Origin of the sequence: Rhizobium sp. PRIMUS64 (assembly GCF_023006465.1) — a bacterium.
In the GTDB taxonomy this organism is placed as follows: domain Bacteria; phylum Pseudomonadota; class Alphaproteobacteria; order Rhizobiales; family Rhizobiaceae; genus Rhizobium; species Rhizobium leguminosarum.
The window spans coordinates 1-57,671 of record NZ_JALBGX010000005.1; the positions used below are offsets into that span (position 1 = coordinate 1).

The 57,671-nt window shown below is 61.3% G+C and carries 48 protein-coding genes and 3 pseudogenes (1 of these 51 running past the window's edge); 32 read left to right on the plus strand and 19 right to left on the minus strand.

Going from position 1 to position 57,671, the window contains the following annotated elements:
* The 6 genes from MOV76_RS03605 to MOV76_RS03630 all read left to right on the plus strand — a co-directional run.
* Nucleotides 1-631, plus strand: a 631-nt coding sequence (locus MOV76_RS03605; protein ID WP_247263845.1) for a M20/M25/M40 family metallo-hydrolase, incomplete at its 5' end; no start/stop codon positions are given.
* A gap of 26 nt (nucleotides 632-657) precedes the next feature.
* Nucleotides 658-1,581: a glyoxylate/hydroxypyruvate reductase A gene (locus MOV76_RS03610; protein WP_247263846.1), complete on the plus strand. Its 924-nt coding sequence runs from the start codon at nucleotides 658-660 to the stop codon at nucleotides 1,579-1,581.
* 25 nt (nucleotides 1,582-1,606) lie between these two features.
* Nucleotides 1,607-1,960: a cupin domain-containing protein gene (locus MOV76_RS03615; RefSeq protein WP_018245974.1), complete on the plus strand. Its 354-nt coding sequence runs from the start codon at nucleotides 1,607-1,609 to the stop codon at nucleotides 1,958-1,960.
* Between the two features lie 129 nt (nucleotides 1,961-2,089).
* Nucleotides 2,090-3,553 carry an aldehyde dehydrogenase gene (locus tag MOV76_RS03620; protein ID WP_018245975.1) on the plus strand — a complete coding sequence of 488 codons (1,464 nt, stop codon included), beginning with the start codon at nucleotides 2,090-2,092 and terminating at the stop codon, nucleotides 3,551-3,553.
* 9 nt (nucleotides 3,554-3,562) lie between these two features.
* Nucleotides 3,563-4,606 carry a tartrate dehydrogenase gene (locus MOV76_RS03625; protein ID WP_247263847.1) on the plus strand — a complete coding sequence of 348 codons (1,044 nt, stop codon included), beginning with the start codon at nucleotides 3,563-3,565 and terminating at the stop codon, nucleotides 4,604-4,606.
* 28 nt (nucleotides 4,607-4,634) lie between these two features.
* Complete coding sequence (locus MOV76_RS03630) at nucleotides 4,635-6,092, plus strand: NAD-dependent succinate-semialdehyde dehydrogenase (RefSeq protein WP_247263848.1); 1,458 nt, start codon at nucleotides 4,635-4,637, stop codon at nucleotides 6,090-6,092.
* A gap of 72 nt (nucleotides 6,093-6,164) precedes the next feature.
* Here MOV76_RS03630 and MOV76_RS03635 read toward each other — a convergent pair whose 3' ends face one another.
* The 4 genes from MOV76_RS03635 to MOV76_RS03650 all read right to left on the minus strand — a co-directional run bounded on the left by MOV76_RS03635 (nucleotide 6,165) and on the right by MOV76_RS03650 (nucleotide 9,984).
* Entirely contained in the window at nucleotides 6,165-7,439 is a 1,275-nt protein-coding gene (locus MOV76_RS03635) for an FAD-binding oxidoreductase (protein ID WP_247263849.1), read from the minus strand.
* Between the two features lie 13 nt (nucleotides 7,440-7,452).
* Nucleotides 7,453-8,121, minus strand: a complete 669-nt coding sequence (locus MOV76_RS03640) for a haloacid dehalogenase type II (RefSeq protein WP_026188726.1) — start codon at nucleotides 8,119-8,121, stop codon at nucleotides 7,453-7,455.
* Nucleotides 8,122-8,294: 173 nt separating this feature from the next.
* A complete protein-coding gene (locus MOV76_RS03645) occupies nucleotides 8,295-8,969 on the minus strand; it encodes an aldolase (protein ID WP_018445079.1) in 675 nt (224 codons plus the stop codon).
* Between the two features lie 16 nt (nucleotides 8,970-8,985).
* A complete protein-coding gene (locus MOV76_RS03650) occupies nucleotides 8,986-9,984 on the minus strand; it encodes a LacI family DNA-binding transcriptional regulator (RefSeq protein WP_247263850.1) in 999 nt (332 codons plus the stop codon).
* Between the two features lie 239 nt (nucleotides 9,985-10,223).
* On the opposite strand from MOV76_RS03650, the gene MOV76_RS03655 reads away from it, so the two are divergent.
* The 11 genes from MOV76_RS03655 (at nucleotide 10,224) to MOV76_RS03705 (ending at nucleotide 23,225) form a co-directional block, all read left to right on the plus strand.
* Entirely contained in the window at nucleotides 10,224-11,540 is a 1,317-nt protein-coding gene (locus tag MOV76_RS03655; RefSeq protein ID WP_247263851.1) for an MFS transporter, read from the plus strand.
* Between the two features lie 69 nt (nucleotides 11,541-11,609).
* Nucleotides 11,610-12,554, plus strand: a complete 945-nt coding sequence (gene ltnD / locus MOV76_RS03660; protein ID WP_247263852.1) for an L-threonate dehydrogenase — start codon at nucleotides 11,610-11,612, stop codon at nucleotides 12,552-12,554.
* 14 nt (nucleotides 12,555-12,568) lie between these two features.
* Nucleotides 12,569-13,345, plus strand: coding sequence for a 2-oxo-tetronate isomerase (gene otnI / locus MOV76_RS03665; RefSeq protein WP_247263853.1), 777 nt, complete (start codon nucleotides 12,569-12,571; stop codon nucleotides 13,343-13,345).
* A gap of 3 nt (nucleotides 13,346-13,348) precedes the next feature.
* Nucleotides 13,349-14,629 (plus strand): 3-oxo-tetronate kinase, encoded by a 1,281-nt coding sequence (gene otnK / locus MOV76_RS03670; RefSeq protein WP_247263854.1) that lies wholly within the window; start codon nucleotides 13,349-13,351, stop codon nucleotides 14,627-14,629.
* Between the two features lie 203 nt (nucleotides 14,630-14,832).
* The gene (locus MOV76_RS03675) at nucleotides 14,833-15,669 is read left to right on the plus strand and encodes a GNAT family N-acetyltransferase (protein ID WP_247263855.1); all 837 of its coding nucleotides are present in this window, start codon (nucleotides 14,833-14,835) and stop codon (nucleotides 15,667-15,669) included.
* Nucleotides 15,670-15,682: 13 nt separating this feature from the next.
* Nucleotides 15,683-17,059 carry an aspartate aminotransferase family protein gene (locus tag MOV76_RS03680; protein ID WP_210069500.1) on the plus strand — a complete coding sequence of 459 codons (1,377 nt, stop codon included), beginning with the start codon at nucleotides 15,683-15,685 and terminating at the stop codon, nucleotides 17,057-17,059.
* Between the two features lie 221 nt (nucleotides 17,060-17,280).
* Nucleotides 17,281-17,994 (plus strand): HAD-IA family hydrolase, encoded by a 714-nt coding sequence (locus MOV76_RS03685; RefSeq protein WP_247263856.1) that lies wholly within the window; start codon nucleotides 17,281-17,283, stop codon nucleotides 17,992-17,994.
* 63 nt (nucleotides 17,995-18,057) lie between these two features.
* Complete coding sequence (locus tag MOV76_RS03690) at nucleotides 18,058-19,668, plus strand: ABC transporter substrate-binding protein (RefSeq protein ID WP_130729537.1); 1,611 nt, start codon at nucleotides 18,058-18,060, stop codon at nucleotides 19,666-19,668.
* Nucleotides 19,669-19,759: 91 nt separating this feature from the next.
* A complete protein-coding gene (locus MOV76_RS03695; protein WP_047620811.1) occupies nucleotides 19,760-20,710 on the plus strand; it encodes an ABC transporter permease in 951 nt (316 codons plus the stop codon).
* On the plus strand, nucleotides 20,707-21,573 hold the full coding sequence (locus MOV76_RS03700; protein WP_018245990.1) for an ABC transporter permease: 867 nt from the start codon (nucleotides 20,707-20,709) through the stop codon (nucleotides 21,571-21,573). The genes MOV76_RS03695 and MOV76_RS03700 overlap by 4 nt, the downstream gene beginning before the upstream one ends.
* Nucleotides 21,570-23,225, plus strand: a complete 1,656-nt coding sequence (locus MOV76_RS03705; protein ID WP_018245991.1) for an ABC transporter ATP-binding protein — start codon at nucleotides 21,570-21,572, stop codon at nucleotides 23,223-23,225. The genes MOV76_RS03700 and MOV76_RS03705 overlap by 4 nt, the downstream gene beginning before the upstream one ends.
* A gap of 373 nt (nucleotides 23,226-23,598) precedes the next feature.
* Here the strand turns inward: MOV76_RS03705 and MOV76_RS03710 are convergent, their stop codons facing one another.
* Nucleotides 23,599-24,075 carry an Lrp/AsnC family transcriptional regulator gene (locus tag MOV76_RS03710; protein ID WP_018445089.1) on the minus strand — a complete coding sequence of 159 codons (477 nt, stop codon included), beginning with the start codon at nucleotides 24,073-24,075 and terminating at the stop codon, nucleotides 23,599-23,601.
* Between the two features lie 235 nt (nucleotides 24,076-24,310).
* On the opposite strand from MOV76_RS03710, the gene MOV76_RS03715 reads away from it, so the two are divergent.
* A complete protein-coding gene (locus tag MOV76_RS03715; RefSeq protein ID WP_018445090.1) occupies nucleotides 24,311-25,636 on the plus strand; it encodes an FAD-binding oxidoreductase in 1,326 nt (441 codons plus the stop codon).
* A gap of 368 nt (nucleotides 25,637-26,004) precedes the next feature.
* Nucleotides 26,005-27,186: an aminotransferase class V-fold PLP-dependent enzyme gene (locus tag MOV76_RS03720; protein WP_047620814.1), complete on the plus strand. Its 1,182-nt coding sequence runs from the start codon at nucleotides 26,005-26,007 to the stop codon at nucleotides 27,184-27,186.
* A 168-nt stretch (nucleotides 27,187-27,354) separates the two neighbouring features.
* Here MOV76_RS03720 and MOV76_RS03725 read toward each other — a convergent pair whose 3' ends face one another.
* On the minus strand, nucleotides 27,355-28,893 hold the full coding sequence (locus tag MOV76_RS03725) for an FAD-dependent monooxygenase (protein WP_247263857.1): 1,539 nt from the start codon (nucleotides 28,891-28,893) through the stop codon (nucleotides 27,355-27,357).
* Nucleotides 28,894-28,960: 67 nt separating this feature from the next.
* On the opposite strand from MOV76_RS03725, the gene MOV76_RS03730 reads away from it, so the two are divergent.
* Complete coding sequence (locus tag MOV76_RS03730) at nucleotides 28,961-29,614, plus strand: TetR/AcrR family transcriptional regulator (RefSeq protein WP_247263858.1); 654 nt, start codon at nucleotides 28,961-28,963, stop codon at nucleotides 29,612-29,614.
* 18 nt (nucleotides 29,615-29,632) lie between these two features.
* Here MOV76_RS03730 and MOV76_RS03735 read toward each other — a convergent pair.
* The 7 genes and pseudogenes from MOV76_RS03735 to MOV76_RS03765 form a co-directional block, all read right to left on the minus strand.
* Nucleotides 29,633-29,782: pseudogene (locus MOV76_RS03735) on the minus strand (sugar ABC transporter ATP-binding protein); the annotation flags it as partial.
* Between the two features lie 9 nt (nucleotides 29,783-29,791).
* Nucleotides 29,792-30,535, minus strand: a complete 744-nt coding sequence (locus MOV76_RS03740; protein ID WP_247263859.1) for a ribonuclease activity regulator RraA — start codon at nucleotides 30,533-30,535, stop codon at nucleotides 29,792-29,794.
* A 21-nt stretch (nucleotides 30,536-30,556) separates the two neighbouring features.
* Nucleotides 30,557-31,720 (minus strand): mandelate racemase/muconate lactonizing enzyme family protein, encoded by a 1,164-nt coding sequence (locus tag MOV76_RS03745; RefSeq protein ID WP_047620819.1) that lies wholly within the window; start codon nucleotides 31,718-31,720, stop codon nucleotides 30,557-30,559.
* Nucleotides 31,721-31,753: 33 nt separating this feature from the next.
* On the minus strand, nucleotides 31,754-32,851 hold the full coding sequence (locus tag MOV76_RS03750) for an ABC transporter ATP-binding protein (protein WP_047620820.1): 1,098 nt from the start codon (nucleotides 32,849-32,851) through the stop codon (nucleotides 31,754-31,756).
* A 10-nt stretch (nucleotides 32,852-32,861) separates the two neighbouring features.
* Nucleotides 32,862-33,752 carry a carbohydrate ABC transporter permease gene (locus tag MOV76_RS03755; protein WP_047620821.1) on the minus strand — a complete coding sequence of 297 codons (891 nt, stop codon included), beginning with the start codon at nucleotides 33,750-33,752 and terminating at the stop codon, nucleotides 32,862-32,864.
* Nucleotides 33,749-34,708 (minus strand): carbohydrate ABC transporter permease, encoded by a 960-nt coding sequence (locus tag MOV76_RS03760; protein ID WP_247263860.1) that lies wholly within the window; start codon nucleotides 34,706-34,708, stop codon nucleotides 33,749-33,751. Before MOV76_RS03760 ends, MOV76_RS03755 begins: the two co-directional genes overlap by 4 nt.
* 75 nt (nucleotides 34,709-34,783) lie before the next feature.
* Nucleotides 34,784-36,262 (minus strand): sugar ABC transporter substrate-binding protein, encoded by a 1,479-nt coding sequence (locus MOV76_RS03765; RefSeq protein ID WP_247263861.1) that lies wholly within the window; start codon nucleotides 36,260-36,262, stop codon nucleotides 34,784-34,786.
* A 209-nt stretch (nucleotides 36,263-36,471) separates the two neighbouring features.
* On the opposite strand from MOV76_RS03765, the gene MOV76_RS03770 reads away from it, so the two are divergent.
* The 4 genes from MOV76_RS03770 to MOV76_RS03785 all read left to right on the plus strand — a co-directional run bounded on the left by MOV76_RS03770 (nucleotide 36,472) and on the right by MOV76_RS03785 (nucleotide 41,046).
* Nucleotides 36,472-37,182 (plus strand): GntR family transcriptional regulator, encoded by a 711-nt coding sequence (locus MOV76_RS03770; protein ID WP_018246003.1) that lies wholly within the window; start codon nucleotides 36,472-36,474, stop codon nucleotides 37,180-37,182.
* A 53-nt stretch (nucleotides 37,183-37,235) separates the two neighbouring features.
* Nucleotides 37,236-38,402 (plus strand): mandelate racemase/muconate lactonizing enzyme family protein, encoded by a 1,167-nt coding sequence (locus MOV76_RS03775; RefSeq protein WP_247263862.1) that lies wholly within the window; start codon nucleotides 37,236-37,238, stop codon nucleotides 38,400-38,402.
* 68 nt (nucleotides 38,403-38,470) lie between these two features.
* Complete coding sequence (locus MOV76_RS03780; protein ID WP_247263863.1) at nucleotides 38,471-39,832, plus strand: mandelate racemase/muconate lactonizing enzyme family protein; 1,362 nt, start codon at nucleotides 38,471-38,473, stop codon at nucleotides 39,830-39,832.
* Between the two features lie 17 nt (nucleotides 39,833-39,849).
* Nucleotides 39,850-41,046 (plus strand): mandelate racemase/muconate lactonizing enzyme family protein, encoded by a 1,197-nt coding sequence (locus MOV76_RS03785; protein WP_247263864.1) that lies wholly within the window; start codon nucleotides 39,850-39,852, stop codon nucleotides 41,044-41,046.
* A gap of 143 nt (nucleotides 41,047-41,189) precedes the next feature.
* Here MOV76_RS03785 and putA read toward each other — a convergent pair whose 3' ends face one another.
* Together putA and MOV76_RS03795 are read right to left on the minus strand one after the other, a co-directional pair.
* Nucleotides 41,190-44,897: a trifunctional transcriptional regulator/proline dehydrogenase/L-glutamate gamma-semialdehyde dehydrogenase gene (putA, locus tag MOV76_RS03790; protein ID WP_247263865.1), complete on the minus strand. Its 3,708-nt coding sequence runs from the start codon at nucleotides 44,895-44,897 to the stop codon at nucleotides 41,190-41,192.
* A 28-nt stretch (nucleotides 44,898-44,925) separates the two neighbouring features.
* Nucleotides 44,926-45,132, minus strand: a complete 207-nt coding sequence (locus MOV76_RS03795; RefSeq protein ID WP_018246008.1) for a hypothetical protein — start codon at nucleotides 45,130-45,132, stop codon at nucleotides 44,926-44,928.
* A gap of 151 nt (nucleotides 45,133-45,283) precedes the next feature.
* Between MOV76_RS03795 and MOV76_RS03800 the strand changes: the two genes are divergently transcribed.
* The gene (locus MOV76_RS03800) at nucleotides 45,284-45,778 is read left to right on the plus strand and encodes an Lrp/AsnC family transcriptional regulator (RefSeq protein ID WP_018445105.1); all 495 of its coding nucleotides are present in this window, start codon (nucleotides 45,284-45,286) and stop codon (nucleotides 45,776-45,778) included.
* A gap of 217 nt (nucleotides 45,779-45,995) precedes the next feature.
* Here the strand turns inward: MOV76_RS03800 and MOV76_RS03805 are convergent.
* Nucleotides 45,996-46,177, minus strand: a pseudogene (locus MOV76_RS03805) (winged helix-turn-helix transcriptional regulator); the annotation flags it as partial.
* Between MOV76_RS03805 and MOV76_RS03810 the strand changes: the two are divergent.
* Nucleotides 46,165-46,419, plus strand: a pseudogene (locus MOV76_RS03810) (SDR family oxidoreductase); the annotation flags it as partial. The pseudogenes MOV76_RS03805 and MOV76_RS03810 sit on opposite strands and share 13 nt — an antisense overlap.
* Before the next feature lie 83 nt (nucleotides 46,420-46,502).
* On the opposite strand, the gene MOV76_RS03815 reads toward MOV76_RS03810, so the two are convergent.
* Nucleotides 46,503-47,399 (minus strand): LysR family transcriptional regulator, encoded by an 897-nt coding sequence (locus MOV76_RS03815; RefSeq protein WP_247263866.1) that lies wholly within the window; start codon nucleotides 47,397-47,399, stop codon nucleotides 46,503-46,505.
* Between the two features lie 94 nt (nucleotides 47,400-47,493).
* Between MOV76_RS03815 and MOV76_RS03820 the strand changes: the two genes are divergently transcribed.
* Genes MOV76_RS03820 through MOV76_RS03830 form a run of 3 tightly spaced genes read left to right on the plus strand, consistent with a single transcriptional unit; the run spans nucleotide 47,494 to nucleotide 49,940 of the window.
* Entirely contained in the window at nucleotides 47,494-48,681 is a 1,188-nt protein-coding gene (locus MOV76_RS03820; RefSeq protein WP_018445107.1) for an MFS transporter, read from the plus strand.
* Nucleotides 48,682-48,709: 28 nt separating this feature from the next.
* On the plus strand, nucleotides 48,710-49,456 hold the full coding sequence (locus MOV76_RS03825; RefSeq protein ID WP_247263867.1) for an SDR family oxidoreductase: 747 nt from the start codon (nucleotides 48,710-48,712) through the stop codon (nucleotides 49,454-49,456).
* Between the two features lie 13 nt (nucleotides 49,457-49,469).
* Nucleotides 49,470-49,940, plus strand: coding sequence for a cyclophilin-like fold protein (locus tag MOV76_RS03830; protein ID WP_018246013.1), 471 nt, complete (start codon nucleotides 49,470-49,472; stop codon nucleotides 49,938-49,940).
* A gap of 282 nt (nucleotides 49,941-50,222) precedes the next feature.
* On the opposite strand, the gene MOV76_RS03835 is transcribed toward MOV76_RS03830, so the two are convergent.
* Nucleotides 50,223-51,260, minus strand: a complete 1,038-nt coding sequence (locus tag MOV76_RS03835) for a class I SAM-dependent methyltransferase (protein WP_247263868.1) — start codon at nucleotides 51,258-51,260, stop codon at nucleotides 50,223-50,225.
* 180 nt (nucleotides 51,261-51,440) lie between these two features.
* Between MOV76_RS03835 and MOV76_RS03840 the strand changes: the two genes are divergently transcribed.
* Complete coding sequence (locus MOV76_RS03840) at nucleotides 51,441-53,438, plus strand: bifunctional diguanylate cyclase/phosphodiesterase (RefSeq protein WP_247263869.1); 1,998 nt, start codon at nucleotides 51,441-51,443, stop codon at nucleotides 53,436-53,438.
* Nucleotides 53,439-53,774: 336 nt separating this feature from the next.
* The gene (locus MOV76_RS03845; RefSeq protein ID WP_247263870.1) at nucleotides 53,775-55,427 is read left to right on the plus strand and encodes a DapH/DapD/GlmU-related protein; all 1,653 of its coding nucleotides are present in this window, start codon (nucleotides 53,775-53,777) and stop codon (nucleotides 55,425-55,427) included.
* 15 nt (nucleotides 55,428-55,442) lie between these two features.
* On the opposite strand, the gene MOV76_RS03850 is transcribed toward MOV76_RS03845, so the two are convergent.
* Nucleotides 55,443-56,330, minus strand: a complete 888-nt coding sequence (locus MOV76_RS03850) for a LysR substrate-binding domain-containing protein (RefSeq protein WP_130729519.1) — start codon at nucleotides 56,328-56,330, stop codon at nucleotides 55,443-55,445.
* 111 nt (nucleotides 56,331-56,441) lie between these two features.
* Here MOV76_RS03850 and MOV76_RS03855 point away from each other — a divergent pair, with 111 nt between their 5' ends.
* Nucleotides 56,442-57,671, plus strand: partial view of an SRPBCC family protein gene (locus MOV76_RS03855; protein ID WP_112907364.1) — the 5' portion only. 24 nt of this gene lie beyond the right edge of the window; 1,230 of the gene's 1,254 nt are visible here — the first part of the coding sequence; it begins with the start codon at nucleotides 56,442-56,444; its stop codon lies off the right edge, out of view.

Genomic DNA, 57,671 nt, shown 5'->3' on the forward strand with positions numbered 1-57,671 from the left:
CATGCGGGCGATCCGCGCCCACAAGGGCAAAGCCGCCGCCCGGCTGACGGTCAGGGGCCGGTCCGGCCATTCCTCGCGCCCGGACCAGGGACTGAACGCGATCCATGCCATCACGGATGTTCTGGCCTGCGCTCGCGCCGAGGCCGAACAGCTTGCCTCCGGCCCGTTCGAGCATGTCTTCGAACCGCCCTACTCCTCCCTTCAGGTCGGCACGCTGAAGGGCGGCCAGGCAGTCAACATCATTCCCGACAGTTGCGAGGCCGAGTTCGAAGCGCGGGCTATTTCCGGCGTCGATCCAGTCACGCTGCTGGCGCCGCTCCGAGTGGCGGCCGAGGCGCTGTCGCAGTTCGGCTTTCAGGTGGAATGGCGCGAACTCAGCGCCTATCCGGCACTTTCGCTTGCCGCCGATGCGCCGCTTGCGACACTGCTTGGCGAGCTGACCGGCATCGAGCCGCTCGCCGCCGTCAGCTACGGCACGGAGGCCGGCCTTTTCCAGCGCGCCGGCATCGACGCGATCATCTGCGGCCCTGGCGACATCGGCCGCGCCCACAAGCCGGACGAATTCATCCTCACCGGCGAACTGCTCGCCTGCCAGGCGATGGTCGAGGCGCTTGGCCGCGGCTGTGCCTGATGACATCCGATCAAGGAGCCGACGCAATGACCTTTCTCTTCAATTCCGACGCGAAGCGCGGCGCCATCTTCGCCGAAGCCTTCGCGCGCGAATTGCCCGACATTGCCTTCTCCATGGATCCCAAGTCGGTCGAAGCGGACGCCGTGCGCTACCTGATCACCTGGACGGTGCCGGATGATCTCGCGCGCTATCGCAATCTCGAAATCCTCTTTTCGATCGGCGCCGGCATCGACCAGTTCCGCATCGATGCCGTGCCAGCATCGGTCAAGGTCGTGCGCATGGTCGAGGACGGCATCATCAGAATGATGCAGGAATATGTGACGCTGGCCGTGCTTGCGCTCCATCGCGACCTGCCGACCTATCTCGACCAGCAGCGGCGCCGGACCTGGCAGACGATCGCGCCGGTGCAAGCCTCTGAACGCCGCATCGGCGTGCTCGGCCTCGGCATGCTTGGAAGCGCGGTGCTCGAGCGTCTGCAGCCCTTCGGTTTTCCGCTTTGCGGCTGGAGCCGCAGCCCGCGCGAGATCGACGGCATCCGATGCCTCAGCCGCCGCGACGGCCTCGATACCCTGCTTGCAACCACCGACATTCTCATCTGCCTGCTGCCGCTGACGGATGAGACGCGCGGCTTCCTGAATGCCGAGCTCTTCGCCAGATTGCCGGCCGGCGCTGCGCTCGTCCATGTCGGTCGCGGCGCTCAGCTCGATCATCAGGCGCTCGTCGACGCGCTCGACACCGGACATCTCTCCGGCGCCGTCGTCGACGTCACCGAGCCGGAACCGCTGCCTGAGGACCACGCCTTCTGGAACCATCCGAAGATCCTGCTGACGCCGCACATTGCAAGCGTCACCCAAGCTGAAACCGCCGCGGCGGCCGTGATCGGCAACATCAAGCGGCACCAGGCAGGCCTCGATCCGATCGGACTGATCGATCGCAGCCGCGGCTACTGAGCTCTCAACCTAGGAAAGCAAAATCATGTCCCTCCTCAAGACGATCGACACCAATCCATCCTTCGCGCCGCGCGAGTCCGGCCCACTTCCAGAACGGCTGATCTCGGGCAATCCGGCCTTCAAGACCTGGGCGCAGGACGTCGCCCGCGGCGAGACGGTTCATAGCGGCGTGTGGGAGGCGACACCCGGCGAGACGCGCTCGATCAAGGGTGAGACGTTCGAGTTCTGCCACATCCTTTCCGGTCTGATCGAACTCACGCCGGAAGGCGGCGAACCGGTGGTCTACAAGGCCGGCGACAGCTTCGTCATGAAGCCGGGCTTCGTTGGCGTCTGGAAGACGATCGAGACGGTGCGCAAGATCTACGTCACCGTGTCGTGATGCCGACGCCGTAGATTTGACTGCCGCAGCGGCGAAAACGCAATTTTTCGCCGCTGCGGCATCACCGGTCGATGCATGCTGCTCGCATTCCCCAGTTAGGCTTGCCTCAGCCCATCCCGAGGACATGCGATGACACTCAGCTTCGATCCGAACACGATATCCTTGCCCGTCGGACATTTCATTGGCGGGCGGCTGGTTCCGGCCGAGGCGGTCATCGACATGCATCGCCCATCCGACGGCAAGGCTTATGCCGGCTGTCCGCTGGCCGACGAAGCCCTTGTCGATCACGCCGTCGAAACCGCCAGGACCGCATTGAAGACGAGCAATTGGGGCGGCATGCGGCCGCGCGAGCGCACCGTGGCGCTGCAGCGCTGGGCGGACCTGATCGAAGCCGAGGCGGAGACCCTCGCCAGGCTCGAGGCGCTCTCCTCGACGCGGCCCATCGGTCATCTCGTCGCCGGCGACATCGCCGTCACCGCCGAACAGATCCGCTTCTTTGCCGAGTTCGCCGACAAGGAAGGCGGCGACCTCGTCCCGACCGACGATGCGAACTTCGGCATGATCATGACGGAACCCTATGGCGTCGTCGGCGCCATCACACCCTGGAATTTTCCCTTGTCCATGGCCGGCTGGAAGCTCGGTCCGGCGCTGGCGGCAGGCAATGCGGTGGTGTTGAAGCCGTCGGAAATGACGCCGTTTTCGACGCTCTATCTCGCCGAACTTTCGGTGCGAGCCGGCCTGCCGGCCGGTCTCGTCAACATCGTGCTCGGCGACGGCCCGACCACCGGAAATGCCATCACCGGACATCCGGGCATCTCCAAAGTCAGCTTCACCGGCTCGACGGCGGCCGGCTCGGCGATCATGACCAATATCGCCCGCACCGGCGTCAAGCCGATGACGCTGGAACTCGGCGGCAAAAGCCCGCAACTGGTCTTCGCCGATGCCGATCTCCAGCTTGCAGCCGGCGCAATCGCCGGCAGCATTCTCTCCAACGCCGGTCAGGCCTGCGTATGTGGATCCCGCCTCATCGTCGAGGCGACGGTGGCGGACGAACTCGCGGCAGCGCTCGTGGCCAGGCTGGCGGCCATCCGCCCCGGCCCCACCTGGGACGAGGCGACCGATTATTCGCCCGTCATCTCCGAACGCCAGATCGCCCGCATGGACGGCATCATCCGCGCCGCTATCGACGACGGCGCCGAATGCCTCACCGGTGGCCGCCGCCTCGACCGCGAGGGCTATTTCTACGCACCGACCCTGATTTCCGGCGTGACGGCAACATCGCCGGCGGTTCTCGAGGAAATCTTCGGACCGGTGCTGACCATTCAGACCTTCGATGACGAGGAGGAAGCGCTGAGGCTCGCCGACCATCCGGCCTATGGGCTCGCCGCCGGCCTCTTCACCCGCGACCTCTCGCGTGCCATCCGCGTGACCCGCCGCCTTCAGGCCGGCACCGTCTGGGTCAACCGCTACGGCCGCTCGCGCGACCATATCCTGCCGACCGGCGGCTATAAGCAGTCGGGCATCGGCAAGGATCTCGGCCGCGATGCCTATCTCGCCAACCGCAAGAGCAAGAGTGTGCTCATCAGCCTGTGAGGACCTGCGATGAAGACCTACAAGATCGCCCTTCTGCCCGGAGACGGCATCGGCCGCGACGTGACGGCAGCAGCCTGGGCCGTGCTCGTAAAGGCGGCTCAATCGAACGGATTTTCTCTTGATGCAACCAGCTATCCCTGGTCCTGCGACTACTATCTGGAGAACGGCAGCATGATGCCCGCCGATGGCATCGAAACGCTCAGGTCCTTCGATGCCATCCTGCTCGGTGCCGTCGGCTGGCCTCGCAAGGTACCGGATTCCGTGTCGCTGCACGGACTTCTGCTGCCGATCCGCAAGGCTTTCGTGCAATATGCCAATATCCGCCCGCACCGGCTGCTGCCGGGTGTGCAGGGGCCGTTGCGGTCTGACGGCTTCGACATCCTCTGCATTCGTGAAAATACCGAGGGCGAATATTCCGGCGCCGGTGGCCGCGTCCACCAGGGCGCCGATAATGAGGTAGCGGTCGAGACTTCGATTTTCACCCGCAAGGGGGTTGAGCGCATCCTGCGTTTCGGCTTTGAGCAGGCGCGTGCGCGCAGCGGCAAGCTTGCCTCGGTGACGAAGTCCAACGCCCAGAAATATTCGATGGTCTTCTGGGACGAGATCACCCAGAAGCTTTCTGCCGAATATCCCGATGTCGAGGTGACCAGCTACCATATCGACGCTATGGCCGCCCGCATGGTCATGGCGCCTGATAGTCTCGACGTCGTGGTCGCCTCCAACCTGTTCGGCGATATCCTGACCGACCTCGGCGCTGCCATCCAGGGCGGGCTCGGCTTTGCAGCCTCCGCCAATATCAATCCCGATCGTTCGGCGCCATCGATGTTCGAACCGGTCCACGGCTCCGCGCCCGATATCGCTCATCTCGGCATCGCCAATCCGATCGCCACCATCTGGTCGGGCGCGATGATGCTGGAGCATTTGGGAGAAGCGGCTGCCGCCGCAAGGGTGATGGCCGCAATCGCGGCGACGACGGCACGCGGCATCGGCGCAATTCCCGGCAAGGACAAGACCGACGCGATCACGGCATCGGTGCTTTCGGCACTTGGCTGATCAATGGGGCTGATCAATGGAGAACAGAATGAACAGATTAAGGGATAGCGGCCTGTTTCGTGAGCAAGGGCTGATCGACGGAGAATGGCGCGGGGCCGCAGCCGGACGCACGATCGAGGTGATCGACCCGGCGACGCAGCATGTGCTGGGCACGGTGCCCGACATGGACGGAGCCGATACGAGGGCGGCAATCGCCGCAGCGGAAAAGGCCTTTGGTCCATGGCGCGCAAAGACCAATGCCGAGCGCGGCGCATTGCTGGAAGCCTGGCATGATCTGATGCTCGACAATATCGAGGATCTGGCGCTGATCCTCACCCGCGAGCAGGGCAAGCCACTAACGGAAGCGCGCGGCGAAATCCGCTATGGCGCCTCGTTCATCAAATGGTTTTCCGAGGAGGCGCGCCGCATCGGTGGAACGACCATTCCCTCGCCGACGACGGACCGGCGGATCGTCGTTCTGAAGGAGCCTGTCGGCGTGTCGGCGATCATCACGCCGTGGAATTTTCCGAATGCGATGATTACCCGCAAGGTCGGGCCGGCACTCGCCGCAGGCTGCACGGTCGTCATCAAGCCATCGGACCTGACTCCCTATTCGGCGCTGGCACTTGGCGTGCTGGCGGAACGCGCCGGCATCCCCAAGGGCGTCATCAATATCGTCACCGGCATGCCGGCCGGCATCGGCGACGAGCTGATGGCCAACCAAACCGTCCGCAAGATCTCTTTCACCGGCTCGACCCGCGTCGGCTCGCTGCTGATGCGCGGCGCGGCCGACGGCGTCAAGCGGCTCAGCCTCGAACTCGGCGGCAACGCGCCGTTCATCGTCTTCGACGACGCCGATCTCGATCTTGCCGTGGAAGGCGCAATCGCATCGAAATTCCGCAATGGCGGGCAGACCTGCGTTTGCGCTAACCGCCTTCTCGTCCAGTCCGGTGTCTATGAGGCCTTTGCCGCCAAACTTTCCGCACGCGTATCGGCCATGAAGGTCGGGGCCGGCACGGATGCCGGTACGGATATCGGGCCGATGATCAACAAGGCGGCGATCGAGAAGATCAAGCGTCATGTCGACGATGCGGTGGAAAAGGGAGCGAGGATCCTCGCCACCGCGGGTTCCGTGCCTGAAGGCGATCAATATGCGGTGCCGATGGTGCTCGGCGGTGCGACGACCGAGATGCAGCTTGCCAGCGAAGAGACCTTCGGCCCCGTTGCCCCGCTTTTCCGTTTCGACAACGAGGAAGAGGCGATCCGCATCGCCAACGCCACGCCCTTCGGCCTTGCGGCCTATTTCTACACCGAAAGCCTGAAACGCTCCTGGCGTGTCGCTGAAGCGCTCGAATTCGGCATGGTCGGCCTGAACACAGGGGCCATTTCGACCGAGGTCGCTCCCTTCGGCGGCGTCAAGCAATCCGGCCTCGGCCGTGAAGGCGCGCAATGCGGCATCGACGAATATCTGGAAATGAAGAGCTTCCACATCGGTGGGCTCAACTGACCAGCGGCAAGAGTAAAAGAAATGGGCGCCGTGGACTCATCCTCGGCGCCCTTTTTCGTACTCGCTGATGCTTTACTGAAACCGGTCGAGTGTCTTGTAGTACAAGCCCACCAGCGGCAGGAACCACGGCTTTCCGAAATGGCCGGGGACGGCGGGCCAGTCGAGCCCCTTGATCGGGTTACGGTCGGCCTTGCCAAGGATGGCGTCGGCGATGATCATGCCGAGATGGGTGGAGAGTTGGGCGCCGTGGCCGGAATAGCCCATGGCATACCAGACACCATCGACATAGCCGGCGCGCGGATAGCGGTCCTTGGTCATGTCGACGAGCCCGCCCCAGCAATAGTCGATTTCGACGCCGGCAAGCTGCGGGAAGATTTCAGCCAGGCTGGCGCGCAGAATATCGCCGCTCCTTGCGTCGGATCGTTGATCCGACGTCGCGGAAAACCGGGCGCGACCGCCGAAGATCAGCCGCTTGTCGGGCGACAGCCGGAAATAGTTGCCGATGTTCATCGACGTGACACAGGTGCGGTTGCCGGGCATCGTAGCGGCGATTTCGGCGTCGGTCAGCGGACGGGTGGCGATGAGGAAGCTGCCGACGGAAACGATCCGGCGGCGGAAATAGTTAAAGAGCGACGGCGTATAGGCGCCTGTCGCGACCAGCACGTGGTCTGCGGTGACGCTGCCTCGTGCGGTCGTCAAGCTGTGGCGGCCGATGCCCTGCTTGTGCGCGGTCACCGCCGCCTCTTCGAAGATGGTGGCGCCGTGGCGGGCGGCTGCGGTGGCGAGCCCGGCGACATAGCGACCCATATGCATCATCGCGCTCTTCTTCGACAGCATGGCGCCATGGAAGGTCGAGCAGACCTCGCTTTTCAGGTCACTCGCCGTCAGAAGTGCGGTGTCCGGATCGACCTCTCTATGAACAGCCTCGAAATTGCGGGCAATGGCATCGAAATGCTGCGGCTTGGAAGCGAGCTTCAGCTTGCCGGCGCGGCGGAAATTGCAGTCGATCCCCTCCTCGGCAATGATCGCCTCGATCGTGTCGATGGAAGCGTCGAACGCCTTGTAGAGGGCGACGGCCCGCTCCACGCCGAGTGCGGACTTGGCGGACAGGAAACTGTGGGCGAGCCCGTTGTTGAGGTGGCCGCCATTGCGCCCCGACGCTCCCCACCCGACCCGTTCGGCTTCCAGCACCACGACCTTGACGCCGGCCTTTGCAAGCTGGCGCGCCGCGGCAAGCCCGGTAAAGCCGGCGCCGATGATGGCGACGTCGTAATGTCCTTCGACGGGGCCTTGTGCGCCGCCGGCAAAGGCTGGAGCCGTGTCGTGCCAGTAGGATTCGAACTGCATCCGCGTATCTCCGTCAGAGCCCGACGACGCCAGGCAGGCCGGAGATGTCAGGAATTTCGACATAACCGTAATAGGGGTTGGCAGGCTCATGGCCGCGATTGACCCAAACCTTGTTCTTGATGCCGAGATCGTGGGCCGACATCAGGTCGTAGCGGAAGGAGGACGAGCAATGCAGCACGTCTTCCGGCCCGCAGCCCAGCATATCGAGCATATATTCAAAGCCCTTGAAGCGTGGCTTATAGGACTGCGCCTGCTCGGCGGTATAGACCGCATGGAAGGGCGCGCCCAGTTTTTCGACGTTCGACATGATCTGCGAATTCATGGCGTTGGAGAGGATGACCAAAGGGATTTCCTTGGCGACCTTGGCGAGACCGGCCGGAACATCCGAATGCGGCCCCCAGGTTGGGACCCGCTCATAGATCATCCGGGCGGCTTCATCGCGAAATGTCACGCCGTTGCGCTTGCATGTCCGCTCGAGCGAATTGTGCACCACCTCGGCATAGGGTTTCCAGTCGCCGAGGATCTCGTCGAGCCGATAGGCGGCGAAATTCTTGATGAACTCCGCCATGCGCCGCTCGTCGAGCTCTTCGCCGTAGAGGTCGCGCGCCGCTTCCGCCATCTGAAAGTTGGTCAGCGTGCCGTAGCAGTCGAAGGTGATGTATTTCGGACGGAACGTCGTCATCTGCGTATCCTTGAGCGATCGGAACTGGGGACGTGTCACAATCATAGGCACCGCTTCACCCACAGCTCGCCTGAATTGGCGGCATCGGAAGCAGAATCTATCGTATCGAAAGCAGGGTTTGGCAGAAGGTTGCGCGCTTTCACCCGCGATCAACGGCCGGCGGAGTGACGCCTTCAATCGCCGTCGTGATCGTGATCGTGATGCGACGGAAGGTCGAGGCCGAAGGTGTTGACGAGATCGGCCACCTGCGCCGGACTGAGAAAACGGGGATTGAGGTTGCGCAACAGCAGATAGAGCTTCGCCGTTTCCTCCAGTTCCTCGGTCGCAAAGACCGCCGCCTCCAGGCTGTCACCGGCGACCACAGGTCCGTGATTGGCCAGAAGCACTGATGAATACTTGCCCGCCAGCCCACGGATGGCGTCGGCCACATCAGGATCGCCGGGACGATAATAGGGCACCAGCGCGGTTTCGCCGGCGCGCATGAGATAATAGGGCGTCATCGGCGGCAGGGCCGCGCGCGGATCGATCTCCGGCAGCATGGTCAATGCCACTGCGTGGGTGGAGTGAAGATGGACGATGGCGCGGGCGCTGCCGCGCGTATCGTAGAGGGCGGTGTGCAGCGGGATCTCCTTGGTCGGCTTGTCGCCGGACAGGAGCCGGCCTTCGGCATCGAGCCTGGAAATCCGTGCCGGGTCGAGAAAGCCGAGCGAGGCGTTGGTCGGCGTGACCAGCCAGCCGCCATCCTCCAGCCGCAACGATATGTTGCCCGACGAGCCGGGCGTCAGCCCACGCTCGAACAGCGAGCGGCCGTATCGGCAAATTTCCTCACGCAGGCGCGCGTCGGACATGACAGTTCCTCCAATATTACGCAGTTGCCCCTTCGATCAGTTCAAAGCCGAGATCGACGGCCTGCGGTGGCGCATTAGCGACGACCAGTTGCGCGGCTATCTGCCCCGTCGCCACGCGCGGCGTTCGGATGGTCGACAAGGGTTGCGGTGTTGCCCGGCCGATATCGAGGCCGTTATAGCCGAAAATGGCAAGCTTCGAGGGGATCGCGATCCCTTGAGCCAGACAGTGAAAATAGCCGCCCAGCGCCATGTCGTCGTTGGAGAAATAAACCGCATCGAGATCGGTCGTGCGGGCAAGCAACCGCTCCAGCCCCAACCTGCCGTTTTCCACGGATGAAGCGCCTGCGAGAATTTCGCGGCCGACGAGAGGGGCGTCATGCGCTTCGAGCGTTTCGCAAAAGCTGGAAAACCGCTTGCCGGCACGGGTATCGCGGTTCAGGTCGTGACCGACATAGCCGATCCGGCGATAACCCCGCTTGAGCAGGAAGGCAGCGCTCTCCCGTCCGGCCGCGCGGTTCGAGAAGCCGACGGCGATATCGAGAGCATCGCCGTCCAGATCGAGCAGTTCGACGATCCGACACCCGCTGGCGCGCAGCATCTTCACCGTACCCTCAGTATGCTCGTACCCTGCCAGCATGACCGCCGCCGGCCGCCAGGCAAGCATCGCGGCGGCGAGCGCTTCCTCCTTGCCCGGATCATAATCGGTCACCGAGAATACCGCCTGATACCGGTTTTCCTCCAGAACGGCGCTGGCACCGCGCAGCACATCGGGGAAGACGATGTTGGACAGCGAGGGAATGACGAAAGCGACAAGACGCGAACCGGTGGAGGCAAGCGTTCCCGCGATCCGGTTCGGCACATAGCCCAGCCGCTCGACCGCGGCCATCACCCGCTCCCGTGTCTTGCCGGAAAACGAACCGTGGTTGCGCAGTACGCGCGACACCGTGCTCTCGCCAACACCGGCCGCCTCCGCGACCTCGGCAAGCGTTGCCGTCGGTTGATTTTTGAATTCCATCGTTACGTTTGAACCCGACTGTTGAGGTGGTTATCCGGCCTGCCCGTCCGATGACCACCGCGTTGCCACCATTTTTCACCACTCCCGCCAAGAAGCAAGGTTTTTTTGGCAGCGCTACCAATTTGCTATTGGCAGCGCTGCCAAAATGAATTAATGCAAATGGCAGCGCTGCCAAAAATGGCTCGGCGTGCCGCGGGAGGATCGACAGGAGACCGCGGCAACAATCGGAGGAGAAAATCATGACGCTGCAGACGCAAGCGCCAGTCGTTGGCGCACATCCCGCCCAGACGCTCGAAGACCGTGCCTATGGCAAGGTATTCTGGCGCATCGTACCCTTTTTGATGCTGTGCTACGTGGTCGCCTATCTCGACCGCGTCAATGTCGGCTTCGCCAAGCTGCAGATGTCGAGCGAGCTCGGCCTCTCGGAAGCCGCCTATGGCATCGGCGCCGGCATTTTCTTCATCGGCTATTTTCTGTTTGAAGTGCCGAGCAACATCATCATGAACAAGGTTGGCGCACGCGTGTGGATAGCCCGCATCATGCTCACCTGGGGCGTCATTTCGGCCGCCTTCATGTTCACCTCCTCGGAAACCGTCTTCTATGTCCTGCGTTTCCTGCTGGGCGTTGCCGAAGCCGGATTTTTCCCCGGCATCATTCTCTATCTGACCGCGTGGTATCCGGCCCATCGCCGCGCCAGGATCATCACCACCTTCATGTCGGCGATCCCGATATCCGCCATTTTCGGCAATCCGCTTTCGGGTCTCCTGATGGACAGTTTTCACGGCACGCACGGACTTTCCGGCTGGCAGTGGATGTTCCTGATCGAAGCCATTCCGGCCATTCTTTTCGGCGTTGCGACGTTCTTCTACCTTGATGATACGATCCAGGGCGCGAAATGGCTGAACGATGAGGAAAAAGGCGTGCTGACGGCCAATATCGAGGCGGAGAACCGGGCCAAGACGGCAAGCCCGCACAGCATCGGCGCAACGCTGACCGACCGTCGCGTCTGGCTGATGTGCCTGATCTATTTCTGCTTCGTGCTCGGGCAATATGGCCTGAATTTCTGGATGCCGACCATCGTCAAGGCCTCAGGCGTCAGCGGAAACCTCAATATCGGCCTGATTTCCGCGATCCCCTATATCTGCACATTCGTTGCCATGCTGGCGCTCGGACGTTCCGCCGACAGGCTGCGCGAACGCCGCTGGCACCTCGTCGTCCCGGCCCTCATCGCCGCCGGTGGTTTCGTCGCGGCGACGATGGCGACGAGCACGACCGTCTCGATTGTCTGCCTCTCGCTGGCTGCTGCCGGCGCCATCAGTTGCGCGCCGCTGTTCTGGTCGCTTCCGACGGCTTTTCTTGCCGGTACGGGCGCTGCGGCCGGCATTGCCTGGATCAATTCGGTCGGTAACCTCGCCGGGTTTCTCGGGCCGTTTCTGGTAGGCTATCTCAAAGACCTCACCGGCACCAACAGCGCCGGCATGTATCTGCTGGCGGCTGCCTTGGTCATTGGTTCGCTGGCCGTGTTGACGGTTCCCGCGAAAACCGTCAATCGCTAAACCACAGCCCCTCCGGGATAGCACCCGGAGGGGCGCAGACCTTTCCTCACGAGACTGGAGAACCTCCTCATGCCACCGCTTGCTGAAAACTCGGGCTCGGCCGTTGTCGCAGCCGTCATCGGTCTTGGTTCCATGGGGCTTGGAATGGCCCAGTCGATGAAGCGCGCAGGTCTCGACGTCGTAGGATATGACATCACGCCGGCGGCGGTGGACCGCTTCATCGCCGACGGTGGACGTGGCGCGTCAACCCCCGCCGCTGCGGCAAAGGACGCCGACATCGTCGTCTCCGTGGTCGTCAACGGCGCGCAGACCGAGGCGGTGCTGTTCGGGCCCGAAGGCGTCGCACGTTCGATGAAGCCCGGCGCCGTCTTCATCTCGTCGGCCACCATGGATCCCGCGGTCGCACGCGATCTGGCACAGCGGGCGGAGGCTCTCGGCCTGCACTATCTCGACGCGCCGATTTCAGGCGGCGCGGCCAAGTCGGCGCGTGGCGAACTGACGATCATGGCGTCCGGCTCCCGACAGGCCTTCGACACGGCACGCCCGGGTCTCGACGCCTTGGCCGCCAAGGTCTACGAACTCGGCGACGAGGCCGGAAAAGGCGCGGCCTTCAAGATGATCAACCAGTTGCTCGCCGGCGTGCACATCGCGGCCGCCTGTGAGGCCATAACCTTTGCCGCCAAGCAGGGCCTCGACCTCGACAAGGTCTATGAGGTGATCACCGCTTCGGCCGGCAATTCCTGGATGTTCGAAAACCGCGTGCCGCATGTGCTGGCCGGAGACTATACGCCGCTCAGCAGCATCGAGATTTTCGTCAAGGATCTCGGTATCGTCCTGGACATGGCCCGCTCCGAGCGTTACCCGGTACCGCTCGCGGCAGCCGCCTTGCAGATGTATCTGGCCGCCTCCGGGGCCGGCATGGGCCGTGATGACGATTCGTCGCTCGCGCGGCTCTATGCCAAGCTTTCCGGCGCTGAATTGCCCGGTTCCACCAAAGAGCCGCAGAGCCTGTAAAAGGAACGCTAGACATGCCGGTTTTCGCCGCCAACCTGACGATGATGTTCAACGAATGGGCGTTCCTGGACCGCTTCGACGCCGCAGCCGATGCCGGCTTTGCCGCCGTCGAATACCTCTTTCCCTACGAAGCCACGCCGGAGGCAATCGCCGAACGGCTTGCCCGCAACAATCTGCAGCAGGCCTTGTTCAACCTGCCGCCGGGCGACTGGGCAGCGGGCGAACGTGGCATCGCGGCTCTTCCCGGGCGGTTCGATGCGCTGAGAGCGGATGTCGAACGGGCCCTGGACTATGCGGCGGCGACGGGCGTCAGACGATTGCACCTGATGGCAGGCATCGCCGACCCTTATGACCAAAACGCCGCCTCCTCTTATCGGCGCTCCGTCACCTATGCTGCCGGGCGGCTTGCGGAAAAGGGCATCGATCTCCTGCTCGAGCCGATCAACGGGCGCAACATGCCCGGATATTTCCTCAACGACTTCGCCGCCGCCGAACGGCTGATTGCCGAATGCGGCCTGCCGAACCTGAAGCTCCAGTTCGACATCTATCACCGCCAGATCATGCATGGCGACGTCGCCATGGCGTTGCGACGCCTGCTGCCGATCACCGGCCATATCCAGATCGCCAGCGTGCCGTCACGCAACGAGCCGGACGGGGAGGAACTGAACTATCCCTATCTGTTCGGCGAAATCGACCGCCTGGATTACGACGGTTTCATCGGCTGCGAATACATCCCGCGCGGCCGCACATTGGACGGTCTTGGCTGGTTCAAACCTTTTGCACGGAGCTAGACGATGGCTATTTTGCTCGGATCAATCGCTGACGACTATACCGGCGCTTCCGACCTCGCCAACACGCTGACGAAGAACGGTCTGCGCACGGTGCAGACGGTCGGCATCCCCGATCCGTCGCTCGCCCTGCCGGATGTCGACGCTGTGGTCGTTTCCCTGAAGATCCGCTCCGTCCCGGCCTCGGACGCCGTGGCGGCGGCGGCAAGCGCCGAGCGATGGCTGCGCCAGCGGGGCGCCGGCCATGTGCTTTACAAGATCTGCTCGACCTTCGATTCCACCGATGCCGGCAATATCGGTCCCGTCACCGAGGCCTTGAGCGCGGCGGCCGGCGGCGGCTCCGTGCTGGTGACACCCGCCTTTCCGGAAACGGGACGCACCGTCTATCTCGGCCATCTCTTCGTCGGCGGACAGCCGCTGAACGAAAGCCCGCTCAAGGATCACCCCCTCAATCCAATGCATGACGCCAATCTCGTGCGGGTTCTCACCCGACAATCGCGCAATGCCGTCGGACTGGTCGATCTCACAGCCATCGCGGCCGGGGCCGGCGCCGTCAAGGCGAAGCTCGATGCTCTGCGCGCGGCAGGCGTCACTGCTGTTATCGCCGATGCGATTTTCGAACGCGATCTTGAAACGCTCGGCGAGGTCGCGTTGAAAACGCCGGTGTCCACCGGCGCGTCCGGCCTCGGCCTCGGCCTTGCCCGCGCGCTCGTCCGCTCCGGTCGGATATCGTCCGGCGGTGCAACGACGGCGGACGCCATTCGCCCGGTGGGCGGGCTTTCGGCGATCGTTGCCGGCAGTTGCTCCAAGGCGACACTGCACCAGCTCGACATCGCCGAACGGTCGATGCCCGTCCTGCGGCTCGACCCGGAACGGCTGCTTGCCGGTCCCGATGAGATCGCCGCAGCGATCTCCTGGGCCGGAGACCGCATCTCCGCCGGCCCCATCGTGGTCGCCGCGAGTGCTGCGCCTGAAACCGTGTCCCGGCTGCAATCGCTATACGGGCGAGAGGCCTCCGGCCACGCGATCGAGACCGCGACGTCGATCATAGCAGCCGAACTGGTGGAGAGAGGCGTGCGGCGCCTGGTGGTCGCCGGCGGCGAAACCTCAGGCGCGGCGGTCGACAGGCTCGCCATTCCGGCATTTCTGATCGGCCCGGAGATTGCGCCTGGCGTGCCGGTGCTGCGCACGGTCGGCAATGCGCAGGGCGATATGCTTCTGGCGTTGAAATCGGGAAACTTCGGAGGCGAAGATTTCTTTACGGCAGCGCTGGCGATGATGCACTGACATGCCCATCGCATGTCCGTGATGTGTCGAGCGCCAGGACTCACCGTCAGGATCTGGATAGGACGCATATCGGTTGGTTCTAGCATAAGATGCGGCGGCCGATGATAGCAAAGCCATAAGATACTGCCTGAACCATGGCCTTCAGACGATCTGCCCGCCGGCGCTCCGGCAGACTGGCGGGCACGACATGAAGGACGCCCCCCATGCAAGCAAGTCAGATCGAAATCGTCCCGTTCGGCCCGGACCATCTGGAAGCCGCCGTCGCGCTCTCAAAACAGGCGGGCTGGCCGCATCGGACGGAAGACTGGCAGTTGGCGCTCGCCTTGAGCCAAGCGATGGTCGCGGTCGAGGACGGCAAGGTCGTCGGCACCGTACTCGTCACGCCTTACAGGGGAGATTGTGCGACCATCAACATGGTCATCGTCGACGAGACGATGCGCGGCCGCGGCCTCGGCCGCAGGCTGATGGACGCCGCATTGCTGACCGCGGGAGACCGGCCGCTGAGGCTGGTGGCGACGACGGCAGGTCTGCCGCTCTACCAAAAGCTTGGCTTCCGCGAGACGGGAACCGTGCTGCAGCACCAGGGTCTTGCCGGAGAAATGGCCGCGCCGGCGGAAACGGAAGCCGCTACCGACGCCGATCGCCCTGCCATCGCGGGACTCGACCGACTTGCCTTCGGCGCCGACCGCGAAGGGCTGCTCTCCTATCTCGCCGGGATCGGCGAATTCGCCGTCATTCGCCGCGACGGTCGCATTTCCGGGTTCGCTTGCCTGCGTCCTTTCGGCCGCGGCGAAGTGATCGGACCCGTGGTGGCCGCCGATCTCGGCGAGGCCAAGACACTCATCGAACATTTCATCGCCAGACGGCCCGGACGGTTCCTCAGAGTCGATACAACTGCCGAGACCGGGCTTTCCCCATGGCTCGCCGAACACGGGTTCGCCCATGTCGGCGGCGGAATCACGATGAGAAAGCCGTTGGCCAACGACGCCGCCGATCCGACCGCCACCACCTTTGCCCTCGCCAGCCAGGCACTCGGCTGATCCGGAGATCTCCATGTACAGCAATTCCCTCATCGAACTCGATCGCGCCCACCTCATCCATCCGGTCGCCTCCTACCGCGGCCATGAAAAGCTTGGCGTGCGCGTGCTGGCCTCGGCCAAGGGCGCGACGGTCACCGACGCATCGGGCAAGCAACTGATCGACGGCTTCGCCGGCCTCTGGTGCGTCAATGCGGGTTACGGCCACGAAAGTATCGTCGAGGCGGCGGCCCGGCAGATGCGGGAACTTCCCTATGCGACGGCCTATTTCGGCCTCGGCTCCGAGCCCGCGATCCGGCTTGCCGGCGAACTCGCCGACCGTGCGCCGGGCGATCTCAACCACGTCTATTTCACCCTCGGCGGCTCCGATGCGGTGGACAGCACGATCCGCTTCATACGCTACTACTGGAATGCCCGTGGAAAGCCTGAGCGCGATCAGTTCATCTCCGTCGAACAGGGCTATCATGGCTCCTCGACGGTCGGCGCGGGTTTGACGGCGCTGCCCGCCTTCCATGCCGGCTTCGGCGTTCCCTTCGACTGGCAGCATAAAATTCCGTCTCACTACGCCTATCGCAACCCGGCGGGCGATAATCCGCAAGCGATCATCGACGCCTCGCTTGCGGCGCTGAAAAGCAAGGTCGAGGCGATCGGGCCGGAACGCGTCGCCGCCTTCTACGTCGAGCCGATCCAGGGCTCAGGCGGCGTTCTGGTGCCGCCGAAAGGCTGGATGAAGGCCATGCGCGAATTCTGCCGCGCGCACGACATCCTATTCGTCGCGGACGAGGTGATCACCGGCTTTGGCCGCACCGGCCCGCTGTTTGCCTGCAGCGAGGATGAAGTCGTGCCCGATTTCATGACGACCGCCAAGGGCCTGACCTCCGGCTACGTCCCGATGGGCGCCGTCTTCATGGCCGATCACGTCTATGAAACGATTGCCGAGGGTGCGGGTGCTGCCGCCGTCGGCCATGGCTACACCTATTCGGCCCATCCCGTCAGCGCCGCGGTCGGCCTCGAAGTCCTGAGGCTCTACGAAAACGGCCTTCTCGAAAACGGCGTCAAGGCCGGAGCGCGGCTGATGCAGGGTCTGGAGTCGCTGAGGGATCATCCGCTGGTAGGCGATGTCCGTGGCCGCGGCATGCTCGCCGCCGTCGAGCTTGTGGTCGACAAGGTCAACAAGACGCCATTGCCGGCATCCGCCGAACCCGCCCGCCGTATCTTCGATCGCGCCTGGGAGAACGGTCTCGTCATCCGCGCCTTCGGCAATGGCGTGCTTGGCTATGCTCCGCCACTCTGCTGCACCGAAACGGAGATAGACGCGATCGTCGAACGCACCCGCATCACCCTGGACGAGACGCTGGAGGACCCGGATGTGCGTCGGGCGCTGCAGGCCTGAGAATACCGCGAAACGGTCAGATTCGGTATTTTGTGCCGCCTCATGGCGCCTATTCGGCGAATCCGGTGCGGTGCAGGTGACACACTGAAATCAACGAAAGGCCTGGATCCCGGCACATGCGGGCCTTCCATACAAGAGCGGGACAATGACCCCGCCGGCGGAACAGAATTTTCTTCTTCGAGAACCGCGCTCCCACCGGAGCCGAACACTGGGGAATTCACGTGAGCAAGAGCCTTCCGGAATTCAAATATATGACCTTCGATGTCGTCGGCACGCTCATCGACTTCGAGGGCGGCCTCAAGACCTGCCTCGCCGAGATCGCGACCGAGGCGGGGACTGAAATCGACGGCGAGCAGGCGCTTGGCCTCTACCGCGCAGCCCGCTACTCCAAGGATGCCGACCTCTTTCCCGACGACCTCGTGCGCGTCTACCTGGCGATCGCCCCGAAGCTCGGTCTGCCCGCCGATCAAAAATATGGCGAACGGCTGCGGGATTCGGCGAAGGGCTGGAAGGGTTTTGCAGACAGCGCCACAGCGCTCGCCAGCCTTGCGAAGGATTACCGCCTCGTTGCGATGACCAATGCCCGCCGCTGGGCATTCGATTTCTTCGAGAAGGAACTCGGCAATCCCTTTTATGCCGCCTTCACAGCGGATGATACGGGGACCGAGAAACCCGATCCCGCCTTCTTCGAGAAGGTATTCGACTACGTTGCCTCGGAAGGACATTCGAAGGACGACATCCTGCATGTCGCCCAGAGCCAGTACCACGATATCGGGATTTCCAGGAAACTCGGGCTGACCAATTGCTGGATCGAGCGGCGACATGCTGAGAAGGGTTACGGCGGCACGATCGAACCGGCCGAGTTCACCAAACCCGATTACCATTTCACCTCGATGGCCGGCCTTGCTGATGCCGCGGCTGCCGCGCGCGCCTGACTTTGAAAGCAGATCGGGCCCGCCCGTAACGGGCAGCCCGCCACACAAGAAAAGGGGAATGAGATGAACGACAAAATCACCAACTGGACCAGATCCGACGATGCCATGGTCGAAACCGCCATCCGTCGTGGCGCCACTCGTCGCGAGTTGCTGCATATGATGCTCGCGGGCGGCGTGGCCATATCAGCCGGCGGGCTCGTGCTTGGCCGCGCCGGCAAGGCGCTCGCCGCAACGCCTGTTTCCGGCGGCACGCTCAAGGCGGCCGGCTGGTCGTCCTCCACGGCCGATACGCTGGACCCCGCCAAGGCGTCGCTCTCTACCGACTATGTCCGGTGCTGCTCCTTCTATAACCGCCTCACCTTCCTCGACAAATCAGGCACGCCGCAGATGGAGCTCGCCGAAGCGATCGAGTCCAAGGATGCGAAGACCTGGACGGTCAAGCTGAAGAACGGCGTTACCTTCCATGACGGCAAGCCGCTGACCGCCGATGACGTGGTTTTCTCGCTGAAGCGCCATCTCGACCCATCCGTCGGCTCGAAGGTCGCCAAGATCGCCGCCCAGATGACCGGCTTCAAGGCGGTCGACAAGCAGACCGTCGAGATCACGCTCGCCAGCCCGAACGCCGACCTGCCGACCATCCTGTCGATGCATCACTTCATGATCGTTTCCGACGGCACGACCGATTTCACCAAGGCCAACGGCACCGGCGCTTTCGTCAAGGAAGTCTTCGAGCCGGGCGTTCGTTCGGTCGGGATCAAGAACAAGAACTACTGGAAATCCGGCCCGAACGTCGATTCCTTCGAATACTTCGCCATCAGCGACGACAATGCCCGCGTCAACGCGCTGCTTGCGGGCGACATCCATCTTGCGGCCGCGATAAATCCCCGCTCCATGCGCCTCGTCGAGGCCCAGGGCGACGGCTTCACCTTGTCGAAGACGACGTCCGGCAACTATACCAATCTCAACATGCGACTGGATATGGAGCCCGGCAATAAGCGGGACTTCATCGAGGGCATGAAGTATCTCGTCAACCGCGAACAGATCGTCAAATCGGCGCTGCGCGGTCTCGGTGAGGTCGGCAACGATCAACCCGTTTCGCCTGCGAACTTCTATCATGACGCAAACCTGAAAGCGCGGGCCTTCGATCCTGAGAAGGCGAAGTTCCACTTCGATAAGGCCGGCGTCCTCGGCCAATCCATTCCGATCATCGCTTCCGATGCGGCGAGCTCGTCGATCGACATGGCCATGATCATCCAGGCCGCCGGCGCCGAAATCGGCATGAAGCTCGATGTCCAGCGAGTGCCATCTGATGGTTACTGGGACAATTACTGGCTCAAGGCGCCGATCCACTTCGGCAATATCAACCCGCGGCCGACCCCTGATATCCTCTTCTCCCTGCTCTATACCTCGGACGCTCCGTGGAACGAAAGCCAGTACAAGTCGGAGAAGTTCGACAAGATGCTGATCGAGGCGCGCGGGTCTCTCGATCAAGAGAAGCGCAAAGCGATCTACAACGAGATGCAGGGCATGATCGCCCAAGAAGCCGGCACTATCATTCCGGCCTATATCTCGAACGTCGATGCCACGACGGCCAAGCTCAAGGGCCTGGAAGCCAACCCGCTCGGCGGCCAGATGGGATACGCCTTCGCGGAATATGTCTGGCTTGAAGCCTGATAAAGCAAAGGAGACCGGGGCTGCAGCCGCGCCCCGGCTCTTCCATCTGCATTGGTGGAACTCAACTCGAACGCACAAAGGGAAGACGCCCGTGAATAGCCAGGTCTTATCCCTTGTACTGAGCAGATTGTTCGTCGCCTTAATCACCCTGGTGATCGTCTCCTTCGCCGTCTTCTTCGCGACGACGCTGTTGCCCGGAGATACGGCGACGATCCTGCTCGGCCAAGCCGCCACGCCGGAAGCTGTCGAAGGCCTGCGCAAGGCCATGCATCTCGACGAACCAGCGCTCTTTCGTTTCCTGCGCTGGTTAGTCGGGCTGCTGCAGGGCGACCTCGGCACCTCCTATGCCAACGAAATGCCGATCGCCACTCTCATTGCCGGTCGCTTCGTCAACACGCTGAAACTTGCCGGCGTCACCGCGCTTTTCTCCGTGCCGATCGCGCTCACGCTCGGGATCACTGCGGCGATGCTGCGCGGCACCCTTTACGATCGGATTGTCACGGTGATCACGATTGGCGTCATCTCCGTGCCGGAGTTCATGGTCGCGACCTCCGCCGCGCTCATCTTCGCCGTCTACCTGAAATGGCTGCCGGCGCTCTCTTTCGCCAATGAGGTCCATAGTATGACCGACCTGTTGCGCGTCTATGCCATGCCGGTGATCACCCTCACCTTCGTTGTCTCGGCCCAGATGATCCGCATGACGCGCGCAGCTGTTATCGAGACGCTCAACACGCCCTATGTCGAGATGGCATTGCTCAAAGGCGCCTCCCGGCCGCGCATCGTCTTTCGCCATGCACTGCCCAATGCGCTTGGCCCGATCGTCAATGCCGTTGCGCTTTCGCTGTCCTATCTGCTCGGAGGCGTCATCATCGTCGAGACCATTTTCAACTATCCTGGTATCGCCAAGCTGATGCTGGATGCGGTCGCCACCCGCGACCTGCCGCTGATCCAGAGCTGCGCGATGATCTTCTGCCTTGGCTACCTGCTGCTGATCACCATCGCCGATATCATCGCCATCCTTTCCAACCCGAGGCTCCGATGACCATGACCCGTTCCGAAACCGCTTCCGGCCGGCTGTCCGGAACCCGGTTTGGCTATCGCTTCAACATCGTCGGCGCGATCGGCCTTACCATCATCCTCGCGTGGGCGCTCGTCGCGATCTTTGCGCCGTTGATAATCCCCTACCCCGTCGGCGAGATCGTCGATCTCGACTATTTCGGCCCGATGAGCCGGGAACTCTGGTTCGGCTCCGATTATCTCGGCCGCGACATGCTCTCGCGAATTCTGATGGGCGCGCGCTATACAGTCGGCATCTCGCTAGCGGCGGTGACGATCGCCTGCTTCAGCGGCGTCGTGCTCGGCATGATCGCAGCAGTCGCCGGCGGCTGGTTGGACACGATCCTCAGCCGCTTCCTCGACGCTCTCAACTCCATCCCGAGCAAGCTGTTCGGCCTGGTGGTTGTCGCTGCCGTCGGCTCCTCGGTCCCTGTTCTGATAATGACGCTGTCGGTCATCTACATCCCCGGCGCCTACCGCTTCGCCCGGGCGCTCGCCGTCAACATCAATGCGATGGATTTTATCACGGTCGCGCGCATCCGTGGCGAAAGCACTCTCTATCTCATTCGCTCGGAAATCCTGCCCAACATCGTCGGGCCGGTGCTTGCCGATCTCGGCATCCGCTTCGTCTTCATCGTTCTGCTGCTCTCCGGGCTTTCGTTCCTCGGCCTTGGCGTCCAGCCGCCCTATGCCGATTGGGGTGCGCTGGTGCGCGAGAATATCGGCGGCCTGCCGTTTGGTGCGCCGGCGGTGATGTTTCCCTCGCTTGCCATCGCCAGCCTGACGATCAGCGTCAACCTGCTGATAGACAATCTGCCGCAGAAAATTCGCGACCGGAGCACGTCATGAGCAACTTCATCGAAATCCGTGACCTGAAGGTCGAGGCCACCACCGATTCCGGTCGCCGCGTCGAGATCATCAAGGGTGTCAGCCTCGACGTTGCCGAGGGCGAGATCGTCGCGCTGATCGGGGAGAGCGGCTCGGGCAAGACAACGATCGCCCTGACCCTCATGGGCCATACCCGTGCGGGCTGTCGCATCTCCGGCGGCAGCGTTTCGGTCGGCGGCAAGGACATGGTCAGGCTCAGCGAGAAGCAGCGAGCCAAGGTGCGCGGCACCGAAGTCGCCTATGTCCCGCAATCGGCGGCTGCCGCTTTCAACCCCGCCACATCGATCATGGACCAGGTGATCGAAGTCACGCGTATTCATCAGCTGATGTCGCCGGACGATGCGCGTGCCAGGGCAGTCGAGCTCTTCCGGGCGCTGTCGCTCCCGGAACCCGAGACGATCGGCAGCCGTTATCCGCACCAGGTTTCCGGTGGCCAGCTGCAGCGTCTGGCCGCCGCCATGGCGCTGATCGGCGACCCGACCCTCGTCATCTTCGACGAGCCGACGACGGCGCTCGACGTGACGACACAGATCGAAGTGCTGCGTGCTTTCAAGTCGGTGATGAAGAAGGGCGGCATATCAGGCGTTTATGTCTCGCACGACCTTGCCGTCGTCGCGCAGATCGCCGACCGCATCGTGGTCTTGAAAGGCGGAGAGACCCAGGAAACCGGCACCACCGAAGAGATCCTTAACAACGCGAAGCACCCCTATACCAGGGAGCTGCTCGCAGCCTTCGAACCGAAACCGCGCGGCGCAGCTGGCCCCGCCGAACCCGCGACGGCTCCACTGCTGAGGATCGAAGATCTCGTAGCCGGCTATGGACAGCGTCAGGCTGACGGCCTGCCGCTCGTGCGCGCGGTCGAGCACGTGAGCCTGAAGGTGGAAAAAGGCCGTAATCTCGGCATCATCGGAGAATCCGGTTGCGGCAAGTCGACGCTCGCCCGCACCATCGCCGGCATCCTGCCGGCCGCGGTCGGCAAGATCGTCTTCGACGGCACGGAACTGCGTCGCAGCGCTCGCGAGCGCTCGCGCGACCAGTTGCGCGAGATGCAGATCGTTTTCCAATATGCCGATACCGCACTCAACCCGGCGAAATCGGTTGAGGAGATCCTCGACAGGCCCTTGGTCTTTTACCACGGCATGGATCGAAAGATGCGGAACGCCCGGATCGATCAACTGCTCGACATGGTGCGCCTGCCTCGCAATCTGCGTCATCACCGGCCGGGAGAGCTCTCGGGCGGACAGAAACAGCGCGTCAACTTCGCCCGGGCGCTCGCCGCCGATCCGAAGCTGATCCTCTGCGACGAGATCACCTCGGCGCTCGACACGGTGGTCGCCGCAGCGGTCATCGACCTGCTCAAGGAATTGCAGCGCGAACTCGGCCTCTCCTATATCTTCATCAGCCACGACCTCTCGGTGGTGGAGGCGATCTGCGACGAGATCGTCGTGATGTATGGAGGCCGTAAGGTCGAGGAAATCACATCCTCGACAGTGAAGACGCCGCAACATCCCTATTCGCAGCTGCTCTTCTCGTCGGTGCCGACGCTCGATCCGGCCTGGCTCGATGGGCTCCAGCAGGATCCGGAACTGGTGCGGGCCTATTGCCGGCACTGACCGCCGATTCAAGGTGTTACCGCGCTCCCCTCCTCCAAACCACAAGCAAGACGCTTGCCAGACCCGGCGCGCACCCGGGCAGGTCATGTTGAAAAGCCTGGGCTCCACGGCACAAGATCTGCAAGTGGCAGCGAATATGGCTTCGGAAAGAAAGCCCGAAATTCTGTCGCAAGTCCTTCCAACCAGTATGAAGCTTTAATTATAGGGAGAACAACCTGCGACAGAGGGAATCGGCATCTGCGCAGGACCGATTAGATCGGAGAGATGCAACGGGGTGAGGTCGGTCTGGAACCCTGAGAGATTGCGTTGGGACGCTCGGCCAAGGGGAGTTTGCGGATCAGGAGCGGGGCCCGGCCGCGGTCCTTCTCGCCGGCTAAAGCGGAAACAAGGTGGTCAAAGGCATGTGGGCTTTGACGATCGGCGATTTCAGGACGACGAAGCTGAAATACTTGTCGATACCGACGTCCAGGTCGGTAAGCCGCTCCATGATCGTCTGATATTCGTCGATGCCGGCGGTGACGAATTTCAGCAGATAATCGTAGCCGCCCGAAACCAGATGACATTCGATCACCTGATCGACCTTCTCGATCGCCGCCAGGAAGCGGGCGAAGTCGATTTGCCGGTGGTTCTTCAGGGTGATCTCGGTAAACACCGTCAGCGTCTGCCCGAGTTTGCTGACGTTGATCTGGGCCGAATAGCCTTCGATATAGCCTTCCGACTGCAGCTTCTTCACCCGCATCAAGCAGGGGCTAGGCGACAGATTGACCAGTTCGGCGAGCTCCACATTGGTGACGCGGCCATTCTTCTGCAGTTCGTAGAGAATTTTTACGTCGATCCGGTCGAGTTTCATCTCACACGGCCCTCACTTGCTCGAGATCGCCAATGACGCAGCAGATTATGCTGCCGTATTCCCGACATCGACCTTAACACATAAGTCAGACGTGTCGACCGCGTTGCGGGACAGGCCGAAGCACAAACCGCTGCTGGCATCCTGCCAAGACGGAATCTTCTGCTGTCACCAACCGATCTCCAGCAAAGCCGTAGCTTTGGATCCGCTAGACTACGCCTGAAACGGAGACTGTCCCATGCCCGCACCGCTCAATCGCGTCGCCACCACGCCGGAACTTCCTTCCACCGCCGATGTGGTGGTAATCGGCGGCGGCATCGTCGGCGTTTTTGCGGCCTATTATCTCACCCGGCGCGGATTGAAGGTCGCCCTCGTCGAGAAGGGCCTCATCGGCGCCGAACAATCGAGCCGCAACTGGGGCTGGTGCCGCCAGCAGAACCGCGACGCCCGCGAACTGCCGATGTCGACGAAGAGCCTCGATTTGTGGGAGCGCTTCGCCACTGAGACCGGTGAGGATACGGGCTTCCGTCGCTGCGGTCTCTTCTATCTCAGCAATAGCGACGATGAACTGTCCGGCTGGGCACGCTGGCGCGATTTCGCCCGCTCGGTCGGCGTCACGACGCACATGCTGAGCAGCGCCGAAGCGACCGAACGCGGGCGTGCCACCGGCGCCTCATGGAAGGGCGGGGTGTTTTCACCGACCGACGGCATCGCCGATCCGGCGAGTGCTGCGCCGGCCGTTGCACGTGCGATTCTGAAACTCGGCGGCACGGTGCATCAGTCCTGTGCGGCCCGCGGCATCGACATCGAAGGCGGCAGGCTCTCGGGCGTCGTCACGGAACATGGCACGATCCGCACGAAAATCGCGATCCTTGCCGGCGGCGCCTGGGCCTCCTCCTTCTGCCGCCAGCTCGGCATTCGGTTTCCGCAAGCCTCGGTGCGCTCCTCGATCCTCTCCGTGTCCCCAGGAGCAAGCGGCCTGCCGGACGCGCTGCACACATCTGCGGTCTCCGTTACGCGTCGCGGCGATGGCGGCTACACATTGGCGATCAGTGGTGGCGGGCGTGTCGACTTGACGCCGCAGCAATTCCGTTACGCGCCTCAATTTCTGCCAATGTTCGTCCGGCGTTGGAGAAGCCTCGCGCTAGGCGGATTGGAGGGATTCAGGTCTGGGCACGAAACCCTGGCGCGATGGCGATTGGACGCACCCACTCCGATGGAACGAATGCGCATCCTCGATCCGAAGGTCGACCAAAGAACAATTCGGCTTACCCATTCGCGCGCGCTTGAACTCCTGCCTGCCCTGAGGAACACAAATGTCAGTGCCGTCTGGGCCGGTTATGTGGATAGCACCCCCGATGGGGTGCCGGGAATCGGTGAGATCACCACCGTTCCAGGCTTCATTCTCGCCGCCGGTTTCAGCGGCCACGGCTTCGGAATCGGTCCCGGCGCCGGTCATCTGATCGCCGATATCGCCACCGGTGACACGCCGATCGTCGATCCCCGGCCTTATCACCCGGAGCGGTTCCAGAGATCGGCCTGGGGCAAAGTCGCCGACTTCTGAAGGTGGAATGGCTCGCAGGCATTCGACCATGGCGTGCCGCAAGCCGGTGTCCTCAAGGTAAGACACGCCGCCCTAGCGGACGAGAATGCGAAATTTCCTGCAAGTAAAGGCCATCGGATAGAGGAACGATTTTGTGAACGTTTTAGCGTCGCGCGTCTTTTTGCATGCGTGAAAGGCCCTGTAATGCTTTGAATTGCTGCTTGAATTTTGGCGCGGCACGCAGCGTGACGACATGGTGTTGCATCGTTTTGGCGATCACCGACATTCGGTATTAAGTTCTGCGTGAGGATGCAGGATAGGCGGATTACGCCGGCTCGGTCAGCCTAGTATCGAGGGGTCGATGAACTGCCCGAAAAGGAATAGCTTTCATGAACCTCTTTGCTCCAGATCTGAAGGCCGAAACCGAGGGCGAGGAATTGTGGGAGCGCGTCCGCGCCCAATACCCTGCCCAGGAACCGCTCCTGAATTTGAACAATGCTGCCGTCAGTCCGCCAACGATAGCGGTACAGGAGGCCACGATTGACGCCTATCGCTTCATCAGCCGCAATCCCGACTATAACATGTGGAGCAACCTCGATGCTGCGCTGCCCGGTATCAAGCGTGATTTGGCCGAGTTGATCGATTGCACGCCAGACGAGATTGCGCTCAACCGGAATTCCTCGGAAGGACTTTCAGCGGCGATTTTTGGAATACCGCTGACCAAAGGCGACCAGGTGTTGATCTCGAACTGGGACTATCCGAGCGTCCGTGCCGGATGGCTGCAACGGCATCACCGCGAAGGAATCGAGGTCGTGAACTGCGCCTTCGATATCATGGACAGCGACGAGGATATCATTGATGCCTATGTGGAAGCGATGACGCCCCGGACTTGCGTCCTGCAACTGACGCATATGTATCACTGGAATGGACGCGTTCTTCCCATCGAGCGACTCTGCCGGATCGCGCGGGAGCGCAACATCATCACGATAGTCGATGGCGCCCAGACGTTCGCTCAAATGCCGGTCAGTTTTCGGCAACTCGATTGCGATTTCTTTGTCACGAGCCTTCACAAATGGCTCGGCGCACCCGTTGGCAACGGAATGCTGATCGTCAACCGAAGCCAGATCGACCGAACTTGGCCTCTGCTGGCGCCCTTCGACCAACCCGCAAAGACCATAGACAAATTCGATCACTGGAATTTGGGTACCTATAATTCCGCAATTCAGGCCGGAATTAAACCGGCGATCCAATTCCATCGGGAAATCGGAGCAGACAGGATGCACGTCCGACTGCGCGAACTCACCCGACACTGGGTCGGCCAAGCTCGCGACATTCCCGGCTTCAGGCTCCACACGCGGACCGACACTGAGAGCCTAGGTGCCATATGCCTGTTTTCAATCGACAACACCGACATGAAAAAGCTGGAGAACACTCTTCGAGAGAAATATCGAATCCACACGAAATATCGCCAAGTCGAGCATGTCGAAGGTCTGCGGGTTTCGCCGCATATCTATATGCTGAAGAGTGACCTCGACATGTTCGTCAGCGCGCTCAGAAATGCGTTGGCTTGAACCGGAAGCCCGTTCCTGAAGATAGAGGCGCCGGCATCGACACCTCTCAGCCAGCAAAGATAACGTCCTCAGGAGACCAGGGACATCCGGGGAGCGGCGAGATCGCCATCTTGCCCGAAAATGCGGCTCGGCCAGCCCCACTCGAACCTCGAACTGCGGCAGAAATGATCACTGTCGGGATCGCTGCATAGACCCATCATCTCGCGTTGGCGTGAACCAGCCACTGAGCGCTTCCTCCAATCCGTCCGTATTGTTCTCTTCGCCGATCCAAGCAATGCAAGCGTCGGGACGGATCAGCATCGAGGGGGCCCGATCGACGGCGACGCAACGTATCCTCTGCTTGCTGGCTGCAACGAGCCTGGACGCCGTCCGCTCAGGCGAGGCGTCGAGAAGAACGGCCATGCCATCCTGCATCAGATCATAGAGCGAGACGGCGGCATCGCCGTCGCTAATCGACCTGTCGCCGATCAGCCGCCCGACCTCGTCCAGCTCCGAGCCGAGATCGTAGCGGGTGGAAAGGCCGCTCATCATCTCGCCGATGAACCGGTTGACGTTGTCGAATTGCATGAGGTTCGCCACGATGTCCCGCATCGCACCCGCCTGTGGATCGGGCCGCAGGATGGCGACCTGGGCACGGGTGTTGGCCAGAACCGCTTCGGCGACGGGTCGCCGCTCGGCCGTGTAGGTATCGAGCAGGCTTTCCGGCATGTCGCCGCGAATGACCGCCGCGAGCTTCCAGCCGAGATTTGCAGCATCCACCAGCCCGAGGCTCAAGCCCTGACCACCAAACGGCGAATGGACATGCGCCGCATCGCCGGCAAGCAGCACCCTGCCGCGGCGGTAGCTATCGGCGAGCCGGGTGTTGTCAGTCCATCGGCTGCCGCTTTCGAGCGCTTTCACGCGGACATCCGTGCCGCTGATGCGGCGCAGTACGGCTTCGATCTCCTCAGCTGTGACCGGCGCTTGCCGATCTTCAGGCGGACCGCTGAAGTCGAGCATGAACAGTCGACCGGGGAAGGGCCAGTAGGAAAATACGCCACCCGATGTGCGATTCCAGCCAATCGGCAGCAGGCGTTCGGGATGATCGATCTCGGCGACGGCCTGGTAGAACGTCAGGCTTGGGGCTGTGCCGGGGAACTCAAAGCCGGCCATCTTGCGGATGAGGCTACGCCCGCCGTCGCATCCAACGAGGTAGGAGCAGCCGATTTGGCCTGCGCCTGTCGGAGCTCTCAACTCCACGTCAATGCCGTCCGCCTGCTGCACGAAGCCGGTAACGTCAAAGGCGCGGCGCACCTCGATGCCAAGAGCGCGGGCGCGATCGGCCAGCATGGCTTCGAGGCCAGGTTGATCCACTGCGTGAGCACGCCGTTCCGGCTCTTTCTGCGCGTCCTTTCGGATAAGAGGCAGGCCAGCGAAATGACCGCTGAATTTGGACGACCGGCCACGCAGCTCCGCCCCGGCCTGCTCGGCGAACTGCTTCATCGCCGCGAAGCTCTGCGCTTCCGCGGCGGCGATGGCCGCAGCCATCCCACGACGCTGGAGTGCCTCGCTTCCAAGCGGCCCGAGCGACATTGCCTTCATGGCCATACTGGCCGACGCCAGACGCTCCAGCACGAGGACGCGCACGCCTGACAAAGTCAGCTCGATGGCGGTCAGGAGTCCGACCGGTCCTGCGCCCACAACAACAACATCAACTTGTTTTTCCATCTCACATTCCATATACTGGATATCAATATGTACTCAGTACATAAATAAATGCGCAATCAGAGACAACATGTCAATGCCATCGGACTCAATGCCACCGGACCGGCGATCCCGTAAGCGCCTCGCCACGCGACAAGGCATCTCCAACGTCGCCACGCGCCTCTTCCTGGAGCGGGGCTTCGATCATGTGACGGTCGATGAGATCGCGGCAGCCGCCGATGTCGGACGGATGACGGTGTTCAATCACTTTCCCCGCAAGGAGGACATGTTCTTCGATCGCGACGAGGAGGGTCGAGAGATGCTGCGCGAAGCTCTGCGGCAGCGCCATCCCAGCGTCTCTCCGATCGAGACGCTACGTCTGCTCGCTCATCAGCTGGTTGCGGAGGAGAGCCCTTACCTCAGATTTACTGCTAGGAGCCAATGCTTTATCGAGACGATCGAGGCCAGCGACACCCTCAAGGCTCGGGCGAGGGCAATTCGTGACGAGATCGCCCACGTCGTTTTGGTGGCGCTATCCGAATGCGCCGGGCGAAAACCTGATGATCCTGACGCCCATCTGGCGGCCGGTATTCTCCTGGCGACGTGGACCGTGGGCTTTATCCAGGCTCACCGGACCTTTCGGCAGAGGCAAGATACAGAGGAAGCAAAGGCCGTCTTTCTCGCCGCTGTCGATAAGGGAACCACCGGCCTGAACGCTGCTCTGGCAGGTACACCTTATGCCTGAGCAATCACCCTCTGGTGGGGCCGGAATGCCCGTCTCCGCAATGTTGAGGTCTTCCGGGCGGATGCCGCAAGTGCGCGCCGCGCTTTGGCTCAATTGCGGCGGAAACGGCAGCGAAACACCGCCGTCGATACGGAAGCCGCCGTCGCTGATGCCACCTTCGAAGAGGTTAGGCTAACTTCAGTTCTCCAGGCGGTTTGTTTTGCGCCACTCTTCGTACTCTCCGCGGGCATCGTCATGCAACGGATAGTAGCGCTGCAACGACCCGCCCTCCATAAGCTTCACTCGCGAGAACTCCTCCCAATCGTGATGCTTTTGCGACTCTTCGATTACCTTCGAGGCCATTGCGACTGGAAGCACCACCACCCCGTCGTCGTCGGCGACGATGATGTCGCCGGGGATTACCGTGACACCGCCGCAGGCAATCGGAACGTTGACGGCATTGGGATAGATACTGGTCTGCACATGGTAGTTGGGAGTCCAGCCACGCAGCCATAGGGGGAGATCGAGCTTCTCGACATTGGGCCGATCGCGCATGCACCCGTCGATTACGATGCCAGCGCCGCCTCTGCCTTTGAAATACGTCGACATCATATCGCCAAAGACGCCCGAGCTCATGTCGCCGCGCGCGTCGACCACGACCACATCGCCCTCCTGCGCGTGATAGAGCACGTGCCTGTGCAACTGCGTCTCCGGATCGGCATATTCTCCCTCGGTGAAGAGGTCCGGCCGCTGCGGCATGAACTGGAGCGTCAGCGCCGGCCCGACAATCGACTTCCCGCGGTTCTGCGGCACGGGACCGACCATGTGCGGATTGCGGAAGCCCATGTGGCCAAGCGTGCCGGCAACCGTCGCGGCGCCGATTTCCTTCAGTGCGTCGATCAGCTCTTTGGGCGGTCGCGTAATGTCGGGAGTATGGGTCATTTTAGACTCCGGTGGATGAAACTACCAGTTCGTAACAGAACCGTCGCGGCGCTTCAGGTGAGGCGCTTCCCAGAAACGAAAGCTCTCGGCCTTGACCGCCTCTTCGTTGACCTCGACGCCGAGCCCCGGCAGATCGCTGACCGGATAGTCGGGGCCGTCGAGCCGTGGTTGCACGGGGAAGAAATCGGAATTGTCGAAGCCCAGCTTTGCTTCGGGCGCCCTGGTCTCGAGCCAAGCGAAATTCGGCACCGCGGCGGCGAGATGGATGGTCGCGGCCGTGCAGATTGGGCCAAGGGGATTGTGCGGCATCAGGTCCACATAGTGCGCTTCGCTCCAGCCAGCTACCTTCATCGCTTCAGTGAGCCCGCCAACATTGCAAACATCGAGCCGGTTGAACTGATGGATGCCGCGCTCGATGTAGGGCAGGAACTGCCACTTGCTGGCAAATTCCTCGCCGATGGCAAACGGGATGTCGGTCATCGTGCGCAGGGATTCATAGGCCTCCGGTGTCTCGTCTCGTATCGGCTCCTCGAGGAAATCAAGCACGCCACGGCCGAGCTTGTTGCAGAAGCTCGCCGCCTCTGCCACCGAAAGCCGATGATGATAGTCGATGCCGAGGACGACGTCGTCGCCCAGCGCCTCGCGCGCCTTGTTCAGCATGCTTGCTGTAGCGCCGATCGATTCGCGCGGCTCAAAGATGTCCTTGCTGTTTTGCCCGATGGGAAAGAAGCGGATCGTCTGCCACCCCTGTGCGCGTAGTTCGCGGGCTCGATCGATGGCAACATCGCCCTCGGCCTCGTCACCGGTCGAGGCGAAGGTAGGAATGCGGTCGCGCTGCTTGCCGCCCAACAGATCGTAGGCCGGCACGCCCAGCGCCTTGCCCTTGATGTCATGAAGCGCAATGTCGATGGCGGAAATTGCCGCCTGCAGAACGCGCCCGCCTTCGAAGTATTGGCTGCGATAAACTTCTTGCCAGATCCGACCAATCTGCATCGGGTCGCGGCCGATGAGAAACTCGCGATAGTGCTCGATCGCGCCGACCACGGCCTTCTCGCGACCGCTCAGGCCGCTCTCGCCCCATCCGAAGATGCCGTTGTCGGTCTCAACCTTTACGAGCATCTGGTTGCGCGTTCCTACCCATACTGGATAGGGCTTGATAGCGGTGATTTTAAGCTTCGTAGTCATCCACACCCTCGTTCCAGACGCATCGGCTCTGTCTCAGTTGGCCTTGAGGGCCATTTCTGTTTCGCCGTCGAACAGATGCATCCGCTCCTGGTCGAACTCGAGCCAAATCGGCTCGTCGGGCGCGACGGCAATGGTCGGCGGCACGCTGACGTTGACGATGGCGCCAGACAGGAACGCCTGTACGAAGGTGACGTCTCCGGTCGGCTCCACCGTGTAGGCCTTGGCAGGAATGCTTCCTGGCACCGCACTCTTGTGCAGCTTGATCGTCGAGTGACGTGCGCCGAGCACGACTTTCTTGGTGGTTGCCCTCGCGACCTTCTGGGCGTTGTGTGGCGAGAGCTCGAGGCGCCAGCCCTCCGCGCTGGTCAACACTGTATTGCCGCTTGCCGTTGATGCCTCCAGCGGAACAAGGCTCATCGCCGGGCTGCCGACGAAGCTGGCGACGAACATGTTCACCGGATGGGCAAAGACCTGCGCCGGTGAATCGTATTGCTGCAGGTAGCCGCCGTTCATCACCGCCATCCTGTCGGCCATGGTCACGGCTTCGAGTTGGTCGTGCGTCACATAGATGATCGTTGCCTTGAGGTCCTGGTGGAAGCGCTTGATCTCCGACCGCATCTGCACGCGCAGCTTCGCGTCGAGGTTGGAGAGTGGTTCATCCATCAGGAATACCGCCGGATCTCGAACGAGGGCGCGGCCGAGCGCCACGCGCTGCTGTTGCCCGCCCGAAAGTTCGCGCGGCTTGCGCTCGAGCAGTTGCGTCATGTCGAGCACTCGCGCTGCTTCCTTGACCTTCCTGTCGATCTCGTCCCTTGGCAGTTTGCGCATCTGCAGCGGGAACGCCAGATTTTTATAGACCGATTTTTGCGGATAGAGCGCGTAATTCTGGAACACCATTGCGATGTCCCGGTCCTTGGGGTCGAGGTCGTTGACCACCCGGTCCCCGATGACGATGTCGCCCGATGTGATGGGGATTAGCCCCGCTACAAGGTTGAGCGTGGTTGTTTTGCCGCAGCCTGAAGGGCCGACGAGCGCAACGAATTCGCCGTCATTGACCATCAGCGAAACATCGTTGACAGCTTTGAAGCTGCCATAGGTCTTGACAAGATCTTTGAGGACCACGTGGGCCACCGGCAACTCCCTAGTGCTTAACGGCGCCCTCTGTCAGGGCGCGTACGAAGTATCGTTGCAGGACGAGGAACAGGACCACGACGGGCACGCTCATCATGAAGCTGGCCGCCATCAGGCCCGGAAAGTCCGTCGTATTTTCCGAGAAGAAGCGCTGGATACCGACCGGCAGTGTCAACTGGTCGTTCTTGGAGAGGAACGTGTAGGCGTAGATGTACTCGTTCCACGCGCCGATGAAGGAATAGATCGCCGTGGCGATGATTCCTGGCGCCGAGAGCGGCATCACGATCAGGAGAAAGGCCTGGAACCGCGTCGCTCCGTCGATGCGCGCCGCCTGCTCGAGCTGCACCGGGATGTTGTCGTAGAAGCCCTTGAGGAGCCAGATTGCCAGCGGCAGGCCGAATGTGAGGTAGGTGAGAATGAGCGATCCATGCGTGTTCACCAGCCCGATCGCGCGCATCAGGATGAAGAGCGGCACGAGAAAGATCACAGCCGGGAACATATTGCGAAGCAAGACGGCGAAGAACAGAAAGTTCCGGCCCGGGAAGGTGAAGCGCGAAAACGCGTAGGCCGCCGGAACCGCCACGATCACCGAAAGGATGGTCGTGGCAGTGGAGACGAAAAGGCTGTTCCAGAAGAAACGAAGGAAGTCCTGGCCGACGCTGTTTTGCGGATCGAGCAGCTTCTGGTAGCTGTCAAGGGTGGGTTGGTCAGGCCACCATTGCGGCGGGAATTGCATGGCCGCGAAGCCGGACTTGATCGAGGTGATCAGCATCCAGATCATCGGCAACGCAGTGTAAAGCAGCATGAACGCGAGGAAGATGCGTCCGCCCCACCGCCATCCGTCGATGCGCATACGGCGACGGGCCTGGCCTCGAGGAGCAGTCTCGGCAATCGTGCTCATGCGGTCCCATCCTTCCGCTCGTTGCCGCTTAGAGCACGGACGTAGAAGTAGCCGAGCGACATCAGGATCAGGAACAGCAGCACCGAATAGGCCGATGCCACCCCCCAGCGCTGGCGGCCGAAGGCGAGCTCATAGATGTGAGTGATCCAGATATGCGATGCGTTCGACGGCCCGCCGCCGGTCATGATCCAGGGGATGATGAATGAATTGAAGTTGGCCACTGCCAGCAGAAGGATCGTCACCGTCGAGACGTTTCTCAAATGCGGGAAGGTGACGTGCCAAAACCGCTGCCATGCATTGGCTCCGTCGACTCTTGCGGCGCGCAGCAACTGATCGGGAACCGTCTGCAGGCCAGCCATCATCATGATCATGGCAAACGGAAACTCCCGCCAGATATTGACGACGATCAGGGAGGGCAGCACTGTGCTGACGCTGTCGATGAAATTCGGCGGCCTGTCGGCCAATCCGAGGCCGACCAGCACCGCGCCGATAATCCCAAAGTCTGAATGGTAGATCCACTTCCAGATATAGGACGCGGCGACCGCGCTGATGACCCAGGGAATGATCAGGATGGCCCGAAGGATGCCGCGGCCGACAAAGTCGCGATGAAGCGCCAGGGCGCAGGCAAACCCCAGGACAAATGAGATGAAAGTGGATCCCAATGTCCAGATCAGAGTGTTCGAGGTGACCTTCCAGAACACCGGACTTGTGAGGATGGCGGTGTAGTTGCCGAGGCCGATGAAAATCTTGTCCCGGAGCTGCAGGCCAGGCGGCGTGTTGAAGAACGACAGCTCGATCGTGTAGTAAATCGGATAGGCTATGACGATGAGCATCACGGCGATCGCAGGGAGCACGTACGCGTAGTCGGCGCGATGCTCCCAAATCTTTCGCAGCACACCGGACCTATCGGGTTGCAGTCTCCGGCGAGCCTCTACCTTGCCGATCAAGATCGTCACCGTGGCGTGCCCTTATTCTTCGGAACAACCGGCCGCACTCTTGGCGCAGCCGGTCAGATCGTGGTCAGGCTTGGTCTAGAGTCCGCCGTCCATCAGGTCTTTTACCTTCTTGGCCGCGTCGTCCGCTGCTTGGTCGACGGTCATGGCTCCGGTCAGGGCATTCTGCAGCATGTCCGGGACGATGATATTCATGATCTCGGGGGACTGCGGCAGCGCCGGGAACGGGATGCCGTATGGCAGCATCGAGGTCGTGACATCAAGGAACTTGATGTTCTCCAGACGCTCCTTCATCCATTTGGTCTTGAAGCCGTTAAGGTTTCCCGGGTTCGAGCCGGCATAGGCCATCTTCAGCGACCATTCAGGGCTCGTCCACATGCAGATGATAGCCTTTGCGGCCGGCTCGTCTACCTTGCCGCCCTCGACATATTCGGGCTTCAGGATGTGAATGTTCGAGCCGCCAAACACGACGGCACGCTTGCCGTCGGGGCCAGTCGGAATCAGGCCGTAACGCATGTTGTCGATGACGGTCTGCGCCTTGTCCTTGTCGGTAGCCGTCGCCTTTTTCTGCAGGTCGAGCATAACGTTGTAGTCGGACGGGTGCGAGATCATCATGCCGAGCTGGCCGCCGAGGAAGAGGGGCTGGTTGTCGGCCTGCTGGTTGGTGAGCGCCGAAACCGGAACCGACTTGTCGCGAACATACATATCGTACGAGGCTTGCAGCGCCGCCTTGCTCTGCGGGCTATTGAGCTCGACCTGCTTATAGGTCGGGTTGGCGGTAGCTTCGTCGAAGACGCCTCCGCCATAGGCCCACAGCTGCGGCATGAAGCGATACGGCGTATTGCCGGCATTCTTGCGAGCCACGAGGCCGTAACCGGCAATGCCGAGCTTGTCGTGGATCTGCTTGGAATACTTGACGACGTCGTCCCAGGTTGCCGGAGCCTTGTCCGGATCGAGGCCTGCACGCTTGAAGATGTCGGCGTTCCAGATGAACGCCATCGTCTCGTTGTTGGTTGGAATGCCGTAGGTCACATCCTCCCAGGTCACGGCCTTCATTGCGCCGGGCCAGAAGTCCTCGGTCGAATACCCAACATCCTCGGGTTTGAGCGGCTGCAGATAGCCCTTTGAGGCGAACTCGGTGCCACCCAGGATTTGCAGGCGGACCGCCATGGGCGCTGCATTACCCAAGAGCGCGGTCCGGAACTTGTCCAGAAGGTCGTTATAGGTGAGGGCTTGTTCCTCAAGCTGGATGTTTGGATAGGTTTTGCGGAAAGTCTCGAAGAACTCCTTGTAATACTGGCGCAGGAGGTCGGGGTCGCCCTCGAACACGCCCTGATACCAGAAAGTCAGTCGCCCCTTGTAGTCGAGCGGCGTGACCTTGGCGCAATCGCCCGCCGTGTCAAAATCCTGCGTGCCGGCAATGGAGCGGACATATTCCGGCGACCACTTGCTCAAGTCGACCGGCGCACCCAGCGCCGACGCGGACATCAGCGATACCATCAAAGCAGTGGAGACAGTGCCGCGCAGGACGGCACCGCCGAGTGAAATCCTCGTCATAAGGTATCCTCCAGGTTCTCCCATGCCGCTCTGCATCGAGGCGAGCGGTCTTTGCTCATCGGCCGCGGGACGCTTTCAGCCAATGTATCCCTTCGATATTTTTATACATTTTCAGATCACGAATTGCCTGTCAACTAGACAAATCGTACATTGTTTATAGCAATCTCGCGTGATAACGAGATCAATGTGTGTATTGATTGGGGACAGCCTTGGCCGAAACAAGCGATTTTAAAGCAAAGCCCCCCGAAGGGATCGACGCTCTCGGGGCCTCCAGCGAGGGCGCCTCGCTTTATCAGCTGATCAGGGAAGACATCATCGAAGGGCGGCTGGCTGCCAACGAGCGGCTTGTGGTCACCGATCTCGCCCGGCGCCACGGCACCTCAACCAACCCGGTGCGCGAGGCTCTGCAACTGTTGCGCGGCGAAGGCTTTGTCACCCTCGTTCCCAACCGCGGAGCGCGCGTGCGGCCCATAGATCAGGATTTTGTACGGGACATCTACGAGATCGGAGTCTTGATCGAGCCGGCACTGACGCGATGGTTCGTGAATATGGCCACCGTCGAGGACATTGCTGAACTCGAACGCATCCAAGGCCTGATTGAAGAAAACGACTTCGCCGACACGTTGAGGCACAGCGAGCTGGACACCGCCTTTCACACCGTAATGTACCAAAAGCACTACAACCGCCATGCCGCCGAGCTTTGGTGGAAGCATCGCGAAGTGCTTCGAGCCGTGAGCCGGCGTTTCAACTTTACGCTCGCTCGGCGTGCCGCGATCCTTAGCGAGCATCGTGAGCTCATAGCGCATGTAAAGGCGGGAAATGCGAACGAGGCAGCCGAACTCATTGCACGCCATGTCGAAGGTTCCGGCCGGCACATCCTCGAACACATGCGCGCGCGTAACGCCGCTCGGGCAGGATAGAATAGATAGCCTGGAATATCGTTATCCCGACCACGTCAGTAAAGGCAGTTGAGATGAAAATCACCAGCGTTCGGCCGTGGCTAATCAGATCCGATGCTTCCTATTGGGGAGAGTTTCTGTTCGTCGAAGTGACGACCGACGAGGGGGTGAGCGGCTGGGGAGAGATCACCACCACGACAAGGCTCGCCAATCGCGCACTCTGCACGATCCTGCGGCAGATCGGTGCCGCTGTAACAGGCGAGGACCCGGCGCGTATTGAATATCTGTGGCACAAGATATTCCGCAGCTTCACCTATATGGGCAGCCGCGGCGCCGCAGTCGAATGCGTAAGCGCCATCGACATAGCCCTTTGGGACATCCGAGGCAAAGTTCTTGGTAAGCCGATTTACGAGCTGTTGGGCGGACCGGTACGCGATGAAATCGCGCTCTACACCCATCCCAACCAGGCCAAATTTACCAGCAAGGAGGCCGTGGTCCGCGAAATTAGAGACATCGTCGAGTCCGGCCACACTGCGCTCAAATTCGATCCTTTCCCCCACCAGGGCCGCACCGCCGATGGACAGTCCCGCGAACAGCGGGACGGCTACCTCGATGGCAGCATGACCCGCAAGGATGAGCGCGAAGCCGCCGAACTCACGGCTCTGATCCGCGAAACGGCGGGCTCTGATGTCGACATCCTCATCGATGCGCATGGCCGCTTCGACGTTCCCACCGCCATTCGCCTCTGCCGGAGCCTCGAGGAAGCTGGTCAGATCGACTGGTTCGAGGAGCCCTGTCCACCGGAGAGCCTCAATGCCCTCAAGCAGGTCCGTGAGAAGGTCAGCGCCGCTATCTCGTGGGGCGAGCGCGGCCACACGAAGTGGGATTTCGTGCCGGTGCTCGAAAACAAGCTTGCCGACTACATCATGCCTGATGTCACCTGGACCGGCGGCATTACCGAACTCAAGAAGATTTCTGCCCTATGCGAAGCCTACTACATCCCGGTCTCGCCGCATGACGCAGCAGGACCGATCAACGTGGTTGCGGGAGCGCAGGTGATGATGACCGTTCCTAACTTCTACAAACTCGAAACGTCGGAGTGGAATCTCGGCAAATACGATCACCTCATCGACAGACCACTCGATGTTTCGAACGGCAGCCTCAAGCTTACGCCGAAGGCTGGTCTCGGCGTTGAGATGAACCGCGACTACCTTCAAAACCACCAGATAGAGCTGGACTAGCTAGCAACGCTCTGCGCCGCCGCAGCCGTGCGCGGCGACAAGCCCCGCCGATAGAACGAGGACAAATCATGCCAGAGGCAGATGGAGCCGACGAGGCGCTCAATCGGGTGAACACGCATTCCAAGCCATCCGACCTTCGCATCACCGACATGCGGGTAGCCGAAATCGTCGGCGCGCCCTTCACCTCAGCGCTACTCAAGATTTACACCAACCAGGGCATCGTCGGGCTTGGCGAGGTGCGCGACGGCGCCAGCGCCACCTACGCGCTGATGCTAAAGAGTCGGTTGCTTGGCGAGAACCCTTGCGACATCGACCGCCTGTTTCGCCGGATCAAGCAGTTCGGCGGGCACGGCCGGCAAGGCGGCGGCGTATCGGCCGTCGAAATCGCGTTGTGGGATCTTGCCGGCAAGGCCTATGGCGTCCCCATCTACCAGATGCTCGGCGGCCGGTTTCGGGAGAAAGTGCGCGTCTACTGCGACACCGACGCCACCGTGCCGAGCGGCACCGAGACCGGCAGGCGCCTCAAGCAACGCATGGAGCTCGGGTTCACCTTCCTCAAGATGGATCTGGGGCTGATGCAGATCGCAGATGTGCCCGGTGCGGTCGTGTCTCCTGCCGGCTCACTTGAAGGGTACCGCAACCACCCCGGCCGCGGCCCGCTGAAGACCATTGAAGAGCGGCGCGTCCGCAACGCTGCGTACGATTTGCATAACGTCCCACACCCGTTTACCGGCCTTCACTTTTCCGACAAGGGCCTCGACTTCCTTGAGCAATACATTGCCGAGGTTCGCCAGGTCATCGGCATGGATATTCCGCTCGCCATAGACCACATCGGCCACATCTCAGTGCAGAACGGCATTCGCCTTGCCAGGCGAATTGAAAAATACGTGCCAGCCTGGCTCGAGGATGTGATCCCATGGCAGTACACTGAGCAGTACCGACAACTGCAGGACGCCACTACGGTGCCGATCTGCACCGGTGAGGACATATACCTCAAGGAAGGCTTCGAGCCGCTGCTCAAGAGCGGCGGCATCTCCGTTATCCACCCAGACCTGCTCACCAGCGGGGGCATCCTCGAGACCAAGAAGATCGGAGATATGGCGCAGGACCGTGGTGTCGCCATGGCCATCCACATGGCAGAAAGTCCAATCGCCGCAATGGCCGCGGCACATGTGGCGACCGCGACTGAAAACTTCATGGCGCTCGAATACCACTCCGTCGATGTCGACTGGTGGGACGATATCGTCACCGGCCTTCCCAAGCCACTCGTAAAGGACGGCTTTATCACTGTTCCTCACAAGCCGGGCCTGGGGATTGACGACGTCGTCGACGAGGTGATCTCGCAGCATCTGCAGCCGGGTGTCACCGGCATCTGGCAGCCCACGGATCACTGGGACGATGAGTATTCCTGGGATCGCACCTGGAGCTGAGGCGAAAAGGAACGAAGATGAAGATCACCGATCTCCGCTGCGCCGTTATCGGCAAACACCCGATCGTCCGCATCGTTACGGACGAGGGCCTCCATGGCTTGGGCGAAGTCGAGTTCACCAAGTCCTACCTCAAGCCCTGGGTGCTGCATTTCCGCGAGGTGCTGATCGGCGAGGACCCGACCGACGTCGAGAGAGTCATGCTGAAGATCCGTCAACGCGGCTCTTTCAAGCCGTACGGCGCGGCGGTAAGCGCTATCGAGCATGCGCTGTGGGATATTGCCGGCAAGGCCGCGGGCGTGCCCGTCTATAAACTACTCGGCGGCAAGGTGCGCGACAAGGTGCGCGTCTACAACGGCTCGATCCGCCGGCAACGCACGGGCGACCGGCCGGAGGATTACGCCGCTGACGTCAAATGGATGATGGAGCAGCCGCAGAACTTCTTCATGATCAAGCAAGGAATCTCGTTCCACTCCAACATGAAGGACACCATTGAGGGCTTCCACTACGGCGTGACGCAGAAGGCCGGCTATCACGGTGCCATGGATCAGGGCGTGATCAGCGAGCGCGGTTTCAATCACATGCTCGACTGCGTGATCGCGATGAAGGAAGTGCTGGGCGACAAAGTCAGCCTGGCGCTCGACTGCGGCCCGGGCTGGATGCTGCCCGATGCGATCAAGTTCGCTCGCGCGGTCGAGAAGTACAATTTGATGTGGCTCGAGGACATGCTGACTGGCGACTATGTGCCGTGGGTCAATCCGCAGGCCTATCGGGAACTGACAACCTCCACCTCGACGCCAATCCACACTGGTGAGCAAATCTACCTGCGGCACAATTTCAAGGAACTGATCGAGACGCAGGCGGTGCGCGTGATCGGCCCAGATCCAGCCGATATTGGCGGTATTGCCGAACTCAAATGGGTCGCCGAGCACGCCTACATGCACTCTATCCTGATGGCACCGCACGGGGTCGCCAACGGCCTGCTAGGCCTCGGCGCGTTGATCAATGTCTGCGCCACCTTGCCCGCAAATTACATCGCGTTCGAATATCCGAGCGCCAGCGACCCCTGGTGGGAAGATCTGGTCGTTGGCTTGCCACCGCAGATCGTGAAGGACAGTATGGTGGACCTGCTGGAAGCGCCGGGGCTGGGCCTCGATATCGACGCCGAAGCGGCCAGGAGATATCTCAGGGAAGAGGATGCGGGCTTCTTCGACTGAACCTCCCTCCTCACGCCAACAATACCGTGTCGCGACGGGATCGCCGCCCGTCGCCCTTATAGGCCGAGGTATCGAGCTTGAATCCCGGGAAGAGAGCCGTCTGGAGTTTCGAGGGCGCATTTTCTGCGCCCTCGTATTGCAACTCAGCCGATGGCCATGAGGCTTGCATTGCCGCCGGCAGCTGCTGTGTTGATCGACGTCGACACCTCCTCCAGCAGCCAATTCAGGCAATAGGCCTCGGGATCGCTCGCCAATTCCTCGGTCGTCGCGGCCTGAACCAGCAGAAGCGGACCGGGCAGGTGAGCGATCTTCTGATTGACGGCCAGAACCCTGTCGCGATCTCCTTCGACGAGGGCACCCGAGAACGGCCCGTCCTTTTCCCAATCCGATGTCCAGGAAATCCGGCTGGCGACAGCCGCCGGAAGATCCGCCAGGACTGACTTCGACAGGGAACCCGCGTCGACGACGATATGGTTGCCGGTCGATAGGGCTGCGGCGATCTGGCGATGAAGCCCGCTTTCGGTCTGCGGCACGAGGAGAATACGGCCGCGGGGATGGAGCGCGTAGAGATTGAGCTCCCCGACCGGACCGGTGAGCTCGCGTTCGAGCCCGAGCGCCGAACGGCTCGCATATCCACGCGCCGCTTCCCCCTCGCCCGGCAGGCCCTTCTTATCGAGCCAGACAATGTAGTCACGAAGGGCGAGGTCCGTATGAACGGAATCCTGCTGCGGCGGCACCGGAGCGCGTTGCACCAACCGGCCGATATAGAGCGGACCGCCGGCCTTCGGACCTGTTCCCGACAAGCCGCGACCGCCGAAAGGCTGCACGCCGACGACGGCGCCGATGATGTTCCGGTTGACGTAGAGGTTGCCAGCCTTGATGCGGCTGGTCACATGCGCGATCGTTTCATCAAGCCGGGTGTGAAGCCCGAATGTGAGCCCATAACCCGATGCGTTGATGTCGTCGATCAGACGGTCGAGCCCGTTTCGCTTGAAGCGGATGACGTGCAGGACCGGTCCGAAGACCTCCCTCGTCAGGTCCGACAGCGACTTGATTTCGATAATCGTCGGCGGAACGAAGGTCCCCGCCGCGGCACTTTCGGGCAGCGGCAGCTGATCCACCTTGCGGCCTAAGCCGCGCATATGCTCGATATGCTGGTCGATCTCCGTCTTTGCGCTGTCATTGATGACTGGGCCGACGTCGATGCTCAGCCGATCGGTACGGCCGATCGTCAGTTCGCGGAAGGCACCCTTCAGCATGTTGAGGGTCCTGTCGGCGACATCGTCCTGAAGGCAGAGAACTCTGAGCGCCGAGCAGCGCTGACCGGCGCTATCGAAAGCCGAGGCAATGACGTCGGCCACCACCTGCTCGGCCAGTGCCGAGGAGTCGACGATCATGCCGTTCTGACCGCCCGTTTCGGCGATCAGCGGAATCGGCCTGCCGCCTGCTGACAGCCGTTCCGCCAGCTGCGCCTGGATCATGCGGGCAACTTCGGTCGACCCGGTAAACATGACGCCTGCCGTCTCCTCCGCCCCGACCATGCCGGCGCCAAGGCGGCCGCTGCCGGGCACGAACTGCAAGGCACCGACAGGCACGCCCGCCTCGTGGAGGATCTTCACGCTCTCTGAAGCAATGATCGGCGTGACGCCGGCCGGTTTTGCAAGCACGGGATTGCCGGCCACCAAGGCAGCGGCGACCTGCCCGGTGAAAATCGCCAGCGGGAAATTCCACGGGCTGATGCAGACGACCGGGCCGAGGGGCGCATGCGAGGGGCCGAGGGTCTTGCGCGCCTGTTCGGCATAGTAGCGCAGGAAGTCGATGGCCTCACGCACCTCGCCGACGGCATTGGCCGCGGATTTGCCGGCTTCGCGCATGACGATGCCCATCAGCGTCTTGATGCGGGCCTGCATGATGTCGGCCGCACGCTCGAGACAGGCGGCACGCTCGGCCGGCGGCACGGCGGCCCATTGTGGCGCATGCTCCGCAGCCATGCGAACGATGCGCGCTGCCTCCTCGACCTTCACTTCGGTCACCGTGCCGACAACATCCCGGTGATCGGCAGGATTGAGAACCTCCCGCGTCACCCCATCTGTAGAGCCGTCGGCAAGGATGGGAAGTGCGTGCCATAGGGTCGCAGCCGTGGTGGCGAGCGCCTCAGCCAAATCCGAGAGGGTGGCCTCGTTCGAGAGATCGAGGCCGTCCGAATTGGCCCGGGCGTTACCGTAAAGAGCCTTCGGCGAGGCGATCTGCACGTGGGGGGCGCCAACGACCGGCATGGCTGCGACGATTTCGGCGGGATCGGCGATCAGGGCCTCGACCGAGACATTCGGATCGGAGATGCGGTGCACAAAGGAGGAATTGGCACCATTTTCCAGAAGACGTCGCACCAGATAGGCGAGCAGCGTCTCATGTGTTCCCACAGGCGCATAAATGCGGCAGGGCCGGTCCAGTTTTTCCTTTCCGACGACCTCGTCATAGAGAGGTTCGCCCATGCCATGCAGGCATTGGAACTCGTATTTGCCGACAGCGAAATCAGGACCCGCCAGACGATAGATCGTGGCGAGCGTCTGAGCATTATGGGTGGCAAATTGCGGGAAGACCGCATCCGGAGCGTCGAGCAGCTTGCGCGCGCAGGCGATGTAGGCGACATCGGTGTAGATCTTGCGGGTATAGACCGGATAGTCGTCGAGGCCGTCCAGCTGGGCACGCTTGATCTCCGCATCCCAATAGGCGCCCTTGACGAGACGGACCATGACCCGGCGCCCGGAACGGCGTGCGAGATCGATGATGTAGTCGAGGACGAAGGGGCAGCGCTTGCCATAGGCCTGCACGACGAAACCCAGCCCATTCCATCCGGCGAGCTCAGGGGCAAAGCAAAGCTCCTCGAGGAGATCGAGCGAAAGCTCCAGCCGATCGGCCTCCTCCGCGTCGATATTGAGGCCGATATCATAGGTCTTGGCGAGAACGGCCAGCGCCTTGACCTTCGGCAGCAGCTCACCCATCACCCGGCCGGCCTGCGACCTCACGTAACGCGGATGCAGGGCCGAAAGCTTGATCGATATGCCCGGGCCGTCATAGATGCCACGCCCGTCCGACGCCTTGCCGATGGCATGGATCGCCTTTTCGTAATCCCGGTAATAGCGCTCGGCGTCAGCGCCCGTCGTGGCGGCCTCGCCCAGCATGTCGTAGGAATAGCGGAAACCACGAGCTTCCAGCGGCCGGGCGCGCTTCAGCGCCTCTGCGATCGTTTCGCCGGTGACGAACTGCTCGCCCATCATGCGCATCGCCATATCGACGCCGCGACGGATGACCGGCTCGCCGGCGCGCGCGATCAGCCGTGTCAGCGCTGCCGACAGGCTTCGGTCGTTAACGGTCGAGGTCAGCTTGCCGGTGACGACGAGACCCCAGGTGGCGGCGTTGACGAACATGGATTTTCCACCGCCGATATGGGAGGTCCAGTTGCCCTCGGCGATCTTGTCGCGGATCAGCGCGTCCCGGGTTTCGGTATCGGGAATGCGCAACAGCGCTTCGGCGAGGCACATCAGCGCCACGCCTTCCTGGCTGGAGAGCGAGTATTCCTGCACCAGCCCTTCGACACCGGTCCCCTTGTGCTTGGCGCGCAACGCCTCAATCAGGCTGCGGGCCGTGCTGCGAATGTCATAGCGTTTTGCCTCGGAGACACGCGCTGCGGCAACGAGCGGCGGAAGGCATTCGGTTTCCGGTCGGCGATAGGCTGCCGTGATGGCCTGGCGAAGTTCGGATTGCGGTCGGATCGGTGGGGCAAAGCCGGAGAACGGCGCGCCGTCGACGGGATCATGGGAGGGCGTGGAGGGCGTCGCTGCGTTCAACATGGGGGTCCCTATTCAATCGATGTTTGGTCTAGCGGATAAATGGAACAGCGGGCTCATCGTCCCAGAGCGCATCATCCGTGAAAGCGGGGCCGGAATATTCCGTCTCGCGCAGCGGGCGCGCATCTGGTCTGTCGCGCTTGAAGGTGAGCGCCGCCGCCACAGCCCTTATTGCCACCGGCCGGTAGTGAACGAGCAGGTCGGGTTTTTGGTCATCATCCGCTTCGTTGTCATGCATGTATGATCCCCCGTTTTGAGGTCGACGCCGATACCGATCACAGCGCTCTTTCACCCGGCGCCCAATCTATCACAGCCCCAGATCGCGATCTCACTTGATTTTTACAGTTCCTAGGCCGTATGAACTTATTAATACGTCATCGAGAGTTCAAATGGCCACAGAAACTGACATCTTTAGTGAATTGGACCAGTTCGATAAAAAAATCCTCGCCGCACTCGCCGAGGACGGAAGGCTATCGATCACCGATCTGGCTACGCGTGTCGGACTGTCGAAGACGCCATGCCAGATTCGCTTCAAAAGGCTGATCAGCGAAGGATACATCGAAGGCTTCAAGGCCATCCTCAATCCGTCGAAAATGCAGCTCGACCACATTGCTTTCGTCGAGGTGAAACTCTCCGATACCCGCGAGCATGCGCTGAAAAGCTTCAACGATGCCATCAAGAAGATCGGGGAAGTCGAAGAGTGTCATATGATTGCAGGCAGATTCGATTATCTGCTGAAAATCCGCACCCGCGATATCGGCCGCTACCGTCGGGTTCTGGGCGAGCGTATCTCGACGCTGCCTCACGTTGCCAGCACATCGACGAATGTCGCCATGGAGACGATCAAGGAAGGCTGGGACAAGTCCGGTTCGAGTTTTTCGTGAATGTGATCCGTGGGAGGCTATGACTAGCTGCCAGTGAGCTGCCGTAGAATCCAAAACGCGCGACCGAAGCTGCGCATAATCGGTCCAATTTGCCGCCGGACGAACTGCGATATCTTCCTTGTCGTCGGCCGTCGCGCCAATGTGATCATTCCGATCATTCGCATGAAGCGATGGCTAGAGCGGTTGCGGCAAGGGTAGCCATCCACCCGCAGCCAGTTCAACCATCTTTCGCTTTCCGACCGCGTGCGCTCGGTTTCACCGGCACGTCTTGCCGTACTCATTCCACCATGCCGTCAAAGCCTCCATGGTGGGGCCGAGGCCCCGCGCTTTCTGCGTGATCTCATATTCGACGCGCGGAGGAACCTCCGCAAAGATGGTGCGGGACACGAGCCCGTCCGCGCACGGCGGCACGCGAATGGGGTGCCGACAAGATCACCGTGAACAACGTTCTGCCGCTTGCGGACACCTGGGGCGCCGCGGAAAAGGATGTTCCTCCGCCGGCGAACGCGCTCGCGCGTTTCGGCTCGCCGGAAGACGACATTGCCCCGGTGGTGCTGTTCCTGGCCAGCAAAGATTCCCAATTCATTACGGGATACAGCCTTACCCCCGACGGCGGCGCAATCATCGACAGCGCTCGATAACAGCCCACGGCAACCGTCGATGAGCAAGGGGCGCAGCATGTTGCGCCCCGTTGTCCGGCACAGTCTCTCGACATGAGTGTTGGTTACCGATGCCGGTAGCGAAAGGCTTCGACGAAGGCGGAGAAAGCAGGGGATGGATGGCGCCGGCTGGGGTAATAGAGATGATACCCTTGGAACGTTGGCGCCCAGTCCGCCAGAACTTCGTGCAGTTGACCGCTGTCACAATATTGCCTGATGAGATCCCTCGGCACATAAGACAGCCCCGCCCCATCGAGAGCGGCATTGATCGCAGGTCCTATGTTGCTCATCACGAGCTGGCCTTCCACACGTACGCTGAACTCGCGGCCATCCTTTTCAAACTCCCAGGCATACAGAGCGCCTGACGTCGGAAGACGCAGGTTCACGCAATTGTGGTCCGTCAAGTCTTGCGGGGTCGAAGGTGCAGTGCAGGCCGCAAAATATTCCGGTGATCCGACCACGGCATAAGAGATATCGGGCCCGATGCGAACGGCCACCATGTCGCGCGCAATCGCTTCGCCGAGCCGCACGCCGGCATCGAATTGGCGCTCCACGATATTTGTGAAACCGTTGTCGACGATGAGTTCCACGGTGATATCGGGGTAATCCCGTAAAAATGCCGACAGCCTCGAACGGAAAACCAGCTCCACGGCATCATCGGGACATACGAGGCGGACTGTGCCCGAAGGCTTGTCGCGCAACGCGCCGAGGGCACTGATCCCGGCGGCGATGCTCTCGAAATGCGGCTGGATAGTTTCCACGAGGCGTGCACCGGCCGCCGTGGGAGCCACGTCACGCGTCGTGCGGGAGAGAAGCCGGACGCCGAGTCGGGCTTCGAGCGCGCTGATCGTATGGCTCAACGCCGAGCGCGTAACTCCCAATTTTGATGCAGCGCGCGTGAAACTCCGCGCCTGAGCCACCTCCAGAAACGCACGCATTTCCGTGAACTCGTCGCGCCGCATTGTTGAATCTCCTTCATCACGACGTTCAGATTATAGCTTCTAGTCGCGCAAAACCAGTCCGGCTATCTATCTGGCAACGGACAGGAGAACGTGAATGACCGTCGAGTTGACATTGAATGAGACCTCACTGATGGACGACACGGCGACCTCATGGTCTGCTGTGACCTGTCTCTCGCTTCTCACTTTCCTTTTGGTGGGTCTGGAATTTCTCCCTGTGAGCCTTCTGACTCCAATCGCCAGGGACCTCTCTATTTCAGAGGGGCAAGCCGGATTGGCGATCACCGTGTCGGGTGTCTTTGCGGTTCTCACCAGCCTTTTCGGCAATGCCTTCCTGGCGAGGATCGACCGGAAGTCTGTCGTCTTGCTCTATACGGCGGTTCTTGTTGCATCGAGCTTGGCGGTTGCTCTCGCACCCAACTTCCCTGTCTTTCTCGTCGGGCGGTCCCTGGTCGGCGTTTCGATCGGCGGCTTCTGGTCGCTGTCGACGGCTATTCTGGCACGCTTGGTTTCGGACCGTGATCTGCCCAAGGCCATTGCGCTTCTGCAAGGTGGCACCGCATTCGCGCTCGTCCTTGCCGCGCCACTCGGCAGTTTTCTTGGCGGGTTCATCGGATGGCGCGGAACCTTCTTCATTACCGTGCCGATCGGAATTGCCGCACTCGTCTGGCAACTGGTCGTTCTGCCGAGGATGCCGGCGACATCAACCGTCTCGGTGGCCAGAATATTCGGGCTGCTGCGCAATCGCACATTCGCAGTTGGAATGGCGGCGACCGGCTTGGCCTTCATTGGCCAGAACGCACTGTCCATTTATCTTCGCCCGTTCCTCGAAGGCGTCACGGGACTGGAATTGAATGTTCTGTCCATGGTGCTTCTCGGCCTCGGAGTCGGCGGGCTAGCTGGAACCTCCGTGATCGGCTTCGTCGCCCGGCGCCACCTCCTACTCGTTCTCGTAGGTCTGCCGGCTGCTCTTGCTGTCCTTGCCCTGCTGCTGATCGCTCTCGGGCCGTTCGCAGCGATTACGACATTGCTGCTCGTCTTCTGGGGATTCTTCTCGACCCCGATTCCGGTGGCCTGGAACACCTGGATGGCCGCCATCGTTCCCGGTGAATTGGAAGCGGCAGGTGGACTGCAGGTGGCGCTGATCCAGCTCGCCATTGCAGGCGGCGCCTTTGCTGGCGGCATGCTGTTCGACGCCGCGGGATGGCGGAGCACCTTCCTTCTGGCCGCCTGCCTTCTCGCCGGCTCGGCTGTCCTGGCCGCGCTCGCCGGCCGCCGTTCCTGAGCCTTCAGAAACCAAACAGGAGATCATCATGTCCCAAGGAATTGAAAACAAAGTGGTCGTCATCACCGGGGCAAGCAGCGGGCTTGGCGAAGCCACCGCGCGTCACCTTGCGGAGCGCGGCGCGCCCGTCGTCCTCGGCGCGCGGCGTAGCAACCGCATCGCTGCGTTGGCTGAGGAGCTGTCCGCCAAGGGCTATAAGGCCAAGGCAGTCCAAACCGACGTCACGGACCAACATCAAGTCAAAAAGCTCGTCGACACGGCCGTCAACGCGTTCGGTCGCATCGACGTGATGCTGAACAATGCCGGCCTGATGCCACTTGCGCCGCTCGAACGGCTCAAAGTTGACGAGTGGGATCGCATGATCGACGTAAACATCAAAGGGGTGCTCTACGGCATCGCAGCAGCGCTTCCGCACATGAAGGCGCAGAAGTCGGGGCACATCATCAACGTATCCTCCGTCTACGGTCATGTGATCGATCCGGGCGCCACCGTCTATTGCGCGACGAAATTCGCCGTGCGCGCCCTCTCGGAAGGGCTGCGGAAGGAAGTGAAGCCGTACAACATCCGGACCACGATCATTTCACCCGGCGCAGTGAGCACCGAACTCCTCGAACACATCAGCGAAAAGGACATCCAGGCGGGCACAAAGGAGTTCGTCAGCAAGATCGCCATCAGCGCGGACACGTTCGCCCGAACGGTCGCCTTCGCGGTGAACGAGCCGGACGATGTCGACATCAACGAAATCCTGTTCCGGCCGACGGCTCAACCTGTCTGACGCGAGGCGCGCTATGTCGATGACATCCAAGTTCATGAGCCGTCGCGCGGTGCTGGGCGGAACCTTGGCGGCGGCCGCTCTGCCTCTCGTGGCGCAAGGGCAGGACGAGCGCGGCCCGGCGGAGCCCGAGGCGACAGGCGTCAGGATCCGGATAGGCTTCAACAATCTAACCCTGACCGCGACACTCGCCGACAATCCGACGGCGCGCGATCTCGTTTCCATGCTGCCCCTGAACCTTAAGATCGAGGACTATGGCAGGAACGAAAAGATCGTCCATCTGCCGCGCAAGCTCACCGAAGAAGGCAGCGGTGCGTTCGGAAACGAGCAGCCGGGCGACCTTTGCTACTTCAAACCCTGGGGTAACTTGGCCCTGTTCTACGCGGATTACCGCTGGGACGGGCTGATCAGGCTCGGCCGCTTCGACAATGACTTCGAGCCGTTGCTGGTGCGCGGCGAGTATCCGGTCCGCATGGAACGCATCTGACAAAGGTTGCATGAGCAGAAATCTAAAATAGCGTTCCTCTCGAGCGTCCGTTGAGCCGAGATCGGCCAGCACGTCAAACCGATATCTGCTTCGGATGACAATGGCAGGAATACTGCCACCGAAGCGTCCCCCGTTCGCCGCTTGGCATCGCCATCTCCTCCCGTGCGAACGCGGAACCGGGCCGCCGCAGATTGGTCGTCAGCAGCGGGTGAACGAGCGAGCGAGACCTTGGTGGCCGAGTAGACGCTGAAGGTCAGCAAGCCCTTCAAGCCAACAAGCGGCCTACCGCGGTCTTTGAATTTCACAGTAGACAATGCTGCGGTTTGAGCCGGACCAAACCGACACCTTCACATCCGCCCCAGTGACGCTTTCACTGGCAATCAAGCCCATCTCTCGTTCTGACCGCAGCAGCAGCGCCCAGTTCATGAATGTCTCCATATAGCCATCGACCTCCGTCTCCGGAGAGAAGTTAGCAAATAGGAATGTGCCGCCAGGCTTAAGCATGCTGACGCACTTCTTGGTCAGCTTTACGGCTACCGCGTCCGGCAAATAGTCATAAAGACCCGCGGCATAAACGAAATCGAACATTCCCAGCGCATGCCTTCCACCGAGCAGGGATTTGACCGACCCGTTCACCGCTTCGACGGACGTGCCGGCGAAATCGCGGGTGACGGTTCCAACGCTCATCGGGTCTTGATCCAAGGCTACCCAGCGCCTGATCGCGCCGGCGCCGAGAGCGCGTGACAAAGGCCCCTCACGAAGATGTCCGGCCGCGATGGCGAGGACTTCGGCGGAACCAGGCCGGGCCAAAGCGATTTCGTCAACGCGGCGAGCCAGAATGTCTCGACGCTCTCTTACCGCGACGGATGACGAAGCATTTCGAGTGTAGGCGTAGATCGAGCGTCCCAGGTTGCTCGCTGATAAGACGGCGTCCTCAATCTCAGGTCTGCCGTAGATGAAGTCGAGAAGGCGTGCGTCGCCAGAATAGCCGCGCGGCTTTTCGAACGACCAGCGGGTCAATGGATCTTGATGAAGATAGTGAGCAACTGGATGAGATTGCGCGATCGGAACGATGACGTCCCACACCTCCGGATGAAAGCGCCGCCGTATCTGATGCAAGGCGTCGGTAAGACGCTCGATTATCGCATTAGGCTCGATGCCGGATTTGAACTGACGGATCGACACGTCAAGGCTGAGGGCAAGCTCGGCTCTGGCAACGATAAGGTGGCCGGGATCTGGGGCAGCAACCCTTCTTGCCGCCCGACGAATTTCACCTGGCGCAACAAGACTTTCACCGTCCAAGACCAGGTTTTGTGCCATTTCGAGCCCCCTTTGACATAGCGTTAAGCATAATCAACCTCGAAATAGGATGCGACTAGAATCTACACGGGATAAGGGTAATTCTACTCTTGCGGGTCCGATGCTACCCCTCTAACAAAGCTAAGCAACAAGACAAACCGGTTGCAGGTTGCCGAACGCAACTCTGGAGGGCGCCGAAGTATGGCTTACTTTTCAACATACTTTAGATGGCTGTCAGTCCGGCGTTTTTGCAGGACCGCGGCTTACGCTAATGTCCAGCCCGACGAATCCACCGCCAGCTTTTCATTCGCCGAGGCCCTCAAGTCTTTGAAAACTGAAAATGATGCTGTCCGCGAGCGGAGTTCACGGCATGGTCTTTGGATCGCGGTTGCCGTTTATGTGTCCTTCGCATTTCCCGACCGTTGGCTGATCCCCGATGTTGCGCCTGTGACGATCGCCGCGCGATTCGTCATTGCAACGATCGCTCTGCTGGTTTTCGAGACCCTGCGCCTGGCAAAAGCGCAAACCGTCTGGCTTGACATCACATGCGCCTCGGCACTGCTTGCGGGCTATGTGGGCTGGCTTTACCCGGCGATTGCCACCCGCGACGTCACCGCCATGTCATACTACATGATATTCGGCGCCATCTTCATGATGGGCGCCAACCTCTTTTTCAGTTTCCCGTTTCGGCTTTCGGTGATCACCTCGAGCCTCGTTCTTTGCGCATTTTTCGTTACGATCGAGGAATTTTTCCCGTCAAGCCAAACCTACAAGTTTGCCTTCGGGTTGTTCTACATTTCGTGCTTTATCTTCACGTCTTTCGTCAATTGGCGATTGAACGTGGAGCGTCGAAACGTGTTGTTGAACGCGGCGGAGGCTCGCCACCAGCACTGGGAAGCGTCCGAGCGGGGAAGGTCACTGCTCGAGCTTTCACATACTGACTACCTGACAGGCATAAGCAACAGACGCGCGCTGGATCGGCGACTCGACGAATGCTGGGCCGCTTGGAAAGACGAACAACGCGACTTCTCCGTGTTCCTCATCGACGTCGACTTTTTCAAACGCTTCAATGATCGCTACGGACATCAGGAAGGAGACCGATGTCTGACTGTCATCGCCAATGCGCTGAAGGCAGTTGTAGAGTCGTCCGACGGCATGATCGGCAGGTATGGTGGCGAGGAGTTTATCGTGGTCATGCCGGCTGCCCTCCCCAAGGTCGCGATGACTCTCGCCGAGAAGATCAGAATGGAAGTCGAGTCTCTTGCGATTGCTCACGACGAGCGACCAGATGATATGTCGATCGTAACCGTCAGCATTGGCGCCGCCTTCACCCGCGAGAAAGTTGGAGAGAAAGTTGAACGAATAGTGCGTGAAGCCGACCTTGCTCTCTACAATGCCAAAGCAAGTGGCCGAAACTGCATTCGTAGTTTTGATCCGTTGTTGCCTCGCCCCGACGACTATGCTGGTAAACTCGTCCCACTGCTGGCGGCCGCCATTGATCGCAAACTGGTTTCGCTCGTGTACCAACCGATCTTCGACGTGACGAACGAGAAGGCAAGAGCTGTCGAGGCTTTGATGCGCCTCAGGATGCCGGACGGCACCGCGGTTTCGCCGAAGACATTCATTCCGGTGGCAGAACGAAGTGGCGCTATCCTCGAACTGGGCAGGTGGGCGATCGAGACGGCATGCCGCGATATATTGATGACCGATCGCATGGCTACCGTCAGCGTCAACGTGTCGCCAATACAACTGCGTTCCCCCGGCTTTGCTGCCAGTGTCGCTGATATCCTTGCTCGGTGCGGGGTCTGCGGATCGCGACTAGCCTTGGAAGTCACTGAGGGCCTGGACATGGATATGCAGTCGGAGGTGCTGAAATGCATTGCCGATCTGCGGGCACTCGGCGTCGAGATATGGCTTGACGACTTCGGCTGCGGTTTCGCGGGCCTCTCTTGGCTGAGGGCAATCGAGTTTCAGACGGTCAAGGTCGATAGAACCTTCCTGCACGACTGCTCGAACCCACGCGGTCTGATGATGCTTCAGGACATGATTGCTCTCATCCGCAATCGTGGGAATACGATCCTGGTGGAAGGCGTCGAAACTGCAGCACAGTTTTCCCTTCTCAAGGATCTTCGCATCGACCGCGTCCAGGGCTTTCATATGGGAATGCCGGTTAGCGCTGAACTTCTGAGCGCGGCATAACTCGCCTCAAGGTTTCCAGATGGCTCAGCACGTTGCCGATGATCGGTGCGTGGTGCATGACGTCTCTGCCAATTGCGAATTCAGAGGTGAGCGTGGCAAGCATACCCTTATCTTCTCGCCGGGCGGTGCGTTTTCCGTACAGGCGATGAACCCGGGCGCCTCGGCCGAACCGACTACCTACACGGCAACCAAGGCAATTGGAGCCATCGCAACGAGGGCTGTGCCACCATTGTCAGAAGTCTTGCTTTTAGACGGATCACGCCGTCTGATGCAGCGAGGCAACGGATCGCTGAATCAGACGAATATTCGGCGGTTGAACCTGAGAATGAGGATCAGATGGATCACGCCAATGGCCCGCAAGCCCCGGTGAACGAACAGAGGGAAGCGCGCAGGCTTCAATACCTTACCTGGGAACACATTGTGTCCGACCTCGGCCATCCAGCCCACCTTGCCCGCAAGGCGGAACTCAGGCGATCATGCGGTGCGGAGCTGGCCGAGACGTCCTACATCGCCGAGAATGCAGCGATCTTCACCGAAAGCCTGACGATGGGCGAGCGATCCTGGATCGCCGGGCACGCACTCGTCCGCGGCCATGTGATCCTCGGCGATGATTGCACCATCAATCCCTATGCCTGTATTTCCGGCACAGTGACGTGCGGCAATGGCGTGCGGATTGCTTCGCATGCCTCGATCGTCGGCTTTAATCATGGCTTCGACGATCCGGCAGTTCCCATACACCGCCAGGGTGTCAACAGCATCGGCATAGTGATCGGTGACGATGTCTGGATCGGCGCCAATTCCGTGGTCCTCGATGGCGCAACAATTGGAAATGGCGCCGTGATCGCCGCCGGAGCGGTGGTTACGGGCGACATTCCCACCATGTCGATTGCCGGTGGCGTGCCCGCCCGGGTACTGCGGAGCCGAGGCTCGGCACCCAGGAAATCCGGCACTGGAGACATCGAAGATCAACTGGTCAGGCTGGGGCAGAAGGCGAAAGACCAGTGGCCGGACATTCTTGCACGCTGGAAAACGCAGGGAGCCTATGAATCGTTGGAAGCGGACGGCGTCCGGAGGCCGGCGATCCGGCATTTATGCGATGCCATCGAGATCGCCGCCGGGTTCGGTCACCTGCCGCCCGACCTCAATATCTCGGAAACCGTCGAGCTTCTCCAAGGCCTCCAGGAACGAGAGACCGGGCTGTTCCCGGATGAGCATTCGCGCATGCACGACAAGGCGCTGAGGGATGATCCAAAGGCGCTCTACAACGTCCTTTCGGCCGGATATGCGCTTGAGCTGCTTGGCTCCAGTCCACGGCAACCCGTCCATGCCGTCGAGCTTGGCATCGGAGAGCTTGACGAATGGCTGAGCGCCCTGCCCTGGTCGACACGGGCATGGCACGCCGGCAGCGTGGTCGATGCGATCGGAACCGCCATGTACTTCAATGCGAAGTATTTCGGCCTCAGGCATTCACGGCAGCAGCTCTTTGAGTGGCTGAGCCGGAATGCCAACAGCGTCTCCGGCCTATGGGGTGAGCCGACCGCGGGGGAAGGATGGCTCCAGCCTGTGAACGGCTTTTATCGCCTGACACGAGGCACCTACGCCCAGTTCGGCGCGGCACTTCCCCACCCGCACGCCTCACTTGAAACAGTTCACCTCAATTATCGCAACCACAAGGGCTTCGTTGCTGCGAAATACAATGCGTGCAACCTGCTCGATACGATTCATCCTTTGCTGCTGATTGCCCGGCAGACCGACTACAGGCGGGCTGACGGAGAGGCAATCGCCCGAAATCTCATATCAAGGGCTCTGGATAGATGGCGGGATGGCGAGGGATTCCCGTTTGCCGACGGTGGTGAACCGAGCTTGCAGGGGACGGAAATGTGGCTTTCCGTCATTCACCTGGCGGCGGATTTCCTGGGCCTGGCAGATCACTTCGCCTTCGTCCCCAAAGGCGTCCACCGAACGGCCACTGTAGGATTGGGCTTGTGAATACGGCAGTTTCGATCAACCGTGCAATGATGCCGTCAGCCAGGCGGCGGCAAGGTCCCGCGCGTTGTTTCGCTTGGCTTTGACGGGCACGATCACGTTGTAACGATCTTCCGCGGCAAGCTCACCGCCGCCGATCCGCACCAGGGTTCCATCCTCCAGAAAAGTGCCCACCAGCATGCGCCACCCCAAGGCAATCCCTTGCCCTGCGCGCGCGGCGGCGATGGTTTCGGTATAGTGGTTGAACCGAAGCGACGGCTTTACCTCGAGCTTGGCGCCGGTCAGAGAAAACCACTGCGCCCAGCTATACCAGGAACGATCAAGAACGTCCGTTTCGATGAATTCGTCGACGGAGCCTAGCGGGCCATCTCCTCGACGCCTGAGGTAATCGGGAGAGCAGACGGGGCAGATGACGTCGCCGCGCGAGGCGATGACGGTAGCATCGCTGAAAGGGGGCACACCATAGCGAATTGCCACATCGACTTCTCCGTCGTCGAGAGCGATCGGGCTGTCCTGGGATATCACTCGCACCAGAATGCCCGGGTTCGCCCGGCGGAATTCGGCCAGCCGCGGCAGCAGCCAGAAGGAAGAGAATGCAACGGTCGCCCCTATCGTCAACACGTCCTGGCTGCGCGACTGGATCGCTTCCACGCTCTCGGCGATATCGGCAAAGCTCTTGGCCAGCGTGGCTCCGAGGTTGATGCATGCCGTTGTCGGTTCGATGGCTCGATGCTTGCGCACGAATAGGGGCTGGCCGAATTCCTCCTCCAGCAACGCAATCTGCCTGCTGACTGCCGCCTGGGTGACACCCAATTCGGTCGCAGCCGTGGTGAAGCTCTTCTTCCTGAGCACCGCCTCCAGGGTCACCAGTGCCGTCAGCGACGGGATCCGTCTTCGGAAATGCATCGCAGAACTCCTCTTCACATGATAAAAACTCATGCGAACGTGATTTTTTATGCCGTTGAAACGTCAGCGTTGCAAGGGCAATCTCGTGAAACTCTCGCATAAGAGGTTCTCATGCTAAACAGGCTTCCATCTACCATTTCAGCCCTTCTCGACGCCCGCGCCGACGGTCACTCGCTGCCGGCCGGCCTTTACGTCAGAGAAGACGTGTTCGAAGCAGACCTCGAGGTCTTTTTCCACAAGCACTGGATCTGTGTCGGCCTGGACTGTGATGTTCCCGAACCCGGCGACGCCACGGTGGTCGATATCGGCAAGACGAGCCTGATCCTTCTGCGTGACGACGACGGAGAAATCCGCGTCCTGCACAATGTCTGTCGCCATCGCGGCTCCCGCCTTCTCGATCCGGGCAAGACGATCGTCTCAAAACTCGTCTGTCCCTATCACACCTGGACATATGAACTGACGGGCGAGCTCAGCTACGCGCCTCACATGGGCAAGGACTTCGACAAGGAGTGTCGGAGCCTCAAGTCCGTCACCTTCAAGTCGATCGGCGGACTGATTTATGTCTGTCTTTCCGACAATCCGCCCGAGGACATCGCTCTCCTCGAGCAGGCCATGACCGAGCGCCTCGCCCCCTACGACATCCGGAACGCAAAGATTGCCTTCCAGACGGACGTCATCGAGGACGGCAACTGGAAGCTGACGATGGAGAACAATCGCGAATGCTACCATTGCTCCGCAAACCATCCGGAGCTCTGCGTCTCCTTCGTCGATCTCGACTTCGGCTTCGACCCCGAAACGCTGAGCCCGGAGGATCGTGAACAGGCCGAAGAGCATTTCAGGCTGTATGAAGAACGGACCAAGGCGTGGGAGGCTGACGGCTTTCCCTCGGCTGCCGTCGAACAACTCGCCGACTGCGCCACCAATTTCCGCACCCAGCGACTGATCATCGCAGGCGCCGGTGAATCCCAGACCCACGACGCCACCGCCGCATCCTCCAAGCTGCTCGGGCAGATGACCCGCAAGGATCTCGGTGACACACATCTTTGGGGCCACAACAGCTGGAACCACTTCATGGGCGACCACGCCGTGGTGGCAACCGTCATTCCGCTCTCGGCGGGCAAGACGCTTGTGAGAACCAAGTGGCTGGTCCATAAGGACGCCGTCGAAGGCGTGGATTACGATCTCGACAAGCTGACGGATGTCTGGGTCGCGACGACGGACCAGGACGCCGATCTCGTCGCGCGCTCCCATGCCGGCGCTCTCGACCCGGCATATCAGCCCGGCCCCTACTCCCGCTTCTCCGAGACGAACCTCGACAAGTTCGCCAGCTGGTACATCGAC

Bases quoted from the DNA above. Each gene is read 5' to 3' on its own strand.
- MOV76_RS03825 (WP_247263867.1), top strand. From the start codon at position 48,710: ATGTCCCAAGGAATTGAAAACAAAGTGGTCGTCATCACCGGGGCAAGC.
- MOV76_RS03840 (WP_247263869.1), top strand. From the start codon at position 51,441: ATGGCTTACTTTTCAACATACTTTAGATGGCTGTCAGTCCGGCGTTTT.
- MOV76_RS03625 (WP_247263847.1), top strand. From the start codon at position 3,563: ATGAAGACCTACAAGATCGCCCTTCTGCCCGGAGACGGCATCGGCCGC.
- MOV76_RS03640 (WP_026188726.1), bottom strand. From the start codon at position 8,121: ATGACGACGTTCCGTCCGAAATACATCACCTTCGACTGCTACGGCACG.
- MOV76_RS03730 (WP_247263858.1), top strand. From the start codon at position 28,961: ATGTCAATGCCATCGGACTCAATGCCACCGGACCGGCGATCCCGTAAG.
- MOV76_RS03655 (WP_247263851.1), top strand. From the start codon at position 10,224: ATGACGCTGCAGACGCAAGCGCCAGTCGTTGGCGCACATCCCGCCCAG.
- MOV76_RS03740 (WP_247263859.1), bottom strand. From the start codon at position 30,535: ATGACCCATACTCCCGACATTACGCGACCGCCCAAAGAGCTGATCGAC.
- otnK (WP_247263854.1), top strand. From the start codon at position 13,349: ATGGCTATTTTGCTCGGATCAATCGCTGACGACTATACCGGCGCTTCC.
- MOV76_RS03780 (WP_247263863.1), top strand. From the start codon at position 38,471: ATGCCAGAGGCAGATGGAGCCGACGAGGCGCTCAATCGGGTGAACACG.
- MOV76_RS03635 (WP_247263849.1), bottom strand. From the start codon at position 7,439: ATGCAGTTCGAATCCTACTGGCACGACACGGCTCCAGCCTTTGCCGGC.
- MOV76_RS03785 (WP_247263864.1), top strand. From the start codon at position 39,850: ATGAAGATCACCGATCTCCGCTGCGCCGTTATCGGCAAACACCCGATC.
- MOV76_RS03755 (WP_047620821.1), bottom strand. From the start codon at position 33,752: ATGAGCACGATTGCCGAGACTGCTCCTCGAGGCCAGGCCCGTCGCCGT.
- MOV76_RS03800 (WP_018445105.1), top strand. From the start codon at position 45,284: ATGGCCACAGAAACTGACATCTTTAGTGAATTGGACCAGTTCGATAAA.
- MOV76_RS03820 (WP_018445107.1), top strand. From the start codon at position 47,494: ATGACCGTCGAGTTGACATTGAATGAGACCTCACTGATGGACGACACG.
- MOV76_RS03680 (WP_210069500.1), top strand. From the start codon at position 15,683: ATGTACAGCAATTCCCTCATCGAACTCGATCGCGCCCACCTCATCCAT.
- MOV76_RS03775 (WP_247263862.1), top strand. From the start codon at position 37,236: ATGAAAATCACCAGCGTTCGGCCGTGGCTAATCAGATCCGATGCTTCC.
- MOV76_RS03830 (WP_018246013.1), top strand. From the start codon at position 49,470: ATGTCGATGACATCCAAGTTCATGAGCCGTCGCGCGGTGCTGGGCGGA.
- MOV76_RS03610 (WP_247263846.1), top strand. From the start codon at position 658: ATGACCTTTCTCTTCAATTCCGACGCGAAGCGCGGCGCCATCTTCGCC.
- MOV76_RS03650 (WP_247263850.1), bottom strand. From the start codon at position 9,984: ATGGAATTCAAAAATCAACCGACGGCAACGCTTGCCGAGGTCGCGGAG.
- MOV76_RS03745 (WP_047620819.1), bottom strand. From the start codon at position 31,720: ATGACTACGAAGCTTAAAATCACCGCTATCAAGCCCTATCCAGTATGG.
- MOV76_RS03690 (WP_130729537.1), top strand. From the start codon at position 18,058: ATGAACGACAAAATCACCAACTGGACCAGATCCGACGATGCCATGGTC.
- MOV76_RS03795 (WP_018246008.1), bottom strand. From the start codon at position 45,132: ATGCATGACAACGAAGCGGATGATGACCAAAAACCCGACCTGCTCGTT.
- MOV76_RS03645 (WP_018445079.1), bottom strand. From the start codon at position 8,969: ATGTCCGACGCGCGCCTGCGTGAGGAAATTTGCCGATACGGCCGCTCG.
- MOV76_RS03720 (WP_047620814.1), top strand. From the start codon at position 26,005: ATGAACCTCTTTGCTCCAGATCTGAAGGCCGAAACCGAGGGCGAGGAA.
- otnI (WP_247263853.1), top strand. From the start codon at position 12,569: ATGCCGGTTTTCGCCGCCAACCTGACGATGATGTTCAACGAATGGGCG.
- MOV76_RS03845 (WP_247263870.1), top strand. From the start codon at position 53,775: ATGGATCACGCCAATGGCCCGCAAGCCCCGGTGAACGAACAGAGGGAA.
- MOV76_RS03615 (WP_018245974.1), top strand. From the start codon at position 1,607: ATGTCCCTCCTCAAGACGATCGACACCAATCCATCCTTCGCGCCGCGC.
- MOV76_RS03715 (WP_018445090.1), top strand. From the start codon at position 24,311: ATGCCCGCACCGCTCAATCGCGTCGCCACCACGCCGGAACTTCCTTCC.
- MOV76_RS03835 (WP_247263868.1), bottom strand. From the start codon at position 51,260: ATGGCACAAAACCTGGTCTTGGACGGTGAAAGTCTTGTTGCGCCAGGT.
- MOV76_RS03815 (WP_247263866.1), bottom strand. From the start codon at position 47,399: ATGCGGCGCGACGAGTTCACGGAAATGCGTGCGTTTCTGGAGGTGGCT.
- MOV76_RS03765 (WP_247263861.1), bottom strand. From the start codon at position 36,262: ATGACGAGGATTTCACTCGGCGGTGCCGTCCTGCGCGGCACTGTCTCC.
- MOV76_RS03675 (WP_247263855.1), top strand. From the start codon at position 14,833: ATGCAAGCAAGTCAGATCGAAATCGTCCCGTTCGGCCCGGACCATCTG.
- MOV76_RS03620 (WP_018245975.1), top strand. From the start codon at position 2,090: ATGACACTCAGCTTCGATCCGAACACGATATCCTTGCCCGTCGGACAT.
- ltnD (WP_247263852.1), top strand. From the start codon at position 11,610: ATGCCACCGCTTGCTGAAAACTCGGGCTCGGCCGTTGTCGCAGCCGTC.
- putA (WP_247263865.1), bottom strand. From the start codon at position 44,897: ATGTTGAACGCAGCGACGCCCTCCACGCCCTCCCATGATCCCGTCGAC.
- MOV76_RS03725 (WP_247263857.1), bottom strand. From the start codon at position 28,893: ATGGAAAAACAAGTTGATGTTGTTGTTGTGGGCGCAGGACCGGTCGGA.
- MOV76_RS03710 (WP_018445089.1), bottom strand. From the start codon at position 24,075: ATGAAACTCGACCGGATCGACGTAAAAATTCTCTACGAACTGCAGAAG.
- MOV76_RS03630 (WP_247263848.1), top strand. From the start codon at position 4,635: ATGAACAGATTAAGGGATAGCGGCCTGTTTCGTGAGCAAGGGCTGATC.
- MOV76_RS03700 (WP_018245990.1), top strand. From the start codon at position 20,707: ATGACCATGACCCGTTCCGAAACCGCTTCCGGCCGGCTGTCCGGAACC.
- MOV76_RS03850 (WP_130729519.1), bottom strand. From the start codon at position 56,330: ATGCATTTCCGAAGACGGATCCCGTCGCTGACGGCACTGGTGACCCTG.
- MOV76_RS03705 (WP_018245991.1), top strand. From the start codon at position 21,570: ATGAGCAACTTCATCGAAATCCGTGACCTGAAGGTCGAGGCCACCACC.